The following is a 57,671-nucleotide window of genomic DNA, read 5'->3' on the forward strand; positions in this document are numbered from 1 at the left end:
ACATAGATCACGTGCCAATCTCCGTATTCTTTGGGCAGGCTCCTCCATTTGCACCCATTTTCCATTACGTACAGCGCCGCATTCAATACATCCAGATTGCTGATTTTTGCTGGTTTCCGCTGTTTCGGAAAGCACTCTGCGATTTGTTCGTATTGTTCTTTCTTCAGTTCCATTCCTTTATTATAGCATATCTTTGTTTGTGTGAACAGACCCTAAGAACCTGTATTCATAATCAGAGGATGCCGGATGGGCGAGGGATTTTGCTGCCCTGCAAGGCGAAAAAACGCAGACAATACTTTGTGTATTGCAAGATTTTTCAACGCGGCAGGCCGGCAAAAGACTCGCTCAGACGGTGTCGAATGGTTGTGAATACGGGTTCTAAACTAAAGGGGCGGGATGGGTTATACCGGCCCGCTCTTATCCGTTTACATTGCTTTGGTTGGTGGTATCGGATGTAACTCGAGGAGGCAGCTCCCTACCATTCCTTATGAGAACACCACAAAAGTAGCTTGCCGCATTAGGTGAATTATGATATAATAGCTGCAAAGCAGCTATTATACTAGAGCTATGGCCAGGACGATGTGCAGGCAGAGCCTGCCCCCATCCCGATGGCCAATGATATCGCATCGCTTCGCGATTGTGGTATCATAACTACAGGCACGCCATTATACTGGGGTATGGTCCAGCCTGTCAGAGCGCTCTACGCTTTTGACAGAATCAAAAAACCATATACACAATAATGACTGTAAAGGAAAATGAGCAATGTGGAAAGAAAGCTACCGCCTAGGTGTTGAACGGATTGATAAACAGCATCAGAAGCTTTTTAAAATGACTGGCGCTCTGGTCCAGGCAGCGCGAGACGGTGCCGGAGAAGAAACCTACAAGAAAGCGCTTGACTTTTTAAAAGAGTATGTGGTATATCATTTTCAGGATGAAGAGGATTATCAGAGGGCAATCGGCTATAGCAGGCTGGAAGAGCATATCCAGCAGCACCGCGAATTTGCCGGAAAGGTACAGGAATACGAGGAAAAGCTGATCGAAAACGGGTATGACCAGCGGATGACCAAATATCTGGCCGGAACCTTGACTGCATGGCTGATCCATCATGTGGCAGACAGCGACCAGAAGCTGGTGGCCTGTCCGCGCAAGAAGGCGATGCATCATCAGTCCCAGCACTGCACCGGGCTGTTTGCAGAACGGACGGCCGATGTGCTCGAAAAGATGGCGTGCTTTGCCCGCAGCCAGATCTCATTGCATGAGACCAACCATTTTGGCGAACTGGGAGATTTCTTTGTTGAAATCGAGCTGTGTGGAGAGCTGCGGGGGAAAGCGGTCTTTGGGTTTTCCAAAGAGCTGTCCTTCAGCCTGATTCGGAGGATGATGCTGTTTGATCTGGAGGAGCCGGATGAGCTGATGCAGTCCGCCCTTTGCGAATTAAGCAATATCGCCTGCGGCAGCACTGCGGTTAAGCTGGATCGGCGTGGAATTATTATCCAAATCAAAACGCCTGTTTTTTCCTGTGGATATGAAGGGCCGGACAATGTGGGCGTTCAGATTGACACTGGAACCGGACGTCTGGAGATTGCGGTTTTTCTGGATGAACAGACGTTGGAACGCCGGTACCGCAGCGGCTATCTACGGTTTTCGGACCTCAAAGAGAAAGGCAAAAAATGAACAGGACAAAAAATCGCCCCGACTGCATCTGCAACAGCCGGGGCGGTGTTTTATCGTCAGCACCCAAAAACACAGCGCTTATTTTTGGATTGCGGGCAAAAGCCTGACATGCACATCATTCCTCGCCCATCTCGGCTTCCATCTGTTCTTCAAACATGTGTGCGTATTCTTGGGTTTTTCCGGTGATATAGCCCACTGCCTCGAAGTAAGTCTCCAGCATATAGTCCATCGCTCCCTGCGGGTCATAGTATGGGTTGACCTGATCGTCATTCTCCGCCTTAGCGTGCAGGTGATTTTGGGTATACAGCAGCGCAAGGTCCTGAATGGTGCGCGAAAAATCAATTCTCCAATCCTTTTTAGACATAGACAAGCTCCCCTTTTAAAATTGATCTTCTAAGCAGCAGCGAAAAGGCTGCGTCCGTCTTTGCGGGCGCCGGGCGTCCCCACCCGGAACAGGTCTTCCGCATCAGAACGGGTAACCGTGCGCGTGGTTCCGCCTGAGACATATACTCTGCCGCATTCCGGACAGATACCGGTATGCAGAACCACACTCTGGGAGACAACCTCCCGCCCATCTTGCCGGGCCTGCGCCTGCTCATGGAACACATGCTCCATCTCGTGGCTGCGCACAACGCTTGCAGCCGCATCCGGGTTGATCTTACCAGGCGTCTTGAACGAAACTCCCGGGTCGGTAGAACCGTCCTGGTATTTCCGGTTTTCGCAGGTTTCACATTTTTCCGGATCCATCAGGTTTTCCGGCTCCTCCTCATCCTCCTGCCCGGGGAGAAGCGGACCAGCCGATTCCTCCTGCTGAACTTCCTCCGCGCCGGACTGCTGCCATGCGAGCGGGTTTGCGCGTCCGCTCATACTGCCGGTGCCGATTTCTCCGCCGGACAGCGCGGGCATACCGGGCATACTGGTGCGCCAGTCTCCGGTGTCCCCCCCTGCGGAAATGCCCGGCGCCCGGTTGGAGGACGGATTCGGTGCGGAGGCCTTCACCTGAACGGGACTCCGCGCCTGCGAGAACCCCTGCCGCATAGACGGTGTGGAAGCCCCTGTTCTGCGCGGAATCGAATTTCGCTGATACAGGGGGAATCCTGCTGCTGACTGAAGAATGCCGCCAGTCATGATAAACTCCCTCCCAGATTCCAGATTTTAAGGTTGTTTTATGTAAACAATTATCTACTTTTCAGTATAAATAAAAATAGCTTGAAATACAAGAGAAAAAGTAAAAAATCTTCCTGCATAATTTTTTAAAAATGGGCCTGTTCCGGGGTTTTGTTTGGGAAGCTTCTGCCGAAAATAGAGGAACGGAAGAATGGTACATATAAAAACAGCAGGGATTCAGAAAATTAAGGATTGCACAAACCAAAATCCTAATATATAATAGTAAAATGGTAGGTGCCGGATATTGAGGCTTCGGCAGGACTGCCCCATTTTACGTCTTTGCTGTTGCAGGCGAAAGGCATAACAAAATAAAATAATAAAGAGAGGGTTTTTCTATGAAAAAATCGATAAAAACGGCCGTATGGCTGCGAGTGATCGTGATTTTTGTGGCATTGGTATTGAGCGCGGTGTTCACCATTACCGGACTGCTCAATATTCGAAGTTCCTCCCTTTCCTCCAAAACGGCGAATGAAATCCACGTGATTGCTCTGTCGGCGGAAAAAGCACATCTGAACTGGATCGAAAACCTCAGCTCTTCGATCAGCTTTGGAACCGAATTCACCGGAAGTACCGACTATACCAGCTGTTCGCTTGGTAACTGGCTTTATCATACCGACCGCACAGCCCTCCCTGATCCCAGGATTGATGCGATCATGAATGAGATCGAGCCGATCCACCAGCGTATCCACTCCTCCGCATCTGAAATCCTCGGCTGTAAGGATACCGACCATGCCAGGGCACAGGATATCTACCTGAACCAGACTAAGGCGGACGTAAACACTCTGCTCGGCAAGCTGGAAGAGGTGATTGCGATCATCAATGAAGTGGTTGTCGATGATGCCCGTCTGCTCCAGAATGCAGAGCTGCAAACGATCACTGTGTTTGTTATCTCGATGCTGATGATCTTTATTGTCTGTATCCTCCTGATCCGCTACATCATGCATAGCGTTGTTTCTCCAATCACCATCATCACCGAATCGAGCCAGAAGCTCGCGAAGGGAGAACTAAATTTCCAGATAGACATCCACAGCGAGAATGAGATTGGCGTACTTGCCGACAGTCTCAACTCCTCGGTAAAGACTTTGAGTACCTATGTAGAAGATATTTCTGACACCCTCACAGAGATTTCGGAAGGTGACCTGACCCGGGAAAACAACCTGCACTATATTGGCGATTTTGTGCGGATTGAACAGTCGATCAAGATTATCCTTGACCAGCTGAATGATATGGTAAGCCGGCTTGCAGCTACCTCGGAAGAGGTTTCCCGTGGCGCGGAGCAGGTCGCAAGCGGTGCACAGTCCCTCGCACAGGGGTCGACCGAACAGACCACCGAGATCGAAAAACTGCTCGAGCGGGTTCATCTCGTCTCTGGGCAGATCGGGGAGAGCGTTCAGAGTGCACGCGATACCAACAGTGCGGTTGCGGCGATGGGAGGACAGATTGATGTTTGCAGCCAGACAATGAAGGATATGTCCGGCGCCATGCAGGAGATCAGCTCAAATTCCAAGGAGATCGGCAACATCATCAAGGCGATTGAGGACATCGCCTTCCAGACCAACATCCTCGCACTGAACGCTGCGGTGGAGGCTGCAAGGGCAGGCACCGCAGGCAAGGGATTTGCAGTCGTGGCGGATGAGGTGCGCAACCTCGCTGCCAAGAGCGCGGAAGCAGCGCAGAGCACGACCGCCCTGATCGAGAAGTCCCTGAAGGCGGTTTCCCGCGGGGTTGATCTGACCGGTTCCACACAGGATTCCCTCGACGCGGTGATTAACGATGCACGCATCGTGACCGACAGGGTCCGTGAAATTTCCGATGCATCCGCCGCGCAGGAGATGTCGGTTTCGGATATCTCGGTCGGCCTCGCGCAGATCTCACAGGTTGTCCAGACCAACTCCGCTACCTCCGAGGAGAGCGCTGCTGCAAGCGAGGAGTTGTTCGGTCAGGCACAGATCGTGAAAAATCTGGTTGGGCAGTTCAAGATCAAGACAGCTGTTGTTTCGGCTGGCCATCGGGCTGAATTCTGATTTCCCATATCCTTTCAGAGGGCGTCTGCCGGTTCAGGCAGGCGCCTTTGTTGTTGTCTGTTCCCCTTCTCGGTTACACCGGGGGGGCTTTCTTTTTTCAGAGTCCTTGTTTGCATTCTGGCAGGAGGAGCTGCGAAAGCCTCTCACTGGCCTGGCTGCGAACCGGGCAGCGTTTTCCGCAAGGCTTACCGCTTACTGTTGAAAAAGACAACCATTCTTCCTCTTTAACTGGCCTATAACCGGATCTGTCCCGCCCAGGCCCAGAAAGCCGTATTTTCATGGAAGTGCATTTCCACAAAAAAGGGGGGGAGCTACAAGGTACGCCGGAATGGCCGCCTGGAGCGCTCGCCGTGGTTCGCAGCCTGTACGCTGCGCCCAGCCTGGGCGATAACCGATGCTGCAACTCCACGCTTGCAGCCCGCGCATCCACGGCCCTCTTCCTCGTAATTTTCGAAAAGAGGGGGAAAACATAAAAAGGCCCGCGCCTGTGGAGGCAGGCGCGGGTATTTACGCAACTGAAAGTAGGAAGTTATCTGGAGACTTTTTTGAAAGCAACCGCACCGGCAGCGGCCAGAGTACCGATCCCACCGAGGATCGCGGCTGTGACCATGTCGGAACCACCGGTCGAAGGAACCGGTTTTTTCAGGCTGACCTTCTCAATGACCTCATCCTGCACCGCATCGAGGTCCAGCTCGGTGTCCGAAACGATATAGTTGGTGAGTTTGCGGGTCTTAATGCTCCAACCCTCAATATCATCCCAGTTCTCATAGTAAGTAAATTCGCTGGTGATATCCGAGAGGGTCCCGTCCGGATTGCGGGTGTAGATATAGACGTGTTTCGGGTTCAGGGCATTGTCGGAATCGGTATTCCACGGCACGCCCAGTGTCAGAGTTGCGCGGGAAGTGGAGGGGACGGTCGGTGCGCCGACAAAGGTATAGAACCAGAGCTCTGCGCCTACCGGGTCCGCATATTTGCGATAGATCTCGCTGTCCGCCTTGGTGGAGAGCTTGGCATAAAATTTGGAAGCTTCGCTGCTCGCATCAAACCGGAGGGTCGCCATCTCGCCCCACGAGATATAGTTTTCGTCGTTGGATTCGGGTTTGAAGATAAACCCGTCGCCCGCTTCCGCATCGGCGGAGGAACCCGACATCTCGTCATTGCTGATCCAGAAGGTCAGCTCATATTCCGCGGTGTCGTATGTATCCACCGAAACGCCGTTGTCCACCAGGATATCCTTGTAAACGCTGGTTGCAAGGTCGCCTGCATTGACATATTTGCGGGGCTTGAAGGTCACTTCAACGGTCGCCTTTTTTTCTCCGGCCTCATGGGTGGAGCCGGTGATGACCTTCAGATAAGCGGTGCGCTTGTCAGGCGTGCTGCCGCCAAGATTCTTTCCGTTGACCAGCTCGACCGATTTGATCAGCGAGCGGCCTTCTCCTTTTTTGGATGCCTTGAAGCTGAACAGGCTTCCATCCCCCAGCTTGTTGATTGCATTGGCATTTTCGCCGCTGTCCTTTACCTGATAGGTGGTGCCATCCCGTTTGGTAAAGGTGATGCTGGAATCCAGGTCTTCAACCGGGATATAATAGGTGCTGTCCGGGCGGACTTCGTCAAATACCAGCCCATTTCCAGAGAGTGTCAGGTCACCATGGCTGTTATACGCATCGGCGGCAAGGGCGGATACCCCCATGCCGGCGACCAGCGCAACGGCCATCACGCAGGAAAGGATTCTCTTCATTCGTAATTTGCCTCCTTTGAAAAATCCAGCTTTGAAATCGTAACCAACAGGGTCCTCCAATCCCTCTCTGTTACGTTTCCAAGTATAACTATTTGTATATTCAATGTCAAGGTATCGTGCTTTCCAAATTATTCATATTGCACTATAAATACCTCTGAAAATCCAATATAACCCGTCAATATTGCTGAATTATTCCAATTTTAGGGCCTTTCATGAAAAAGGTTCCTCTATTTCCTGATACATGATATACTTTAAGTATTATTTTCCTTTGCTGCCAGTATTTTTGGAAACGCACAAAACCCCGCTGTGTTACCACAGCGGGGCCTACATTTCCATATACCCACGCACAGGGCGGTTGGAGAGACCCGTCCCGTTTTGGGGGTTGTGTGCGGCTGTCCGGAGGGAACATCCGCATACCCGCAGCTTACAACCGGCCTTGCAGCCTGTTTTCCGCCTCGGGGTGGGCTTGCATATCACACTGTGCCTCCAGCCTCTGTCCCCTCCGGGCCAGACAGCAGCCTTTTGTTGACCACTGTATCCGAAACGCACAAAGGTCTATACAGTGAAACATGCTTCCCGCCGGATCCCGTTGCACAGAACCCGGCTGTTCAATTTGTCGCACGCGAATCCAACTCAGGGTCAGGCTCGCGAGAACTTGTCCGCGTGCCTTTGCTTGCGCTGGGTACGCGGGCGGATGCAGAGCGCCGCTTCCCACTTTCCAGCCGTTCCGAGACTGTTCAGCGCGAACGCTGCCCGAACCCGTCCCGGCTCGGTCCACAGGAGGCGATGCTGTAACCCGGATGGCCAAGCTGTCGGACAGAGCCTCCCAAAAGAGAAAGCCTGTCGTTTACAGCTGCCCGCCCGGAAGCAATCGGTTCTGTCAACGACTGGAACCCTCCGTTCCATTGATTGCTGAACCTATTATACCGCGAATCTGGTAGAAAGTCAATCTATTTTGTAACCGTTTTGTAACTTTTGCAATTTTTTTGTTACCGGTTTGTAATACTTCCCGCAAAGAACGTTCTGGTTCGACCATTTTACAGCTTTTTTCGGGCTTTTAGAAGGGTTCACAGAGAGGCGCGGGGAAAGATTTATTCCCATATTTCACACTCTGTTCAAAAAGTGATGTTATAATATGCACAACATACGTCTGTGCATATTGTGTCAGGGCGAAAACCGGCGGGACTGGTTTTCGCGCCGGTTCTTAGTGTGTAAGCGGATGGGGCGCCGGCTGCCAACAGGGAAGCCTGTGTGAGAGTATGATATTTATGGGAGGAGCATTATGATATTAAAACGGTTTTTGGCGATATTCTGTGCATTTGCGGTTCTGCTTGGCGGATGCGGAAAGGACGACTCCGCCCCGGAAAATCCGGAGGATGCCTCTTCTGTTTCGGAGTCAGAAGAATCGGTCCCGGAAGAATCGGAACAGGAGTCGTCGGATGAAAGCTCCAAAGAAGAGCCCGAGATATCCGGCGACACTTCCAGTGCAGGGGGAGAAAGCAGCGGAGATGGTGCTTCCAGCGGGGAGGAAAGTACCCCGGTTCCGGAGCAGCCCAAGTCCCCGCCGCGCGTCTCGCTCTCCAACCGCATCATTGAGCTGGGTGAGGTCCTGGTTTTGCATATCTCCAATGTGGAAAGCTCAGAGGTCGTTGCGGACACCGACCTGCCGCACAACTCCCTGTTCTATCCGGATGGTGACGGGTTGACCGTCCTGCTCCCGATCTCCTATAATGAAGCGCCCGGCAACTATACCCTTTCGATTCAGGCGCGGGATAAGACCTTCGACTATACCATTATGGTTGTTGACCGGGAGTTTGAGGTTCAAAACCTCACGATTTCTGAGGACACCGTCGGTGCGACCGATACCGCCGAGGCAAACCAGGAGTGGGAACAGAAGATCGAGCCGCTTAAGATGCTCGCAAGCCCTGATAAATACTGGGAAGGACCGTTCATGCAGCCGGTTCAGGGGGAGATCACCACTGAGTTTGGCAGCATCCGCTATACCAACGGTTCGGCCTCCTCGACCCGGCACAGCGGCATCGACATCGCAGCCGCCCAGGGCACATCAATTGCAGCCGCCAATAACGGGAAAATCCTTTTTGCGGATTTCCTACAGCTCACCGGGAATACGGTCGTGATCGACCATGGGTTTGGCCTCAAGAGTTTCTATTATCATATGGATTCCCTGAATGTGAAGGAAGGGGATATGGTTCAAACAGGGGATATTGTCGGTACGGTTGGCTCCACCGGCTATTCGACCGGGCCGCATCTCCATTACAGCCTCCTGGTAAACAACGTGTTTATCAATCCGTGGACTGCGTTTGAACATGGGATTTGATCCCGCGAAGCCGCAGTTTCTGCCGCTCATCTGCCTATGTTAAAACTGCCCGGGATACTTGATGTATCCCGGGCGGTTTTTCTGCGCCCACCCTCTGCCCGCGGGAAACCCACCAGGTTCCCGCCCTTCAAACGGCCCAGGGAGGTCTTTTTCCGGTCAGTCCAGAAGGGTAAGGGTGATTTCGTATTTGGAGTCGAGCGCATTCTGAAGCTCAGCGTCCTTTTTATATTTTGCGATTGCCGCAGAAGATTTTGCGGTCGGCTGGAGGGTGCCCGCACCGGCGACGCATCCGCCCGGGCAACCCATCCCTTCCAGCAGGTAACCATTATATTTGCCGGCTTTGGCGAGCATAAGCATCTTTTTGCACTCCTGTAAGCCCTGTGCGGAAGCGATCTTGACTTCCCGGCTGGGGTCAAGCCGCTTGACCGCGTCGGCAACCGCCTGCGCGACCCCGCCGCTCACCGCGAATCCGCGTCCGGCGCCGGTCGCCTCAAGCAGCGGCTTGTTCGCCTCGCAGGATTTGAAGTCCACCCCTTTCGCGACCACCATCCCCATCAGTTCCTCGAAGGTCAGCACAAAATCGACGTCGCTGCGGATGGTGCGGCGGCTCGCCTCCAGTTTTTTGGCGGAGCAGGGGCCGATGAACGCAACCTTGCAGTTTTTGTGCTCCTTCTTTTGCAGGCGGGCGGTCAGGACCATCGGGGTCAGCGCCATGGAGATGTAGGGCGCGAGGTCGGGGAACAGCTTCTTTGCCATGACCGACCAGGACGGGCAGCAGGAGGTTGCCATAAACGGCTGTTCGCTTGGTACAGAGCGCATGAAGTCCTTCGCTTCCTCGATCGTGCAGAGGTCTGCGCCAATCGCAACCTCAACCACGCTGTCGAACCCGAGCTGCTTCATCGCGCTGTTGAATTTTTCCGGGGTGAGGTCGGGCCCGAGCTGCCCGAGGAAGGCGGGCGCGACGATCGCAATCACCCGGTCCCCCTTCTTGATCGACTGGATCAGCTGGAAAATCTGCCCCTTGTCCGCGATGGCACCGAACGGGCAGTTGACCAGGCACATCCCGCAGGAGACGCATTTGTCATAGTTGATGGTGGCGCGTCCATGTTCGTCCGAACCGATCGCATCCATGCCGCAGGCTTTGGCGCAGGGGCGCTCGAGCTTGAGGATCGCCCCATACGGGCAGACATCCTTGCAGCGGCCGCATTTGACGCATTTGGACTGGTCGATTACCGATTTGCCGTGTTGAATCGAGATCGCACCTTTGGGGCAGACCTCCTTGCAGGGATTTTCCAGACAGCCCTGGCAGGCATCGGTCACATGGAATTTTTTATCCGGGCAGGCGTTGCAGGCGAATTTGATAATATTAATCAGCGGCGGATCGTAATATTTTTCCGCGATTGCGCTTTCATCGATTCCCTGCGAAAGCGGTGCGTGTTCATCTACCGGGCGCAGCGGCAGGCCGATTGCAAGACGCAGGCGCTCGCCGATGATCGCCCGCTCCAGAAAGATCGAATCCCGATAGCTGGCGACCTCCCCGGGCAGGATTTTATAGGGCAGCTCATCAATGCGGGAATAGTCCCCGCCCTCGTAGGCGAGGCGCGCAACCTCGGTAAAGACCTTGCGCCGTATATCGGTGACAGAAGAATAGATACCTCTCATACAGTCTACCTCATTTCCAGACAGTTTTTTTGGTGTGCGGCCAACGGCTTGTACCGGTTGTAGAACATGGCGAAACACTCCAAAGTGAAGAGTAGTACAAATCGACGGTTTTGTCAAGAAATACCGGGCCTTTTCAGAAGTTTCCCCGGAAATTCATGCAAGCGGGCGGATGCTGATTTCCCCCCACCGGAGCGTCTCCTCCCGCCCGTCCGGATAGCGGACGGTCAGCCCCCCGTCATCCGCGACCGAAACGGCACGCGCGGTACGGGGCGGGACCCCCTGCCCACAGATCTCGATCTGCCTGCCGAGCGCGGTCGACCGCCTCCGGTATTCATCCAGGTACAAACGGGCGGGGAAATCCTCCGCAAAGAAAAACAGATGGCGCAGGATGGCGGCAGCAAGCTCGTTGCGGGTGACACATGGGCGCCCGCTTCCGAAGAGGGAACAGGCAATCCCGTCCAGCTCGGAGGGGAAGGGGGCATCGGTGAGGTTAAGCCCCACCCCGACGACCACTGCTTCGACTGCGCCGCTCTCAAACGCGGTGATCCCCTCGGTGAGGATGCCGCCGGCCTTTTTTTTGCCGAGCAGCAGGTCGTTGACCCACTTGATCCCAAGCTGGATGCCCGTGGTTTCCTCGACCGCCAGACAGACCGCGACCGCTGCCGCGATGGTGACCAGCACCGCATCCGCCGAGCCGATTTCAGGGCGGAGCAGGACGCTCATATAAAGCCCGGCGCCGACGGGAGAGAAAAACGTACGCCCCAGCCGCCCGCGGCCCTCGGTCTGCCCGCTGGCAAGGACGGTGGTGCCATGGGCAGCGCCCTCGATGGCCAGTTTTTTGGCGGCCTGATTGGTCGAGGGGAGGCTCTGTTCCAGAAAGAGCGGGAGGTTGAACGGGAGGCGGGAGCGGATCCCCTCGGCGGAGAGCAGGTCGGAGTCCGGGTCGAGACGATAGCCCCTGTTCTGGACAGCCTCAATCCGGTATCCCTCTTTTTTGAGCTGGTTGACCGCCTTCCAGACCGCAGCCCGCGATATGTTCAGCTCCTGGGCGATCTGCTCCCCCGAAAGGGACACGCCGCGGCTCTGTTCGAGCAGCCGCAGGATGGTTTGTTTTGCAGCAGGCATAGGTCCTCCCGGTCACTCGGACAGGCGGATTACGTCGAGGTCGTAGGGGACGAACAGCTGTCCGTGATAATACACCCTGCCCTCGGCGGTGTAAAGCGCCTGCCGTTGTTCATAGTTTTTGTCCTCGGTGTGCCAGAGCACGAGATTGGGGACGCCGAGCCGCTCCGCAAGCTGGCACGCGTCCTTGACTGTGCTGTGGTGCTTCTCGTAGGGTTTGAACCGTTCCCGTTCCCCGTACAGGCAGAACGCCTCGCTTAAAAGCCAGTCACACCCCGCGACATACGGCTCGCAGAGCGGGTTGTACGGCTCATCTCCCAGGCAGGTGAGCCGCCCTGCGCCGGGCAGTCGGAAGGTAAACCCGAACTGCGGGGCCTTGGTCGAGTGGATGTCAAAAAAGACAGTTTCGCAGCCAAGGAGGTTGAGAAGATCGCCATCCGCAACCGGGACGAGCCAGATCCGCTGGTCGAACAGGCTGGTGAATTTTTTTTGCAGGGTAAAGCCGCAGATCGCCCGGATCGGCTCGACCAGCCCGGCGTGGCAATAGATCCGGAAATCCCCGTCATAGGCCCCGCTGCGCATCAGCGTCGCAATCCTGCGCACCACCCAGACCACCCCCAGCAGATGGTCACAGTGCTCATGGGTGACAATCATGTGATGCAGCCGGCTGTAGGCGATCCCGGCCGCTTCCAGGCGCGCAAGGATACCGTTTCCGCCTCCGGCGTCGGTCAGGAGAACCCCTTCTCCGGTGTCAATCGCGAAACAGGTATTGTAACATTTGGTGCACATGGCGTTTCCGGTGCCGAGGACGATCAGCTGTTCCATCTCTGTCCCAGTCCTTTCCGAGGCGTTCAGGACGGTTCGCCATTCCCTTTCCATGGCTGAACTGTCAGTAGTTCGATTATAGCGTTTTTCGCGCATTTTGTAAACACCGATACGGTTTTTACAGCTCGTTTTTCCGGAAAAACGTCCAAAACAGAGGGGGATTCTGTGCGGATTTCAGAGGATTTTATGAATAATTATGCATAAGCTGGAGAAAATACCGAAAATCTGTTGACTTTTCAGACGCTCTATGCGATTCTATACCAAGAGGTAGTTTCCCTGTGACGTCAAAGCCAGAGGTTGTGCGAAACGGCGCTTTGGCGGCAAGTAGCTTGAGATGGAGGGGTTAAAATCATGGAACCTTATTATGCTGGCATTCTTTCTCTTTTGCCTCCGGTGATCGCGATCACGCTGGCGCTGATTACCAAAGAGGTGATTTCCTCGCTGCTGGTCGGTATCCTCACCGGAACACTGATCTATTCGCTGAACACAGGCCTGAACCCGATTGTTGGAACGGTGGACATCACATTTAAGCTGATGACACAGAGGATGGATGTCAGCATCCTGCTCTTTCTGGCGCTGCTGGGCGCGCTGGTCGTGGTGGTTTCGATGGCGGGCGGTTCCCGCGCATATGGACGCTGGGCATCCGAGAAGCTCCGGAGCAAACGCAGTGCACAGCTTGCCACCAGCGCGCTGGGGGCGCTCATCTTCATCGACGATTATTTCAACTGCCTGACCGTCGGCACCGTGATGAAGCCGGTCACCGACAAATATGGCGTTTCGCGCGCCAAGCTCGCCTACATCATCGACGCAACAGCCGCACCGGTCTGCATCATCGCGCCGGTTTCAAGCTGGGCGGCAGCGGTCGGCTCCAACCTACAGATCACAGGCGCGTTTGAGAGCGACCTCGCCGCGTTTGTTTCCACCATTCCTTATAACCTTTATGCGCTGCTCTCTATTTTTCTGGTGGTGGTTCTGAGCTGCACCAACCTCGATTTTGGCCCGATGGCGAAAGCCGAGCAGCGTGCCAGGAGAGGGGACCTCGGTGCAATCGACACCAGCAGCTCAAGTAGCATGAAGATTTCTGAAAAGGGACAGGTATACGACATGCTGATCCCGGTGATCGCGCTGATTATCTTTTCGGTGCTTGGGATGCTCTATAACGGCGGCTATTGGGGTGAAGACCCCGCCTACCATTCGATCGGCGCGGCATTCGGAAACTGTGTGGCGGCCGAAGCGCTGGTGCTCGGCGGGTTCGGGGCACTGGTCGTTGCGTTCCTGCTCTTTGTGCCGCGGGGGGTTGTCCGATTCCGCGACTTCATGGGCGGCATCGGGGAAGGGGTCAAATCCATGGTTCCTGCGGATATCATCCTGATCCTCGCATGGACCATCTCGGGCGTCTGCCGCGACCTGCTCATGACTGGCGAGTTCGTCCGGGATTCGGTTGAGAAAAGCAGCATCCCGGGTGCGCTGCTCCCGGCGATCATCTTTATGATTGCGGCGTTCCTCTCGTTCGCGATGGGTACCGCATGGGGAACCTTCGGCATCCTGATCCCGATTGTGGTCCCCGCCTGTGCGGCAATTGCGCCCCAGCTTCTGGTCGTTTCGCTTTCGGCAACCCTTGCGGGAAGTGTGTTCGGGGACCACTGCTCTCCGATTTCGGATACCACCATCCTTTCTTCGACCGGCGCGGGCTGCAACCACATTGAGCACGTCTCTACCCAGATGATGTATTCGATTCTGGTGGCCTGCTGCTGTGTGGTCGGCTATCTGGTAGCGGGATTCACCAATGCGAATGTCCTGTTGACGCTGGTTGCTTCGGTGGTTGTGCTGATGGTTGCGCTGGTGATCCTGCATAAGCAGTCTGCCGCGTCCGCCGATTCCTGAAAACAAAGCCATCCGGCACACAGGGTGCGCCGGATGGCTGCATAAGAATCGACCGGGTCAGGGGTGGTGTTCTGAAAGGGCACCACTCCTTTTGGTTTTGTCTGTTATCTCTGCACAGCAGAACCCGTTTGATGTCCTGCCGCATTTCAAACCGCAATTTTTTGCAATCCAGCGGCCTGCGGAATCGCGTATACTGTTCGTGGAGCAGGACAACTGCGCCAACATACAGAAAGGACGTGTTCAGGATGGCATCTCAAAATCTGTTTGAAAAGTTCGACCATAGCGGCAGGCTGCTTTTGCCGGATGCGGAGGTCCCATTCGGGGAGATCCCATGGACAGCACACCCTGCGTTTGAAGGGGTATCACTCAAGCCGCTCGTCTGTTCGGAGCAGACCGGCGGTCAGTTCAGTTTTCATCTGGTTCGGGTTGCCCCGAACCGGGAGATCGGACTCCATGTCCACGCAGGACAGGTGGAAACCCATGAGGTGGTCTCCGGCAGCGGCATCTGTATCAACAACGGGACCGAGCTGCGGTATGCACCGGGCGTCATCTCGATCCTCCCGGTCAACCAGCCGCACCGGGTAACCGCAGGTCCGGACGGGCTGTGCCTGTTTGCCAAGTTTATTCCTGCTTTGGAGTGAGCTTCCGGAGCGATGCACAGGAGGTTAGGTAGGCTGAAGGGGTCAATCCCACATACCGCTCAAACAGCCTGATGAAGTGGCTTTGATCGCAAAAACCAGCGGTCAGGGCCGCTTCTGTCATGGTGCCGGACCGGCCCAGAAGCCGCTGCGCCTTCCGGACGCGGTTCTGCATCTGGAACTGGTGGGGCGTCAGGCCGACCGCCTGCTTGAAGCGCCGGATCAGATGGTACTTGCTTACAAAAGCGGCTTGGGCCATCTCGTCGATGCTGACCCGGGATTCCGGGTGCTGTTCCAGCTGCCTTTTCAGCCGCTCGATCGAGGGATCGTCAATTTCGGGCTGTGGGACCGCGCACAGGCCTTCCAGGCATTCCAGCAGCGGCGCAGGCAGGGCTGTTCCCATCCGGGCCTCCAGCATGTCAGGGAGCGGCGGCGCAAGGCCGGTTCCGGATGGCGGCAATCCCTGGCTTTGGATGCACAGGCTCAGGAGGGTATACGGCCCATCTGCCCGGATGCTGTGGGGCGTGTACGGCAGGATTCCAAAGACCGCCCCTTCCTGGCAGAGCCGAGGGCCATCCCCGTCTGTCAGGATGATCCCGCCTTCCAGCACCATGCCGGCCGTCAGGACCGAGACATGGCTGTGCGTGGGGTAGGAGATGCTGGAATGTTCACACAGGATCAGCTCCGCATGGGTCGTTTCGTCGTGTAAATATTGAATCCGCCCAGTTTTTGCCATACGATCACCGCCATAAAAATCAGAAGTTCCCCTGCTTCAAGGATACCATAGAAGGTGAAAAAAGGAAAGACGGGCCCTGTTTATTTGGTCAGCGTACCGCCGGGAGTTTCGATCAGCAGAAGAATCTGTTCTTCTGCACCGGTTGCGGCGTTGATATAGGTCAGCAGCTTCTGCCCGCCCTCCGACTGCGCCAGAAATTCATAGGTGAGCACCTCGTTCTGTCCACTGGTTGGGATCAGCGCCACCCGGCTGGACAGGATGGTCAACGAGGGGTTCACCGATGCGAGCGCCTCTTCTTCAGTGATTGCGGGTGGTTCAAGTGCGCGCTCCCGGTGGTTGTTGATATAGCCGCGCGCATCATAAAAGACGATCCCACCGTCGTCCAGCGCAACGCCCACCTTCACCAGATCGGTGTAGAGGGTCACTTCCCCGTTTGTCGCCGCATAATTGACGGTGCAGATCCCATCGTTTGTCTCGTAGTAGGTCGCCCGCATCCCGTCCAGCCCGAGCAGGTTCAGATAGCGGTCCGCGTGTTCAAACACGGTGTCTTTGCTCAGCCGCTGCTCCCCGGCCTCCCGGTCGTTTATCAGGTAGGTCACAAGGCCGCCCGCCTTGGTCACGCCGACCGAAATCCCCTCCCCGGTGAACAGGTAGGACGGCATATTGGAATTTTCCTCACCCGCAGGCGTGAGATCGGATGGCCTGAGCCGCGCCGCCGATGCCGCCCGCTGTAACGCCTGCTCGGGTGTCACGAGTGCCAGCCCCTGGGTCATACGGGGGCGGCGGGTCAGAAGATGGTCGGAGAACGGTCCGTCATAGATCAGGGTGGGGTATCCGGTCATCGTCTGTTCGATCTCCTCAAACCCCGCCGCCACTCCCTGTGCCCGGGTGCCTTCGGCCTCCTCGCCGGAAGGATGGGCGGTGCGCAGTGCGGCAACGTCGATCTGCCCGTCTCGGATTTTCTGCTGCATCTCATCAACATAATCCCGCAGCCCAGCCGCATATTTTTGCAGCGCCTGGGCGTTTTTCTTCTCATCCTGGGTCAGCACGCCGCCTGCCGCCACTTTTTTGGAAAGCGCCATCGCATAATCCCCCACCTGCGAGAGAAATTTATAAGTGCCGTCCATATGCAGCTCGCTGACCGGCAGGGCAGAAAGTGCGGATTTCGCCCCGCCGCTCTCCTTCCAGATCCGAGCGGAAAGCTGGGAGAGCTGCACCCCTGTGCCGATATACTGCCCCTTGTCCAGATCGGTCGAGAGGTTGGCCAGATAGCTCGAAAGCTCCCCCAGTGAGCGCGCGTAGCTGTTCTCAAGCTGGCGCCGGTAGTCGGCCGCCTCTGTAAAATGCTGGGCTGACAGCCCGCCGAGCACGAGGACCAGCGCAGCGGTATAGCTGACCGCCCGCACAAAAGCCCTCCTGGAAATAGAAATCTGCATAAAAGATCACGCCCTCTTTTCCCTGTTTTTTATCTAGTTTTCCATCCGGAGCGGGAAATATTTATGCCGGCTCCAAGTTGAAAGACCGCGAATTTTGTTGTATAATAGGTGCGATACACTCCGGAAGGCGCCCTTGCCCTTTGGAGGCTGTTTGAAAATAAAAACCGCCTGAAAGCGGTTAAAGGAACGATCAACCAATGGAAGCCTATCTTGACAACGCCGCGACTACCCGGGTCTGTGATGCGGCGGCAGACGCTGCCCTCCGGATGATGCGGGAGTGCTATGGGAACCCGTCCTCCCTGCATCGGATGGGTGCCAGTTCCGCGCGGGAGCTGGCGCAGGCGCGGGAAGCTGCCGCCGGGCTGCTGGGGTGTCAGGGCGAATGTATCTGTTTCACCTCGGGCGGCAGTGAAGCCAACAATCTGGCGGTTTTCGGCGCGGCAAACGCCAAAATCCGCCGCGGCAGAAAGCTGGTCACCACGGCCGCGGAGCATTCTTCGGTCTCCGCAGCGATGAAGCGTCTGGAGGAGACCGGCTGGACGGTGGCCTGGGTGAGGCCCGGCCCATCGGGTGGGATTGACCCTCAGGCGGTCGCTGATGCGGTTGATGGGGAAACCACCCTGGTCAGCATGATGATGGTCAATAACGAGACCGGCGCGCGATTCCCGGTCGAGCGGGCCGCGCAGCTCATCCACGCGAAAAACCCCCAGACGCTGATCCACTGCGATGGGGTACAGGCGTTCGGAAAATTGCCGCTCAAGGTTGCCCGGACCGAAATTGACCTGATGAGCGTCAGCGGGCACAAAATCTGTGCGCCGAAGGGCAGTGGCGCGCTCTACATCCGGCGGGGGGTGCGGATTCTGCCGCTGATCTATGGCGGCGGACAGGAACGCGGCCTGCGTTCCGGCACCGAAAGCCTGCCCATGATCGCCGCATTCGGCGCAGCATGCGGTCAGCTCGCCGGGCAGGTGCAGAAAAATCTCGCACATGCGCAGGAGCTGAAAGCCCATCTGCTCAAGCGGGTGGAACAGATTCCCGGGGTACAGGTCAACTCGCCGGACGATGGTTCCCCCTATATCATCAACCTTTCGGTCCCCGGCTACCGCTCGGAAACCATGCTCCATTTTCTCGAAAGCCGGGGTGTCTATGTTTCGAGCGGTTCTGCCTGCTCAAAAGGGGCGTCCAGCCCGGTGCTGGCCGCAATGGGGCTGCCCCCCGCAGTGATCGACAGCGCCCTGCGGGTCAGCCTGATCTACGACACCACCCCCGGTCAGATCGACCGTTTTGCCGATGCACTCGAAGAGGGGATCGCTTCGGTGGCGCATTAGAAGGTACGCGGGCCTTTTTCGGAGGGGGGCTTTTTCACTTGCAAAAAGCCCCCTCTTGGCTCTGACTAAAAGTCGGAGCCAATTCACCCCCAAAATGCGCTTCTCAGGCGGGCACCCGGCGTCCAGTCAGGTGTTCCTCCGCGTGCGCGCGGCGGAGGCCCTGCGATTTTTTTCAAAAAATTGAGTAAAACTTTCGTTTGATACCTTGCTTTATAATGGACCAAAAGTTTCGCCAGCCTTTTCAAAGGCTGCGGATTCCAAAGGCAGGGCCTTTGGCCGCGCTTCGCAAAGCGTGGAACTCTTTTTAGAAAGGGAAACCATAAGATGAAAGAACTGATCCTGCTCAAATGCGGCGAGCTGGCCCTGAAAGGGCTGAACCGCCGGATGTTCGAGGATGCACTGATGCGCAACTGCCGCAGACGGCTCGAGCCGCTCGGGAAATTTAAAATCCGTTCCTCCCAGTCGACCATCTATGTCGAGCCGCAGGAGGAGGGGGTTGATCTGGACGAGGCGGTCGACCGGCTGCTCAAGGTGTTCGGTGTGGCAGCGCTCACCCGATCGGCGGTGGTCGAAAAGTCGTTTGACGCGATCAGGCAGTCTGCGCCCGCCTACCTCGCGGACGATCTCGGGCGTGCCCGGACCTTCAAAGTCGAAGCCAAACGGTCGGACAAATCGTTCCCAATGAAATCCCCCGAACTCTGCAACGAACTCGGCGGGGTTCTGCTCGAGGCGTTCCCGCATCTGGCGGTGGACGTGCACCAGCCGGATGTGACTGTCTATGTCGAAATCCGGGAGGCGGGCGCCTACCTGCATGCAGACCAGCTCCACGGTGCGGGCGGCCTGCCGGTGGGCACCTCGGGGAGGGCCTGCCTGCTGATCTCAGGCGGGATCGACAGCCCGGTCGCCGGGTATATGATGGCCAAGCGCGGCCTGCAGGTGATGGCGGTGCATTTTGTCAGCCCGCCCTATACCAGCGAACACGCGCTCGAGAAGGTCAAGACCCTCTGCAAAAAGCTGACCCCCTACTGTGGGCGGGTCCGGCTGGCGGTCGTTCCGTTCACAAGGATGCAGGAGGCGATCCGGGATAACTGCCCCGAAGAGCTGTTTACCGTCATCATGCGCCGGTATATGATGAAGCTGGCTGAGCGGGTCGCGCAGGAGAACGAATGCGGTGCGCTGATTACCGGCGAGAGCGTGGCGCAGGTCGCAAGCCAGACGATTCAGGCGATCGCCTGCACCGACGTGGCCTGCCAGATGCCGGTGCTCCGTCCGGTGATCGGGATGGACAAGGATGAGATCGTCAAAATCGCCTACCGGATCGATACGTTTGAAACCTCGATCCTCCCGTATGAGGACTGCTGCACCGTTTTTACCCCGCGGCATCCCAGAACCAAGCCGCGCCTGGAGATGGTGCTGAAAGCGGAGCAGGCGATGGACGAACAGCTTCTGGAAGAGGCGTTCGCGGGGATCGAATATTGCAACATTGGATGAAGCTCCCGGCAGGACAGAACAGATGGGGAGCCGAAACAGGGAGGCTGACGATTTGATAGCGGAAATCATCGGTGTAGGACAGGCGCTGCTCGACGGGCAGACGCTGGATACGGTTGCAGACCTGATTGCGGAGCAGCTGGAGGGCTGCGGCGTACAGACCGAAGATGTCTGTGCGGCTGGCAGCGATCCGGTCAGATTGCGCGGCGCGATCGGTCGGGCGATCGGACGCAGCGACATCGTGGTATTGGTTGGGGGGCTTGGGATGACCCCTGCCGACATCTCAAAAGAAACGGTCTGCGCAGGGCTTGGGCGGCGTCTGGTGCTGCATGAGGAGAGCCAGCGCAGAATCCGGGAAGCCTACCTGCACGCGGGGCGGCAGATGCCCCAGCAGGCGGTCAAGCTGGCGATGATGCCCGAACAGTCGATCGTCTTTCCGGGCGTCAAGGGGGTTACCCCCGGATGCGCGATCTCGGCCGGGCGGCAGTTCCTTCTGATGATCCCCGATAACCCGGACGAGTTCCTGCCGATGTTCCACAAGAGCATTGTGCCGTATCTGTCCAGATTTTCCCCGGCGGCGGTTTTTACCAGGACCCTCAGCCTGTTCGGGATCGAAGAAGCCGAGCTGCGCACCCTGCTTGAGGGATACTTGGATTCCGAAAATCCAAAGGTCGAGCTGTTCCCGTCCAATGGCGAATTTCTGGTGCGGATCACCGCGAACGCCGAAAACAAGGAGGAGGCTGCCGAACTGCTGAACCCGGTGCTGTTTGAAATCCGGGCAGTTCTCGGAGGCAGTGTCTACGGGGTGGATGTGCAGGGCGGGCTGCCCGCAGCCACCGCTGCGCTGCTGCAGGAACGCGGGATACAGGTGAATGTGGGGGAATCGGGCACCAATGGCCTGCTCGCTGACCTGCTCACCGGGCAGTCGGACGGTCGGGTGGTCGCCTACAGCGTGTCGGCCTATGCGAGCCATGTCAAAAAAGACGCCCTCGGCATCCCGGACAAGGTGCTGAAAAGATACAGCCCGGTCAGCGAGCAGATCGCGGTACATATGGCGCATGGGGCATTGCAGCAGGAGAACGCCGCGTTTGGGGTGGCGGTCACCTGCAATACCGCCCTGCGCGGCGAGGACCCCAAAAAGAACGGCCTGCTTTATGCGGCGGTCTGCGACGGCAAACAGGTCTGGGTGCGGCGGGTCCTCCTGCCGCAGGATAGTTCGGGGGATTACGTGCGTCACATGGCCGCGATGCATACCCTCAACCTGCTGCGGCTCTGTGCGGGGACGTCCGGCTGTCCGGGCGGCATCCCGGTTGATGAAGCGCTTGATCCCAAATTTGCCCTGCCGAAACAGGAAAATGCATTTGTCTCCGCCCGGAAATGGGAGAGCGGCAGCAAACCCGCACCAGTGCTTCCATCCCAAAACCGCGCATGGTATGCGGCAGTCTTCCCGGTGAAAGGGGATACTCCCGGCGCGGTGTTCCGCAAGCTGCTTCTTCTGGCCGCACTGGTGGTCTTTCTCGGATCGGCCGCGTTCCTGATCCACTACTACCTGTCCGGCAGGTCCAACGCCGCCCTCTATGACGAGCTGAGACAGGTCTATCTCACCGGGGCGGACGATCAGCAGGCGGAAGAGGCGGTCGCCCGCGGGAAGTTCCCGGCAGGGTACCAGAGCAAATTCCTGAACCTTTACCAAACCAACGAGGACCTGGTGGGGTGGCTTTCGGTGGGGAAAAACCTGTTCAGCTATCCGGTGGTGCAGGCGGACGACAACGAACGCTATCTCAATACAAATTTCCAAAACAAGTCCAGCCGGTACGGGACTCCGATGCTGGATGCGGGCAACAGCCTCGCGTCCGAATCGGACAACTACCTGATCTATGGGCACAACATGTCCGACGGGCAGATGTTCGCCGGATTGACCCGTTATAAACCTGCGGAAGGCGGGCTGGACTTCCTGAATGCTAACCCGACCATCTCGTTTGCGGATGTTTATGAGGACAACGAATATGAGATTGTGTCGGTGTTTATCACCAATGTGACCGACAAATATGGCGACGTGTTCTACTACAACGACTATCAGGACCTGAGCGACCCTGCCCGGTTTATCGAATTTACCGAAGAGGTCACCGCCCGGTCGTTCTACACTTCGGACATTGCAATCCAGCCGGGCGACCGGTTCCTCACTCTTTCAACCTGCTCCTATGAGTACGGGCCAAAATCCCGGGATGCGGATGTGAGGACAGTTGTTGTTGCCCGCCGCTTGCGGGATGGGGAATCCCCGTCCGCCTCCTATGCGCTGAATCCCTCCCCGCGGATGCCCTCCGGCTTCACCGACCATCAGGGCGGGCAGTCGGCCCCGCAGGATGCGGACAGCATCCCTTCTTCCGGCAATGCGGCGGATGTGATCGACGCACTTGCGCCGGTCGTGGACCCCGATTCGCTCGACGACCACGAATACAGCGCCTATGCGGCTTACGAGTCGATCAAGCAGGCGCTGGTTGATGCGGAGCAGGCTGCGAAAGCTACCCGGCAGGCCGCACAGAAGGCCGCGTCCGCAGCGGATGAAGCTTCCGCACAGAGTGAAGCCGAAAAGGCGGCACTGGAGATGAAAAAGGCCGAGGACGCCTATTGGCGGATCGCGGACCATGTCGGGGTGCTCAACGACCTTCGGGAGGAGCGTTCGACCGAATACATCGAAAGTATCTGCGAGCGTGCGCAGGCCGCACTTGTGCAGGCGGAGGCATACCGCGACGCCAGCAGCCAGAGCGCGGCACAGGCCGGGCAGACCGGCGGTGGCGCACCGGTCGCCTCGATGGAGGTGGCCAGTTCCGCGCCATCAGCGGGCAGTTCTGCACCGGCACCGAGTTCCACGCCTGCGCCGAGCAGTTCCGCACCGGCCCTGTCCAGTTCTGCGCCAGCGCCGGGCAGCTCTGTACCGGCACCATCCAGTTCCGCGCCTGCGCCGAGCAGCTCTGTACCGGTATCGTCCAGTTCCGCGCCAGCGCCGAGCAGCTCCGCACCGGCACCATCCAGTTCCGCGCCCGCGCCGAGCAGCTCCGCACCGGCACCATCCAGTTCTACGCCTGCACCGAGCAGCTCCAGGCCGGTACCATCCAGCTCTGTCCCCGTAAAACCGGTGGTCAGCAGCTCGAGCCGGGAGGATGTCGCTGCCCGCAACAAGGAGGCGCTGGAAAAGACCGAGGAATATCAGCAGACCCTCGACGATGTGGTTTCGGACGCGCGGGAGGTGCGGGAGATCGCGCGGGATGCCTCGGACGAAGCCTATGACGCCAAGACCGCCAAAGCGGTGCGTACCGCTGCCGACCGGATCGAGGATGCACTCGAAGAGATCCGCTCCCTCTGCGGGGAGGTGGAGGACACCTCAGACGGATTGAAAACCCTTTATCAGCGGACCAACCTCCAGCAGACCCGGGAGGCTGTTCAGGATGCGGCGGATATCCTGGAGGTTTTGGAGGAGTACGAATCCGAGGTCGAGGAACTTTGGGTCGACGCGGATAACAAGGCGTACAAGCTGGAAAATGAGCCATCCAGTTCCGCGTCCTCCTCTTCCAGCGGTTCTTCTTCCGGCAGTTCTTCGAAAGGGGACGAGGACGATGAGGACGATGAGGACGATGAGGACGGCCGCCCGAACAGTGCCGGGGAACTGACCATCTCGATCAGCGGGAAAAAGACCACCGGCTCCGCCTCCGAGATCGTCCAGCAGGTGGTGATGGCGGAAATGGGCAGCTCGTTCAACGACGAAGCGATCAAGGCGCAGGCGGTCGCCGCATACAGCTATATCCTCCACCAGAACCGGGGCGGGACGATCCCTGCGTTGGGGGTCAAGACCCCAAACGACCGGATGAAAAAACTGGTGGATTCGGTGATTGGCGAGGCGGTCTATTACAACGGCAGCCTTGCATTTACCCCGTTCTATGCCACCAGTGCTGGTATCACCGTCTCTTCGGAGGACACCTGGGGCGGCTCCTATCCATATCTGGTCTCGGTGGACAGCAGTGTTGACGAGCAGGCCGGCGGCTACGAACGGACAGTGACTATGAGTACCAGCAAGGTTGCCGAGCGGATCAAAAAGATATTGAAAGAGGACATCTACGATTACAGCGACGACCCCGAAGACTGGATCGAGATTTTGAGCTACAGCAAGGGCGGCAAGTATGTCCGCAAGGTGCGGATCGGCAAAGACGAGGTCAGCGGCCGGTACATGCGCGAGAATGTGTTTGGCCTGCGTTCGGCAGCGTTCGAAGTGGTCTGCGACGGCGATTCCTTCCAGTTTACCACCTATGGCTATGGACATGGGGTTGGAATGAGCCAGACCGGCGCGAATCTTTACGCTGCAAAAGGCTGGGATTACGTTGACATCCTGACTCACTATTACCCTGGGACTACCGTAAAGTAAACAGATGGCCGCCGGTGCACATATTGTGCACCGGCGGCAGTGTTTTGCAGTCCGAAACCGTCTTAGAGCCTGTTTGAGAACGGAGGAAAAGGCGACGGTTTCGATTGCCCAAGTGGGCTTTTAAAGCGTACAGAGTTCTTTTTCCAGATCGAAGGTATCTTCGTTCTTCCAACGATAGAGCGTCCGACGGCTGACCCCGAGCTGTGTGCTTGCCTGGCTCGCGGAAATCCGGTTTTCACACCATGCCAGGAATACCGGGTGATCCCGCAGCGCCTGCTTTCCGGTGGGCCTGCCGAACTTCACCCCGCGCATCTGGGCGGCGGCAATCCCTTCGTGCTGGCGGCGCCGGATGTTCTGCCGCTCGTTTTCCGCCACAAACGAGAGAAGCTGCAATACAAGATCGGAGATCAGTGTACCGAGCAGGTCGCGGTTTTGCCGGGTATCGAGCAGCGGCATGTCGAGCACCACAATATCTACCTCAAGGTCATGGGTGATCCTGCGCCATTGTTCCAGAATCTCGCTGTAGTTACGGCCTAGGCGGTCGATGCTGCACACGATCAGCAGGTCCCCCTTTTTGAGCCGGCACATCAGCTGGTGATAGGCCGGACGGTTGAAATCCCGGCCGCTTTGTTTGTCAATAAAGATGTTTTGTGGGAGAATCTGGAACCGCCCGTTCATCGAGATCATCTGTCGGTCCTCATACTGGCTTTTGGATGAGACGCGGGCATAGCCGTAGGTATTGTTCATCGTTGTTCCATCCTTTCTCAATACGCAGCCGGCCCTGCGCATCCGCGCAGCCGGCTTTATGTCTACGGCTGTTCACTTGCGCAGCGGGCTTTTTACCGCCTGCGAAAGCAGCCGCCAGCCTCCATTCTGTGTATCAAAATTCCAAAGGAAAAAATGGAATTCACGAAAAAACGGTCACCGCATCCCATTTATCGGGATGCGATGACCGTCCGGTTTTTATCTTTCGAGCTCTTTATGCCCTCTACGACTGCCTGCCGCAGCATTTTTTATATTTTTTCCCGCTTCCGCAGGGGCAGGGGTCGTTGCGTCCCACCTTGCCGGGTTCACGCTTGGCCGGCTGGTTGGGGATGCTCCCGTCGCTCCCGCTTTCAGCAGAGGGCTTTGCGACCTGCTCGCGCTTAGGCTCTTCATTGGTGCGGAGCTGGATGGTGAACATCAGCCTGACAGTATCCTCCCGAATTGACTCGATCATTGCGTCGAACATATCAAACCCTTCGATCCGGTATTCAACCACCGGGTCTTTCTGGGCGTAGGAGCGCAGGTACATGCCCCGCTTCAGCTCCTCCATGTCGTCGATATGCTGCATCCATTTGGTGTCTACCACCCGCAGCAGGACCACCCGCTCAACCTCCCGCATGATTTCGGGGGTAAACATCTTCTCGCGTGCCTCGTAAATCTTCATCGCCCGCTCGTTGAGCATGTCCTTGACCTGTTGGTCAGTCACTTCCGCGAGCTGCTCGGTGGTGAACCGCAGGTCCTGTTCGACCGTCAGCCAGCCGAGGAAGTAGTCCCGCAGCCCGGTGAGATTCCAGTGGTCGTGGACCTCCTTGTCCACCAGGTAGCGGTCAACCGTATCGTCGATTGTCTCTTTGACCATCGTGCGGACAGCGCTGCTCAGGTCCTCGCCGTCGAGCACCTTGGCACGCTGGGAGTAGATGATCTCGCGCTGGCGGTTCATGACGTCATCGAACTGGAGCACGCTCTTGCGGATGCCGAAGTTGCGCGCCTCGACCTTCATCTGCGCCGACTCGATCGAGTTGGTGAGGATCCGCGCCTCGATCGGCATATCGTCCTCTGCGCCGAGCATGGTCATCATGTTCTGAATCCGCTCGCCGCCGAACAGCCGCATCAAGTCATCTTCCAGCGACATGAAGAACCGGGTTTCGCCCGGGTCACCCTGACGTCCGGCGCGCCCGCGCAGCTGGTTGTCGATCCGGCGGGATTCGTGGCGCTCGGTGCCGATGATGAACAGCCCGCCCGCCTCACGGACCTTTTCGGCCTCGACGTCGATCACCTTTTTGTGTGCGGCCATGCTCTCGGTGAACAGCTTGCGCGCTGCATTGATCTGCTCATCGTCGGTGTCGGCGAAGCCGGTCGCCTCGCTGATCACATCATCCTCGTACCCGGCCCGCCGCAGCTCGGCCTTGGCCATGAATTCGGCGTTTCCGCCGAGCATGATGTCGGTGCCGCGGCCCGCCATGTTGGTTGCGATCGTCACCGCGCCCAGCTTGCCCGCCTGTGCAACGATCTCTGCTTCCTTCTCGTGGTACTTGGCGTTGAGCACCTCGTGTTTGACCCCATGCCGGGCGAGCATTTTGGAAAGCAGCTCGGACTTTTCGATCGAGATAGTGCCCACCAGCACCGGCTGGCCCTTTTCGTGGCATTCGATGATCTTTTCGATCACCGCGTTGAATTTCGCCTGTTCGGTTTTATAGACCACGTCCGCGTGGTCGTGGCGCTGGATCGGCCTGTTGGTCGGGATCTCGATGACATCCAGCTTGTAAATCTCCATGAACTCATCCGCTTCGGTCTGGGCGGTTCCGGTCATGCCCGAGAGCTTGTTGTACATCCGGAAGAAGTTCTGGAAGGTGATGGTGGCGAGGGTCTTGCTCTCCCGCTCAACCTTGACCCCTTCCTTTGCCTCGATCGCCTGGTGCAGCCCCTCATTATACCGGCGCCCTAGCATCAGGCGTCCGGTGAACTCGTCCACGATGATGACCTCATCATCCTTGACCACATAGTCCACATCCCGCTGCATGATCCCATGCGCGCGGATCGCCTGGTTGATGTGGTGCTGAAGCTGCATGTTGTCCGCATCGGTCAGGTTCTCGATGCCGAAATAAGCCTCCGCCTTTTCAACGCCCGACTGGGTGAGGGTGACCGTCTTGGCCTTCTCATCGACGATGTAATCGCCGTCCACATCGTCCTGCTCCTCCTTGTTGTCCTTCTCGGCAACCCGGAAGCATTTGAGGGTGCGGGCGAACTTGTCCGCGCGCTGGTAAAGGTCGGTGGACTTGTCCCCCTGTCCCGAGATAATCAGCGGGGTGCGCGCCTCATCCACCAGGATCGAGTCAACCTCGTCGACGATCGCGTAGTAGTGTCCGCGCTGGACCTGCTCACGCTTATAGATAACCATGTTGTCGCGCAGATAGTCGAACCCGAACTCGTTGTTGGTACCATAGGTGATATCGCACCGATAGGCGGCGCGGCGCTGGTTGTTGTCCAGCCCGTGGACGATCAGCCCGACACGCAGCCCCAGAAACCGGTAGACCTTGCCCATCCACTCCGAGTCGCGCTTTGCGAGGTAATCGTTGACGGTGACAATATGCACCCCTTCGCCGGACAGCGCGTTGAGGTAGGCCGGCAGAGTCGCGACAAGCGTTTTGCCTTCACCGGTGCGCATCTCGGCGATCCGCCCCTGGTGTAGCACAATGCCGCCGATGATCTGCACCGGGAAATGCCGCATCCCCAGAACCCGGTCGGCCGCCTCCCGGCAGACCGCAAACGCATCCGGCAGGATGTCGTCGAGGGTCTCGCCGTTCGCCAGGCGTTCCTTGAGCGCCGGGGTGCAGGCTTTCAGCTCCTCGTCGCTCATCGCGCGGTATTTCTCCTCCAGATCAAGCACCTTTTTCTGGATCGGGTAGATCCGTTTCAGCTCCCGTTCCGAATAGGTCCCGAAGATTTTTTGCATAATTCCCATTTTGTCACCTCATATGATTCATTGTTCCTGTGCTCCCGCATATTCAGAGCCGTACAATCGAAGTACTTGCCTTTAAGTATTTTGACTATATCAGCAAAGATAAAACGATCAAAAATTAAGACACCTTAACTTATATAGTCTACACTTTGAAACTGTCAATGTCAAACCCTTTTGGGGAAAACAAGGTAAATAAATTGTTAAAATCTGCTCATCGTCCCCTATTTAATAAGAAGCTGGGGTTCCAAACATGTGCGGAAGGATGGTTTTCCCGCTTTGCGAATTAGTATTTACCGTTTTGTATCAAAAAACGCCAAAAGTGGATCGGAATTTACTGTTTAATTTTTAACAAAAACCGGTCCGGAACGCTTGATAATTCCAAGGGAAGCTAATATAATAAAAGATAGTCAAGCCCCATGTTCAACAAACCGAAAGGAGTACCGATATGAACTATTCTCATGAAGTGGAGAGAATGTGCGTTCTCGCCAAAGGACCCAAGCATGGTCCCGCCCCCATTCCCGAAGAGGGGAAATGGGTAAAAGCCTACCAGATTCCGGACATCTCCGGCCTGACCCACGGTGTGGGCTGGTGCGCACCCCAGCAGGGCTGCTGCAAGCTGACCCTGAACGTCAAGGAGGGCATTATCGAAGAAGCGCTGGTGGAAACCCTCGGCTGCTCGGGCATGACCCATTCGGCGGCGATGGCGGGCGAAATCCTCGTCGGCAAAACCCTGCTTGAGGCGCTCAATACCGACCTGGTCTGCGACGCGATCAATGTTGCGATGCGCGAGCTGTTCCTCCAGATCGTCTACGGACGTACCCAGACCGCCTTCTCCGAAAACGGCCTGCCGATCGGCGCAGGGCTTGAGGACCTCGGAAAGGGCCTGCGTTCGCAGGTTGGGACCATCTTCTCGACCAATGCAAAGGGTGTGCGCTATCTCGAGATGGCGGAAGGATATATCCTCTCGGTTGCGGTAGACGGCAACGGCGAAGCGATCGGTTACAAGTTCGTCAAGGTTGGCAAGATGCTCGAGGACATCCGCCACGGCAAAGACCCCAAAGAGGCATTCGAGAGCAATATCGGAACCTATGGCAGATACGAGAACGCGCCGAAATATATCGACCCGCGTGAAGAATAAGAGGAGAGGGAGGCAACACAATGGTTAAGTTTGAAGGACAGGAAAGAAGAATGCCCAAGATTGAGGCCTGCCTCAAGGAATATGGCATCTCTTCCCTCGAGGATGCAAAAGAGCTTTGCCTTTCGAAAGGCATTGATGTAGAAAAAATCGTCAAAGGTGTACAGCCGATCGCGTTTGAAAATGCGGTCTGGGCCTACACCCTCGGCACTGCGGTAGCGATCAAGAAAGGCACTTCCAAGGCAGCGGACGCTTCTGAAGCAATCGGGATCGGCCTGCAGGCGTTCTGCGTGCCCGGATCGGTTGCGGAGCAGCGTTCGGTCGGCCTCGGCCACGGCAACCTCGGCGCAATGCTGCTGCGCGACGAAACCAAATGCTTCTGCTTCCTCGCGGGGCATGAGTCGTTCGCGGCCGCGGAAGGCGCAATCGGCATCGCCCGCAATGCGAACAAGGCCCGCAAAGAGCCGCTGCGGGTAATCCTGAACGGGCTCGGCAAGGATGCGGCCTATATCATCTCCCGCATCAACGGGTTCACCTATGTCGAAACCGAGTACGATTTCTCGACCGGTGAGCTGAAAGAGGTCCGCACCATCCCCTATTCGGATGGTGAGCGTTCCAAGGTCCGCGTCTACGGCGCAAACGATGTGCTCGAGGGCGTTGCGATCATGAAGCATGAGAAGGTGGATGTTTCGATCACCGGCAACTCGACCAACCCGACCCGGTTCCAGCATCTGGTGGCCGGCACCTATAAGAAATGGGCGTTTGAGAACGATGTGAAATACTTCTCGGTCGCATCGGGCGGCGGCACCGGACGTACCCTGCATCCGGACAACGTCGCAGCCGGCCCGGCTTCCTACGGCCTGACTGACTCGATGGGCAGAATGCATGGGGATGCACAGTTTGCAGGTTCGTCCTCTGTCCCGGCGCACGTCGAGATGATGGGCCTGATCGGTATGGGCAACAACCCGATGGTCGGCGCAACTGTCGCATGTGCGGTCGCGGTCGAAGAAGCCGCGAAAGCTGGCAAGTTCTGATTTTAGTCTGCTTGGAAAACGGGATGCGAACCGCATCCCGTTTTTGTATCTCTGGGCAGGCGCATAGGTCCTCTGCTTCTGGGCGGATGCCTCTGAGCCTCGGTCTTTTCGATCCCAATATCAAAGCTTAGCGGTATTTGGAGGGTTCCACTATCTTTCCATAGTATCGTCAATCATGTTTACCTGGGCATCAAAAATCGCCCGATACCGGGTACAGCAATCATCCTCTTCATCGGTAATGCGAATCGTGCAGGAGACCGTGTCAATAGGCGGGTTAAAGTTAAAATTTTTAGTGATAGAAACAAACTCGTTGTAAAAATGGTATTGCTCCAGTACCGTGATCAAATCTGCCCGCATACATTCTGTAAAGCTATCTGTATCATCTTTATACCAGCTTGTAAGATATTCTTGCATGGATGATCTCGTCTTATCAAAGATTCTTGATTTCTCAATAAAGATGGAGAACTGCTCCGGATGAACAGGAGCGGAATACAGGTTATCTTGCATAAAACCCCTCCTAAGCATACAACTTTTAATAATTATTCCTGCTTTTATATCATATTTTTTGTCTGTTGTAAAGAAAACTCTGAGGTAAGCCGTATCTGAATGCAGCACCCGTTAAAAAGGAGTTCTCCCTTTTCAGATTGGTGTTGCCGAACGCGGATTTGCTAAACCATTCGTTAAGATATTCAAAGTGGGTAGTCATCCACCAGTGGATGACTACCCGATAAACTGGAAATTACTTCTCTTTATTCAATCCTAACATTTACTGGCCCTACTGTAAGATTCCCTCCACCCGCTATCGTGTACCACTTGCCTTTTTGCAACTTGATTTTTTCTGATACACCGGATGTAATGTACCCTATCACATATTCTTCACCCGTCTCAACGTCAGTGAAAACTACGTCTGTATCACAGTCACCGCTTACTTTTACAGTGCCAAATAGTGGTTGTATTTGCTCTGACTTAACCGGATTTCCTCTGTCTGCAAGTGTGAATGTATGGGCCTTTTGAATATTAGAATAAAAGAGAATTGCAATTACAAAAATTGCCACCACACATGGAATTATCCATTTTCTTTTCATTAAAACGCCTCCAGAACTTTCGATTTATCGAGCTGATTATAGCACAGGGCATCTGTCATATCAATGTTCCTCTGCAGAAATCGCCGGAGTTATATTCCAACAACACTTATTTCAAAAGGGACAAGGAGTTCTATTGATTGACAAAAGCAGACTTTCAAGGTAAAATAAACAGATAAAAGATTGTCTGAATTTGGGACAGTGGGAGGACGGCGGATTGCAGATGGTTCGGAGTATGACAGGCTATGGGCGCGCCCAGCGGATTATAGATGGGCGGGACATCACGGTGGAAATCAAATCGGTCAACCACCGTTTTCTGGAATTCACTGCCCGTGTCCCCCGCGGATGCGGTTATCTGGAAGAAAAACTGAAAAGCTATATGCAGGGCAGGGCTTCGCGCGGCAAGGTGGAGGTTGGCGTCCAGATTCAGACGGTAGAAGCGGCCAACACGGTTGTAGAGGTCAATCAGGAACTGGCGGGGGCGTATATCCACGCCCTGCGGGAGCTCGGCAAACAGTATGGGCTTACCGACGACCTTTCGGTTTCGTCGATCTCCCGTTTTTCAGAGATTTTTACCGTCCGCCGCGCGCCGGAGGACGAGGATGCGGTCTGGGAAGCGGTGCAGGCAGTGACCGGGGAGGCCGCCGAACGGTTCCTGCGGATGCGGGAACTGGAAGGAGAAAAGCTCCAGGACGACCTGCTCGACCGGCTTTCGCAGATTGAGCAGCGGGTCGGGCTGGTTGAGGAGCAGTCCCCGCGCACCCTTGCGGCCTACCGGGAGCGGCTGACCGCGAAAATCAGCGAGGTGCTCGACGACCGGCAGATCGACGAAGCGCGGATCCTGACCGAGGCGGCTGTGTTTGCCGACCGGATTGCGGTGGACGAAGAAACGGTGCGGCTGCGCAGCCATATTGCGCAGTTCCGCGGGATTCTGGGGCAGGGCGGCGCCGTCGGGCGGAAGTTGGACTTCCTGGTGCAGGAGATCAACCGGGAAGCCAATACCATCGGGAGCAAGGCGCAGGATGTCGAAGTAGCCCGGCTTGTGGTCGAGATCAAAAGCGACATCGAAAAGATACGGGAGCAGATTCAGAACATCGAATAAGGGGTAGCTTGTATGAAACTGATCAATATAGGCTTTGGCAACATGGTTTGCGCAAACCGGCTGGTGGCGATTGTCAGCCCGGAATCCGCCCCGATCAAGCGGATCATCCAGGATGCGCGGGAACGCGGTTCGCTGGTGGACGCAACCTATGGGCGGCGCACCCGGGCGGTGATTATTACCGATTCGGACCACGTGATCCTCTCGGCAGTGCAGCCCGAGACCGTTGCAAACCGGCTGGTGGATGACGAGGATGATGAGGAAGAGGTCGATGATGATGCGTAAAGGGCTGCTGATCGTGTATTCCGGTCCGTCCGGCGTGGGCAAGGGGAGCATCCTCGGCCCGTATTTGAAGGAACATCCGGAAGCGGTGCTTTCGGTTTCAATGACCACCCGCGCCCCGCGCCCGGGAGAAACCGACGGGGTGGAATACCATTTTGTGACCCGGGAGCAGTTTGAATCGGAGATCGCCGCGGGCGGCCTGCTCGAATATGCACAGTATAGCGGGAACTATTACGGCACCCCGCACCGGATGGTTGAGGAACAGCGTGCACAGGGCCGGGATGTAGTGCTCGAAATCGAGGTGCAGGGGGCGGCGCATATCCGCAAGGTCTGTCCGGACGCGGTATTCATCTTTGTGATGCCCCCTTCCTATGAGACGCTGGAAAACCGCCTTTCCGGACGCGGCACCGAACCGCCCGAGGTGGTGCAGCGGCGTTTGGAAGCCGCGCGCACCGAGCTGCGCTGTGCGGCCGAATATGATTACATCATTGTCAACGATGATCTGGAAGAGGCACGTGCGCGTCTGGGCGCGGTGATTATCGCCGCCAGATGTGAGGCCCGCCGGATGAAAAATATGATAGATAAGGTGGAACAGAACGTATGAATATGCTCAGACCCTCGATGGCTTCGATGCTCAAACCGGGCGACAACTACTACGCATTTGTAGTTGCGGTGGCAAAACACGCCCGCGAGCTGGCGCAGGAGGCCGAGGATTCGCATGAGATCATGGAGGAAAAGCCGGTGAAGAAGTCTGTGGAGGATTTTTCCGCTGGAAAGTTCCGTATGGGCGAGGTCCATCAGGAGATCGACCAATAAGCAGACGGCCCTGTAAGATTACAGGGCCTGTTTTTTCAGACAGGGGGAATCTGTTTTGTTCGACGGAAAAACCATCGTGCTGGGGGTGTCCGGGGGGATCGCGGCGTATAAAGCGGCGCAGCTTGCGAGCGACCTTGGCAAAACCGGCGCGGATGTGCATGTCATCATGACCCGCAATGCAACCGAATTTGTCTCGCCCATGACCTTCGAGACGCTGGTCAACAATCGGGTGGCGGTGGACACCTTTGACAGAGGTTTTGAATATAACGTTGAGCATGTTGCGCTGGCGAAAAAGGCGGACGTGTTCCTGATTGCGCCCGCAACCGCGAACGTGATCGCGAAGATGGCAGCCGGAATCGCTGACGATATGCTTACCACAACCGTGTTGGCTGCGCGGTGCCCGAAGATCGTCGCGCCCGCGATGAACACCGGGATGTATGACAACCCGGTGACCCAGCGCAACCTGCAAACCCTGCGGGCGTTTGGGGTGGCGGTGGTTGAGCCGGAGAGCGGGTATCTTGCCTGCGGGGATACCGGGCGCGGGCGGCTGGCGGAGGAAGGCGCCCTGCTGGAAGCGGTGCGGGATGCGCTGACCCCCAAGGATTTGGCGGGACTTTCGGTGCTGGTGACCGCCGGGCCAACCCGAGAGGCGATCGACCCGGTACGGTATATCACCAACCATTCGACCGGGAAGATGGGCTACGAAGTCGCGGCGGCGGCGAAGCGGCGGGGCGCATCGGTCACGCTGGTGAGCGGTCCGACCAGCCTGAAACCGCCCTACGGGGTCACATTTGTCCCGGTCCATACGGCGCAGGAGATGTTCGATGAGGTGACCTCCCGTGCATCCGCCCAGCAGATGGTTGTAAAATGCGCGGCAGTGGCGGACTACCGCCCGGCAACAACCGCAGAGGACAAGATCAAAAAACAGGATGGGGAGATGCAGATTGCGCTGACACGAACGCGGGACATCCTCGGCTGGCTGGGGGAACACCGTGTGCCCGGGCAGGTACTCTGCGGGTTTTCGATGGAAACGCGGGATATGGTGGAAAACAGCGCTGCCAAGCTGGAAAAAAAGCGGGTGGATATGATCGTCGCGAACAACCTCAAGGAGGCCGGCGCGGGATTTGGCACCGAAACCAACATTGTCACCATCCTGACCAAAGCGGGCGCGGAGCCGCTGCCGATCATGGGCAAAGATCAGGTCGCGGATGAGGTTCTGACCCGTCTGCTTGCCCTGCGTACAGAGACTGGGCCCTGATTCCAAACTTCGTATCTTTTCCGGAGGAAGAGCGCTTTTTCTCCCGCAGAAAATACCTGATTGCTGCCGCGGCATCAAGGCTCTGTCCCTTGCCCCATGATTTTTTGAAAAAATCCAGCAATACGCTTATTCTCTTTCAAACCAAAAGTTTCGTCCACCTTTTCAAAGGTGGCGGGGTCGAGGGGCAGGGCCCCCGGCCCTATAGCAGAGGAGGTCAGGAATGCCGCAGACAGCACAGATTGTGGTGGAGAACGCAACCATTCATTTCGATAAGCCGTATTCCTACCTGATTCCAGAGGGGATGCCGGTCCGCCCCGGATGCCGGGTCACCGTCCCGTTCGGCGCGGGCAACCGTACCCGGTTCGGCATGGTGCTCGCCCTTTCCGAGTCCGGGGACATCTCCAGGCTCAAGCCGGTTGCCTCCCTCGTGGACGCCCGGCCGCTTCTCAGCCCGGATCTGCTCTCACTGGTCGAATGGCTGCATGAGCATACCTTCTGCGGCTATTATGATGCAGTGCGCACCCTGCTGCCGCCTGGCATCGGGGTGGAACTGAAATATACCTACGAGCGCGCAAAGGACGCAGGCCCGCCCGAGGACCTGCCGCCCGAACAGCAGCAGATCCTGGAATATCTGAACGGGCGGGGCAAACCGGTCCGGGAGGAGACGCTGCTCGCCGCACTCGGCCTGGATGCTGAGTCCCCCAGCCTGCGCGCCCTCTGCGAAGCGGGTGCGGTGATCAAGTCGCAGGAGGTGCGGCAACGGGTGCTGGACGAAAAACTGGTGATGGTGCGTCTGGCGGACGGGATCACCGAATTGGGGGACATCACCGATGTAAAAATCACCGCCAAGCAGAAGGCGGTGGTCGAGCTGCTCGCGCAGGCAGGACAGGCTACCCTGAAAGAGGTCTGTTATTTTGCAGGGGTGGGAAAAACGGTGGTTGACCGTCTGGAAAAGGCAGGGGTCACCCATTATTTCACCCGGGAGGTTTATCGCAGCCCCTATGAGGTACGTACGGCCCGGGAGGATGCCTCTGCGCTCTCCCTCTCGGACGAACAGCAGGCTGCATACCGGACCCTCTGTGAACTGGCCGATTCGGGAAAGCCGCAGGCCGCGCTGCTCTATGGGGTGACCGGGTCGGGGAAGACCGAAGTCTTTCTCCGAACGATCCAGCACCTGCTCGGGAGCGGGCGCGGCGTGATCGTGATGGTGCCCGAAATCTCCCTGACCCCCCAGATGATCGAACGGTTCCACCGGTATTTCGGGGACCGGGTCGCGGTGCTGCACAGCGGCCTGACGATGGGCGAGCGGATGGACGAATGGAAGCGGATCCGGGACGGCGGCGCACAGATCGTCGTCGGCACCCGGAGCGCGGTGTTCGCGCCGCTTGCGCGGATTGGGATGATCGTGATGGATGAGGAACAGGAGGCGACCTATAAGTCCGAGATGTCCCCCCGCTACCATGCGAGGGATGTGGCGCGGGTGCGTGCCGCCAGCCATAATGCGTTGCTGCTGCTCGCCTCGGCGACCCCGAGCGTCGAGAGCTTCTACCGGGCCAAACAGGGGCGGTACCATCTCATACAGCTAAAAAACCGGTTTGGGGCCGCGAAGCTGCCCGATGTCACCATCCTCGACATGTCGACGCAGGCGCTGAACGCGGCGTCCGGCTCCCTCTCGGCGGAACTGATCGGCCAGCTTCGCCAGAACCTCGAAAACAGCGAACAGAGTATCCTGCTGCTCAACCGGCGGGGGTACAACACGCTGGTGAAATGTTCGATCTGTTCGGCCGTGGCAGGATGCCCCAACTGTTCGGTCGCCCTGACCTACCACACCGCAAACGGGCTTCTGATGTGCCACTACTGCGGTTATACGGCGCGTCCGGACGAGACCTGCCCGACCTGCGGGAGCAAGTTCCGGCGGTTTTCGGGAGCGGGCACCCAGAAGGTGGAGGAGGAGCTGCGGGAACTGCTGCCGCAGGCGCGGGTGCTCCGGATGGATATGGACACCACTATGGCACGATTTTCCCATGAAAAACATTTTGCTGATTTTTCGGCGGGAAAATATGATATAATAATCGGGACGCAGATGGTTGCGAAAGGGCTGGACTTTCCAAATGTCACCCTTGTGGGGGTGCTTTCGGCGGACAGTTCGCTCTATGCGCAGGATTATTGCAGCTTTGAGCGGGCGTTTTCGCTCTTCACACAGGTGGTCGGGCGGAGTGGGCGTTCGGATAAGGCGGGACGCGCCTATATCCAGACATTCACCCCCGAAAACCCGGTGATCGCGCTGGCGGCGATGCAGGATTACGACAGCTTCTACGAAAGCGAGATCGAAAACCGACGCATCCACCTCTATCCGCCGTTCTGCGACATGGTCGGGATCGGGTTTTCCGGGATCGACCGGGCGGAGGTGCAGGCCGCGTCCAGACAGTTTCTGGCGCAGTTTGCCGCGTTTGCCAGCGCCGAATACAGCGACCTGCCGCTGCGGGTGCTCGGGCCGTGTGAAAGCGCGATCCCCCGGATTTCCGGGAAGTACCGCTGGAGGATGGCGGTCAAATGCACCTTCGGCGCACGCACCCGGGAGCTTCTCTGGCGGACGGTGCGATGGTACCATGCGCAGAGCCGGAACCGTCCGGTCTCGCTTTATGTCGATCCGCGGTATGAAAGTTCGATCTGAGGGTTGAAGTTTCTGCCCGGGCCGGCTCGTTAAAATCAAAAGAGAACCATGTGACAGCATGAAGATCAAAAGCAGAATTGGGAGGAACAGAAAAATGGCAATCCGCAATATCTTGAAGGAAGACGACCAGCGCCTGCGCAAAAAAAGCCGGGCCGTTACCGAGTTCAACGAACGGCTCTGGACGCTGCTTGACGATATGTACGAAACGATGGTCGACGAGGGGGTCGGGCTGGCTGCGCCGCAGGTGGGGGTTCTCCGCCAGGCAGTGGTCATCGACGTCGGCGAGGGAAAATGGGAGTTGGTCAATCCCGAGATCGTCAGCGAAGAGGGCGAGCAGTGCGACACCGAGGGATGCCTGTCCATACCCGGCGTCTGGGGAGTGGTGCGCCGTCCCAAAAAGCTGCATATCTGTGCGCAGGACCGGTTCGGCAAGCCGTTCGAATTTGATGCGGAGGACTTTTTCGCGGTCGCCTGCTGCCATGAGATCGACCACCTTTCGGGCGTCCTCTTTACCGACAGGGCCGAACGCCTTCTGACACCGGATGAATTGAGGGAAGCCGAATGAGGATTGTGTTCATGGGTACGCCGGATTTTGCGGTCCCCTGCCTGGCGCGCCTGATCGCAGACGGCCACGAGATCGCCGGGGTGTTCACCCAGCCGGACAAACCCAAGGGGCGGGGATATAAGCTCGCGCCGCCGCCGGTCAAGGAATTGGCGCTTGCCAACGGGCTGCCAGTCTGGCAGCCGGAAAAACTCCGCGACGGTACCGCGCTTGCGGTTTTGCGAGAGCTGGCCCCCCAGCTGATCGCGGTGGTTGCCTATGGGCGGATGCTGCCAAAGGAAATCCTTGATCTGCCGGAATACGGCTGTATCAATGTGCATGGATCGCTGCTGCCAAAGTACCGGGGTGCAGCGCCGATCCAGTGGAGCGTGCTTAACGGTGACCTGACAGCGGGTGTGACCACCATGTACATGGCCGAAGGGATGGACACCGGGGACATGATCCTTTCCCGGTCGGTTCCGGTGGGGGAAGATGAAACATCGGGGGAGCTGTTCGACCGGCTTGCGGTGCTGGGCGCGGAGGCACTCTCTGAAACGGTGCGGCTGATCGCCGGGGGCAACGCCCCGCGCACGCCGCAGGATGATGCACAGGCGAGCCGCGCCAGTATGCTGACCAAAGAGATGGCAGTGATCGACTGGTCGAAATCCGCGCGGGAGGTACACAACCTGATCCGCGGGATGAACCCCTGGCCGACAGCACATACCCGGCTGGGCGGCAAGGTGCTGAAGGTGCACCGGTCGCGGGTCGTGGAAGGCGCAGGGGAACCGGGCATCGTGCTCGACGGGAAAAGGCTGATCGTCGGATGTGGGGAAGGCGCGGTCGAACTGGTGGAAATCCAGCCCGAGGGGAGCCGCCGGATGCCCGCCGCCGACTATCTGCGAGGGCATCCGGTTGAAACCGGCACCCGGCTGGGGGAATGACCAGAGGTTTTGCCCCTCAATCCCGCAGCGGTGCATAGTCCAACCGGCGCGAAGCGGTGGCTCTTGGGCCGGCGATCAAGATTGGCAAAGCGTTTAGGGCCTCAAAACTTCAAACAAGGGGGAGCTGTATGTTTGACCTTTATTATCTGATTCTGGTCGTCCCGGCGTTGCTGTTCGCGAGCTGGGCTCAGATGCAGGTTTCCAGCACGTTTGACCAGTATTCCAAAGTCCGCTCGTCGCGCGGGATCACAGCCGCACAGGTTGCGCGGCGGATTCTCGATGCAAACCGCCTCCAGCAGGTCCGGGTGGAACGGATTGCGGGGAAACTCACCGACCATTTTGACCCGAGCAGCGGCGTGATCCGCCTGTCGGACGACGTTTATGGCAGCAGCTCGGTGGCGGCGATCGGGGTAGCGGCTCATGAATGCGGGCATGCAGTCCAGCACGCCCAGAAATATGCCCCCATGCAGCTGCGCGCCGCGATCATCCCAGTGACCAACCTTGGCTCCAAGCTCTCGATCCCGTTGTTTGTGGCAGGGCTGATCCTGAGCTATCAGCCGCTTTGCAACATCGGGCTGCTGCTCTTTTCGCTGGCGGCGATCTTCCAGCTCGTGACCCTGCCTGTCGAGTTTGACGCCTCCGCCCGCGCGCTGCGCACGCTGGAGAAGGAGCGGTTTCTGGAGTCCTCCGAGCTGCGCGGCTCCAAACGGGTGCTTAAGGCCGCCGCACTGACCTATGTGGCCGCGCTGGTGGTCTCGCTGGCACAGCTGCTGCGGCTGGTACTGATCTCCCGCAGCCGCAACCGAGACTGAAACCGGAGGGAACAGATGAAGAATGCGAGAGAAACCGCTGTGCAGGCGCTTCTGCGTCAGAGTACGGAGAATGCCTATTCCAACCTTGTGATCGACGCACTGGCCACGAAAAACCGTCTGGATGCGCGGGACGCCGCATTCGCGGCTGCGCTCTTTTACGGAACGCTCGAGCGGCGGCTGACCATCGACCATATCCTGAAACAGTACAGTGCGCGGCCGCTCACAGCCCTGTCCCCGCAGGTGCGGGAGACGCTGCGGGCTGGGGTTTGCCAGCTTGTTTGGATGGACGGCGTGGACGATTACGCGGCAGTGAATGAGAGCGTCAATCTGGTGAAGGCGCTCGGACAGGCAAAGGCGTCCGGTTTTGTCAATGGGGTTCTGCGCAGTTTCCTGCGGGATGGAAAGCGCATCCCCCCGGTGGACGGTGGGCGCGCCGAACAGCTCGCGGTGGAATATTCCTGCCCGGCGTGGCTGGTCGGCCGGTGGCTTGAAGCCTATGGGGAACCCGCCTGCCTGCGGCTGCTCTCCCAGTCGATCGGGCGTCCGCCGCTCTATCTGCGCGCCAACACCCTGATGGTTTCCCCCGAACGGCTGGCGGAAATCCTGACTGGCGAGGGGGTTCCCTGCACCGTGGAAACGGAGCCGGACGGTTGTATCGCGGTCGAGGGCAGAGTACCGATCGAACGCCTGGAATCGTTCCGGTCGGGGTTGTTCCATGTGCAGGACCGGGCGTCCCAGCTCTGTGCCGCTGCGCTTGATCCCCAACCGGGCGAGCGGGTGCTGGATGTCTGTGCGGCGCCGGGCGGCAAGTCCTTCACCGCTGCCGAGCGGATGCGGGACGAGGGGGAGTTGGTCGCCCGTGACCTGCATCCCAAACGTGCCGCGCTGGTGCGTCAGGGGGCACAGCGGCTTGGGATCGAGTGTATCCGGGCGTCCGCGGGAGACGCGGGGATCTATGACCCCGCACTCGGCAGCTTTGACCGGGTACTCTGTGATGTTCCCTGTTCCGGCTTTGGGGTGATCCGGCGCAGGCCGGAAATCAAGTATAAAAGTTGGGAATCGGTCCGGAATCTTCCGGAAATTCAGTATAAAATCCTGCAAACCTCCTCACACTATTTAAAGACGGGCGGCAGTCTGGTCTATTCGACCTGTACCCTGCTCCCCGAGGAGAACGAACAGACCGTCGCGCGGTTCCTCGAGGGGAACCCTGAGTTCACGCTTGAATCTCAGCGCACCTGTACCGGCGAAGCGGCGGATACCGACGGATTTTTCATATCCGTCCTGAAAAAGCGGTGAACAGCATGGAAAAGAGTGACCTCAAGTCTCTGACAGAACAGCGGATCGAAGCGGAATTTGTCCGGATGGGCCAGCCAAAATTCCGCGCCCGGCAGGTCTACCGGTGGCTGCACCAGAAACAGGTGTCTACTTTTGCCGAAATGACCGACCTGCCAACCCCGCTTCGCGGGCAGCTTGACGAAAAATTCTACATAAACACCATCCGCATCAAAAAAAGACTTGTTTCCAGCATAGATGGTACGGTAAAATATCTCTATGAGCTGCGGGACGGCAACTGTGTCGAGGCGGTGCGGATGCAGTATAAGCATGGGGCCTCCCTCTGCATCTCGACACAGGTGGGCTGCCGGATGGGCTGCCGGTTCTGCGCTTCCACGCTGGCGGGCTGGGTGCGCAATCTGACCGCCTCCGAGATGCTTGATGAAGTCTATACCGCCCAGCAGGATCTGCGCGGACGGATTTCCAATGTCGTACTGATGGGGATTGGGGAGCCGCTCGACAACTTCGACAATGTGATGGCGTTTCTCGAAATCCTTTCCTCCCGGGAGGGGATCAACCTCAGCCTGCGGCATGTCTCGCTTTCCACCTGCGGGCTGGTGGATGGGATCCGGGCGCTTGCGGAGAAAAAGCTCCAGCTCACCCTTTCGGTTTCACTGCACGCGCCCAACGACAGCATCCGCAGCCAGTCGATGCCGGTAAACCAGCGGTACAATATGGACGATCTGCTCGACGCCTGCCGGGACTACTTCGAGCAGACCGGGCGCAGGATTTCGTTTGAATACGCGCTGATTGCAGGGGTGAACGACGCGCCCGCACACGCGGAAGAGCTGGCCTCCCGTCTGAGCGGGATGGGGGCGCATGTCAACCTGATCCCGGTCAATCCGGTGGCTGAAACCGGGTACCGCCGGGGAAAGCGCGCGGGGATCGAGGCGTTCCAGGCGCAGCTCGAGCGGCTGGGGGTCAACGCGACCATCCGGCGGGAACTGGGGACAGATATTGCGGCCGCCTGCGGGCAGCTGCGCAGGCAGGACACTGAGACAGCGTAAGTTTTTGGCCCCCAGACCAAACTTGCAGGCGTAAGGCGCCTTCCTTGGCCCGGACTGCGAGCCGCAGCGAGCGTTTCAAGGCCAACCGCCGCAGGCGGCTCTTAGGCCGAGATCGCGCAAAGCGTGCTGCCCCTGCGTGCTGTCTTGCGGGCGAGGGGGTCAAAGGCAACGGAAGTTTGGATTCCCGACCAAACTTCCGGGGCGCAAGCGCCCTTCTTCGGGGGACTTCTCGGACCTGCGGTCCGAAGCGCGGCATACGCCGCGACGCCCCCTCAGTTTGCCTTACGGGCGAGGGGTCGGTGCCCCCTCCCCGTAGGCCCCTCCCTTCCGGGCCGGGTGCCGCTTTTTTCCCAAAACCAAAGTTTTACTCAATTTTTTTCAAAAAACTGCGGGGTCGAGGGGCAGCGCCCTCGACGCGCTCCGCACTGCGAGCCGCAGCGAAGCGTTTCGAGCGCAACCCGCCGAAGGCGGGCTCTTGGCGCGAGATGAGCGCGGAACGCTTTCTCCTGTGAAGCGCTTTTTTCGGGTGAATTGCCGCGAAGCGGCAAGAGGGGGCTTTTGGCAAGTGAAAAAAAACCCTTGCAGGAATAAATGCGGAACAGGCTTTTAGAACCAAAAGTTTCGTCCACCTTTGAAAAGGTGGCGGGGATTGAGACAACGTAAGTTTGGTTCTGGACTAAACTTACAGGCGCAAGTGCCTTCCTTGGGTCTTCTCGGTCCCAGAGGGCACCGGACTGCGAGCCGCGGCGAGCGTTTCGAGGACAACCGCCACAAGCGCTTTTAGGCCGAGATCGCGGCATACGCCGCGACGACCCTGCGGGCTGTCTTACGGGATAGGGGCCACCGGGCGCATGTTGTTTTGAATTCCAGACCAAAACAACACCCGTCGCTTCTCGGGCTTTCAGCCCGGACTGCGAGCCGCAGCGAGCGTTTCGAGGCCAACCGCCGCAGGCGGCTCTTGGGCCGAGATCGCGTTTCACGCGACACTCGGGCAGGATGCGCCTTACTGCGAGCCGCAGCGAGCGTTTCGAGGCCAACCGCCGCAGGCGGCTCTTGGGCCGAGATCGCGTTTCACGCGACACTCGGGCAGGATGCGCCTTGCGGGTTAGGGGTCAGCGGCCCCTCCCCGCAGGCCCCACCCCGATGGGGCAAAGTGCGCTTTTTATCTGTTCTTTTCTTTCACTGCCGCTGGATGAGGCTCTTAGCGCGGAGATCGGCGTACATAGGCCAACCGGTGCAGAGCGGAAGCTCTCAGGCCGGAGCAAAAAATTGCGCGGTCGAGGGGCGGTGCTCTCGATGTCTGACGCGGCGGTTATCAATATAAAATTCCGAGGTGCGGGCTTTCGGGCGACGTAGTATACACATCTCTTTTAGGGGGCTTTCGATTGATCAAGATTTATGGAGGGACCGACCGGGGACGGGTTCGGGCGACCAATCAGGATACCTATGCCTACAAGGTGGTTGACGAGGAAACCGCCTTTGCGATCGTCTGTGACGGGATGGGCGGCGAGAAGGGCGGGCATGTTGCGAGCGCCAAGGCCGCAGAGGTGATCGGCCAGGCGCTGACCCGCGGCCTGACCCCGCAGCTTCCGGCCGGGTCGGTCAAGTCGCTGCTGATCTCGGCAGCCGCTGCGGCAAATGCGGTGGTCTATGAGATGGGATGCCGGGACGAATCGCTCGACGGGATGGGTACAACAGTGATCGCGGTTGTGGTGAAGGGAGACCTGCTCTGCGCGATCCACGCGGGAGACAGCCGTCTCTATCTCTTTGAGAATGATGGGGAGAACCCTGGCGCTGCACAGCGCCTGACCCGGGACCACAGTGTGGTGCAGCTGCTGATCGACAGCGGCGAGATCTCTGAGCAGGAGGCGCGCAACCATCCGAAGCGCAATTACATCACCCGCGCTCTGGGAGTGGAGCGCAGCACCGAGGTGGAATATACCGAACGGGCCTTCCGCAAAGGACAGCTTCTGCTCTGTTCCGACGGGCTATATAACTATGCCCCGCCGGAGGAACATGCCGCTCTGATTACCACCTGTACCAGCGAGCAGGACCTTTTCCTGCTGATCGACGAGGCGAACAAGGCAGGCGGCGCCGACAACATTACCGCCGTCATCGTCGCAAAGTAGGAGGAACCATTTGATGGATAAATATTTAGGCAAAAAGCTCGAGGGCCGGTATGAGGTCATGGAGATCATCGGCATCGGCGGCATGGCGAACGTCTATAAGGCGTACGACGTGCTCGAAAACCGGGTGGTTGCCGTCAAGATTCTGCAGGAAGAGCATATGAATAATGAGGATATGCGCCGCAGGTTCAAGAACGAGAGCAAGGCAATGGCGGTGCTCAACCATCCGAATGTCATGCGGGTCTACGACGTGAGCTTTTCCGACCGGATGCAGTCGATCGTCATGGAGTATATCGACGGGATCACCCTCAAGGAATATATCGAGCAGCAGAAGGTGCTCCGCTGGAAAGAGGCAGTCCATTTTACCGTCCAGATCCTCCGGGCGCTCCAGCACGCGCACGACAAGGGCATTGTCCACAGGGACATCAAGCCGCAGAATATCATGCTGCTGTCAGATGGGACGATCAAGATCACCGATTTCGGGATCGCGCGGTTCGCCCGCAGCGAGACCCGCACCCTCACCGACAAAGCGATCGGCTCGGTGCACTATATCAGCCCGGAACAGGCGGCAGGCGGCGCGATCGACGCCCGCACCGACCTCTATGCGGTTGGGGTGATCCTTTACGAAATGCTCACCGGCCGGGTCCCGTTCGAGGCGGACACCCCGGTTTCGGTTGCGCTCAAGCAGATACAGAGTACAGCCGTCCTGCCCCGGGAGCTGAACCCCTCGATCCCCGAGGGCCTGCAGGAAATCACCATGCATGCGATGGAGAAGGAGCTCTCCAAACGGTACCAGAGCGCGGCGCAGATGCTCCGCGACATCGACGAGTTCAAGCGCGATCCTTCGATCCTTTTCGAATACAAATACCTCGACGTCAAAAGCCCTGCCGCCGAGAGCCGGTATTCGGATGCGATCCAGAGCGCGCGTAAGGAGAAAACAGTGAAAGACAAGCGCAAAAAGAAAAAGAGAAGAAGCAGGCGTGCCCCGATCATCCCGGTGTTGGCGGGGGTGACCGCCGCGTTCGTGATCGTCTCAGCGGCGTTTATCGGCTGGATGATCTATCTGAACAACCCGTTTGTATCGGTCGAGGACGATATCGTCCCCAGCCTGGTGGGGGAAAAATGGGACAACGTGAAGATTTCCCCCAAGTACGCCAACTTTAACCTCGATCCCACCGAGCTGGAATACAACAACGAATACGGCAAAGGGGTGATCTTCGACCAGGAGCCGCGCGCGGGCAGTAAGGTTAAGGTCGGCTCGACCATCAAGGTCAAGATCAGTACTGGTAAGCTCACCACCCGCCTGCCCAGCTTTGTCGGGCAGGATTCCGCGCAGGTGGTCGCCCAGCTCAACGAATGGGGCATCAACTACGAAGAGAAGATGCTGTTTGACGACAGCATCCCGTCCGGCGGGGTTATCAAAACCCTGCCCGAAGCGGGGGCAGAGGTCGCCGCAGACGAAACGGTGATCCTCTATGTCAGCATGGGGCGGGAGGAGACGCTGGTAACGGTGCCCGACCTGACCGGTATCAGCCTGAATGATGCGAAAACCCTGCTGGATAACTATAAGCTGCGGATCGGTAAGATCACCTATGACGAGCGCAGCGACGAACCGCAGGGGACGATTATCCACCAGTCGGTGGCACAGGATTCGCAGGTCGAGCAGAACACGGTGATCGACCTGGAGGTCGCGGGCAACAGCGGGGGAAGCATCCGGCTGACCGTGATGATCCCGCTGCCTGAGCAGGTCAACCGGATGGTCGAACTGGTTGCGCTTCAGGATGGCATCCAGATCCAGCGGGAGCAGGTGAACCCGTCCGAGGCGAAGACATGGAAACCGGTCTTTTCCGGGGAGCCGGACCAGATTTCCGAAATCAGCATCCTGATCGATGGGGCGGAATATCAGGTCTATGAGCTGGATTTTGAGGCAAAGGGACACCGCATACTGGCGGATTTCACAGAGGACTTCTCCGAGTGAGAGGGCTACAGTCTACAGGCGCGCGGGCGGCTTCCGGATCGAGGCCGCCCGCGCCGGAACAATGGGGGGCCGTATGAACACACAGAGCGGATTGATCGTCAAAGCGACCGGGGGATTCTACTATGTGGAGTCGGAGGGCGCTACATACGAATGTCGGGCGCGGGGGCTGTTCCGCAAGGAGGGGGTCAGCCCGCTGGTCGGTGACCGGGTGACCGTTGAGCCGACCGGCGAGGCCACCGGGCAGGTGCAGTCGATCCTGCCCCGCAAAAACCAGCTTGTGCGCCCGCCGCTAGCCAACCTTGATACCTTTGTGGTCGTTGCATCGGTCGCCGACCCTGCGCCCAATCCGTTTGTAATCGACAAGATGCTGGCGATCGCCTGTCACAAAGGAATTTCCCCGATGCTGGTCATCACCAAAAGCGACCTTGGCGCTCCCGACCGGATGGAGGAGGTCTACCGGATGGCAGGCATCCCCCTGCTTGCGGTTTCCAACCAGAGCGAACAGGGGCTGGACCGCCTGCGGGAAGCGCTTTCCCATGGGATCAGTGCCTTTTCCGGGAATACCGGGGTTGGGAAGTCCAGCCTGCTCAACCGGCTCGATCCCCGGCTGGCCCTCGCGACCGGCGAGACCAGCCAGAAGCTCGGGCGGGGGCGGCATACCACCCGGCATGTCGAGCTGTTCCGGATCGGCAAGGATGGTTATATTGCGGACACGCCCGGCTTTTCGGCAGTCGAGCTGGAGCGGTATGAGGTCATCCTGAAGGAAGAGCTGGCGGAGTGTTTCCCCGAATTTGCCGAATTTACCGGGGATTGCCGGTTCACCGGCTGTTCCCATACGGTGGAAAAGGGTTGCGCGGTGCTTGAGGCAGTGCAGGAAGGCAGGATACACCCGTCCCGACACGCGAGCTACTGCGCCCTTTACGAGGATGCAAAGAAGATCAGAGAATGGGAGCTGAAACGATGAACAGATGTATCCTGTTTTCGGGCGGCCCGCTTTCCGACTGCGACCAGGTCGAAGTCAAGGTGGGGCCGGGGGATTTTGTGATCGCCTGTGACGCGGGATGCCGGACAGCGGCACAGTTCGGCGTACGTCCCGACCTCGCGGTTGGGGATTTCGATTCGCTGGGTGGGCCGGTGCCGGGAGGAATCCCGGTGCAGAAAGTCCCAGCGGAGAAGGATGATACCGATACCATGCTTGGGCTGCGGGTCGGCCTGGAACAAGGGTTCCGGGAGTTCCTGCTGGTCGGTGGGTTCGGCGGCAGGCTCGACCACACGGTCGCCAACCTACAGGCGCTCGGCTGGCTCTGCCGGCAGGGCGCGTCGGGACAGATTCTCTCCAACCGGAACCGGGCGTGGGCGGTGCGGTGCGGCACCCTTGTCCTGCGCAGGCTCGATGGATGGCATCTTTCGGTGTTCGCGTGGGACGGGCCTTGCCGGGGTGTCACGCTCGAAGGGCTGCAATACCCCCTTCGGGATGCGGAACTGACGCCCAGCCTGCCGATCGGCGTCAGCAATGAATTTGTGGGGGAATATGCGCGGATTACCGTCACAGATGGTACCCTGCTGGTCATTGCAGCAGAAGAATGCCGCTAAAAATTGTGGGTAAAAGCCGCCAGCGCGGCAACTGGAAGCGGGGTTGCCGTAAGCAGACTTATTGCCGCAGGCTTGAAGAAGGTCCAAACGATTTTTTCAGCGTTTCCATGACTAAGAGGAGGATGGGTCAGATGGCAGTTATCACAGAACGGGAATTTTTCACCACCAGCAAAGGTGGAAAAGCGGTGCTTTACACCCTCAGAAACCGCGCGGGGAGTGAGGTGGAAATTACCAATTTTGGAGGTGCGATCGTCTCGATCAGGGTGCCTGATCGGAACGGGGCGTTTGCCGACGTGGCGCTGGGTTTTGACAGCGGAGCGGGCTATGAAGGACATGCCTATTTTCTCGGGGCAATGATCGGCAGGTGCTGCAACCGGATCAAGGCCGGGCGGTTTACCCTGAATGGGAAGGCGTACCAGCTCGCCTGCAACGACAACGGAAAAAACCACCTGCATGGCGGGGTGCATGGGCTGGAATCCAAGCTCTGGGATGCGGAGGTCTCCCAGCAGGACGGCGAGGATGTTTTGACGCTGCGTTGTGTCTGCGAGGATGGGGAGGAAGGGTATCCCGGCCGGCTCGAGATTTCGGTGGCGGTCACCTTTTCGGAGGATCATGCGCTGAAGCTGCAATATCAGGCGGTTTCGGATGCGGACACCGTTTGCAGCCTGACCAACCATTCCTATTTTAACCTGTCAGGGCACGCCTCGGGAGATATTTTGGGACATGAGCTTAAGCTGTATGCCAGCCGGTTTACCGAAGCGGACGCGGAGAGCATCCCGACCGGGCAGGTGCTGCCGGTAGCGGGGACGCCGATGGATTTCCGGGAGTTTCACCGGATTGGGGAGCGGATTGGGCAGGACTATCCCGCGCTGATCTACGGGAATGGTTATGACCATAACTGGGTGCTTGACCATCCGGATGGAACACTCGCTCTGAGCGCGGAACTCTACGACCCGGAGAGCGGACGCCTGCTGGAGTGTTATACTGACAGTCCTTGTATGCAGGTCTATACCGGCAATTTTATTGATGGAAGCAGTTGTGGGAAGGAAGGCTGCTGGTATCAGCAGCGGGCAGGGATCGCGCTTGAAACGCAGTATGCGCCCGATGCGGTCAACCATCCGGAGTGGGACAGCCCGATCCTTCGCAAGGGGGACCGGTATGCACATGCTACAATCTACCGGTTCTCTGTGAAATAACAAATAAAAAAACGCCTTCTGGGTTTCCAGAGGGCGTTTTTTCAGGCGCTTTACTCGGCTTTTTCCGAAGGGGCGTTGTGCTGGGCGGCCGACTCTCTGCTGCGCCGGTTGGTGTACAGATAGACCATCACCGAGCCGCCGGTCACCAGTGCCCCGCCCAGCAGCGAGGTCGCGGGAATCTGTTCCCCGAGCGCGGCCCAGCCGAGCAGGATGGAAAAGAGAATCCCCGAATAGTCGTAGATGCTGATTTCCGCTGCGGGCGCCATCTGATAGGCATAGGTCACAAGGATCAATCCGAACGAACCGGAAGCCGAAATGAGCAGTAGGAACAGCCACTGGCGAAGGTCGGGCAGGATAAATCCGTTGAACAGCATCAGGGGGAATGCCGCCAGCATACAAAATGTCGAGAAATACATGGTGATGGTCATGGTATCCACCTTGCCCTTGAAATAGCTGAGCAGCGTATAAGCGACACCGGTTGCAACCGCAGACAGAAACGCCATCAGCAGCGGCAGGACATTGGAGTTGAAGCCGGGCCGCGCAACCAGCACCGCGCCCGCAAACGCGAGGATCAGCGCAGGGATCTGCACTGGGAGCAGTTTTTCCTTGAGAAAAACCATCGCCAGAATCGTGACCCAGAAAGGGGAGGTTTTCAGGAGGATTGCCACATCGCCCTGATTGGCGTGTCCGGACGCATAGAACGAAGCAGACACTGCAAAAAATCCAAAGACCGACCGCAGAAACAGGAGGAGCTGATACCTGCGCGGGCCAAAGAAGGAGCCGCCGGTTTTGCGGAGAATCACCCAGGCGACGAGGGCATTGAACAGATTTCGGAAAAACATCTGCTCCATGACAGGAATCTCGTTGATGCAGCGGATTGCCACCGACATTACCGACAGCAAAAATGCCGACAGGATCATCAGAAGGATACCCTTTTGTTTTTGTGGCATGGGAGCCCCTCTCTTTCTGTCTCAAGATCAACGGCGGGGACTCCGCCCCTCACCGCATTTGACTGCCGCCTCTGCGGCGCGTAAAGGCCAACCGGCGCGGAGCACCGGCTCTTAGGCCAAAACAAAGATGGACAAAACTTTTGGTTTTATAGATAGCAGATAGGATTTTTAAAACTTGGCTCTAACGGATGGGATAGACGATTTGCGTAAGCAGCTCCTCCGCGGGTGTTTTGTCGGCATCGTTTAAATAAATCTCGTAGGAAACCCCGGTATTCTCCAGCGAATGTTCCTTTTCATATGCCATAATTGCGGAGTATGCCCTTTCGAGCGTGGGGTATGGGCCTTTATGCGTCATGAGGATGGCTTTCCCCCCGTATGTTTTGGTCATGTAAAACTCGCCAAAGTCCGGGACAGGGTCTGCAACAGGAAATCCCCACTCAATATCAAATTCGGAAAAGTCAGGCTTCATATTCGTATATTTCAGATATGGAGGTCCGGACATCTCTTTGCCCTGTTCGGATAAATACGCCAAAAGTTTCCCACACATCTCGCCTATGGCTTCGTGGATATTGCGCATGCTTACTGCTGTTCTCTTGCTTGCCACAGCAATTTGCGGGGTTAAGTTTGCAACTTCCATTTTCATTGACAGGCTCCTTTGAACTGTTTTTTGGTGGTTGGCTGTCTGATGGCTGGCTTCACTGTATAAAAGAATGGCTGTGAATATAAAATTCTTCCTGAGAAGCCTGATACCGTTTTTCTTTGGGTGCAAATTGTTGGTCGAACCGCTCCGCCTCCGCGCTGTCGACGCTGTGATAGGCCGGGCTGTCGGAATAGGTCCATGGCCCCTCTTCTACAGAGAGCGCGTCCGGCTTCAGCTCTTTCGCCAGCATGGCGGACGGGTATATGCCGCCCTCCATGCAGATGTTGTATTTTTTACAGCTTTTGAAACCGAGGCCGACATAGTTGCCGGGATTGCCCAAAATGACAATCAGGTCATATCCAAGTTCCAGCGCCTTGCAAAACGAATGCTCTAACAGAGCCTTTCCGTACCCTTTGCGCTGGAAGTCCGGATGGATGCAGACCGGGCCGAACGTCAGGATCTGTTTTTTCCTGCCCAACTGGCTGGTCAGGGTGGATTTGGTATACATCACATTCCCGATCACCTGACCGTCCAGCTCGGCGACAAAATCCAGCTCCGGAACAAAGTCCGCATGTCCCCGCAGAATATGCGCCAGATAGTGTTCCTCGCATCCCGGTACATACAGGTTCCAGAATGCTTCCCGCGTGATCTGTTCTACAATGGCGTAATCTTTTTCTGTCTCATTTCGAATCTGAAGACGTTCCATAGTGGATTTTCCTTTCCGACAAACCCGCCAACATAGACGGGGGCCTCCTTCATCCCTGTTTTCCCACAAGTGCGGCTGCCCCGGCGGTCAGCGCGTCCAGTGCCGCCAGAGATTCCGCCTCGCTTTCACCCCGGACAGAGAGGTAGAGTTTCAGTTTCGGTTCTGTGCCCGAGGGCCGAACGATCAGTTTGGTATCCCCGGAGAGCCGGAATTCGAGCACGTCCGAAGGAATCAGCCCGGTGGGATCGTTTTGATAATCCACCAGATGGAGGACCTTCTGTCCGGCGATTTCGGCGGGCGGAGCTGTGCGCAGAGAGTCCATCAGGGATTTCATCTCCCGCATCCCATCCTGCCCTTCAAAGGCCCAGCTCAACAGGCTGTTCTGATAAAATCCAAATTTCTGATAGAGTGCATGGAGCGCGTCCAGCAGAGTCATCTGCTGCCCCCGGTACCATGCCGCACATTCACAGGCAAGCATCACCGCGTTCACCCCGTCCTTGTCCCGGACGTGCGCCCCGGAAAGATACCCATAGCTCTCCTCAAATCCAAAGAGATAGCGGTCGGCTTCCCCCGCAGCTTCCAGCAGACCGATCTGCTCGCCTATGTATTTGAAGCCGGTCAGCATCCGGCGCAGCTCCACACCGTAGGCCGCTGCCACCGGCGTGGCCATGTCGGTCGAGACAATGGTGGTCACCGCCACCGGGTTTTCAGGCATTGTTCCTTTTTCGATCCGGGTGCGGCAGAGGTAGTCAAAAAGAAGGATGCCCATTTCGTTCCCGTTAATGAGCCGGTATCCACCGCTGCCATCCGGGACTGCCGCTCCCATCCGGTCGCAGTCCGGATCGGTGCCCAGCAGCAGGTCAGGCCGCACCCGCTCACAGAGGGCAAGCCCCCGTTCCATGGCCTCCCGGATCTCCGGATTTGGATAGGGGCAGGTCGGGAAATTCCCGTCGGGCAGTTCCTGCTCCGGAACGACGGTCACGTCCCGGACCCCCATTTTGGCCAGCAGCTTTTTGACCGGCTCCAGCCCGGTACCGTTCAGCGGAGTATAGACCAGTTTCAGGTCGGAAACGTCGTTGCCGGGGCGCAGAGCCAGCACCGCGTCCACAAAGGCATCCAGGCAGGCGTCCGGGATATACTGGATGCTCCCCGCCTGTAGGGATTCCTCAAAATCCACTAGGCGGACACCATCGAAACAGTCGATTCCCTCAATGGCGGCCAACACCTGGCCGGCAGCCTCCGGCGTGATCTGGCAGCCGTCCGCGCCGTAGACCTTATATCCGTTGTAACGGGCGGGGTTGTGGCTGGCGGTGATGCACACACCAGCCCCACAGCCCAGATACCGGACCGCCCAGCTCAAGGCCGGCGTAGGCTCCAGCCGGGGATAGAGGAAGGCTGTGATACCGTTGGCGGCGAGCACCCGGGCGGTTTCCCGGGCAAACAGTTCCCCCTTGATGCGGCTGTCGTGTGCGATAGCCACAGACTTTGGCAGGCCGGATGCGTTGAGATAGTCCGCCAGCCCCTGTGTGGCCCGCCGGACCGTATAGAGATTCATGCGGTTGGTCCCCGCACCGATGACGCCCCGCAATCCGCCGGTGCCGAACTCCAGATTGCGGTAAAACCGGTCGGAAACCTGCCCGGCATCTGATTTGATCTGCTCCAGCTCCTGAATCAGATCGGGGTCCTCCCCAGCCTTCGCAAGCCAGAGAGCAAGCTGTTCCTGATACGACATATCAAATCCTCCAAAAGATCACATATAGAAAGGTAAAAAGGCCCGTCGGCTTTGGCCCTGGCCTGACAGGTGAGCTGGCCAAAAGGGGAGGCGGATGAAAAATCCCCTGATAAAGCCACAAAAGCAGACGATCCCTTTCAGGTTCTTTGACTATACCACGTATGCGGGCAAAATTCAAGCAGAGCGGTCCGGAATCCATTTCATGGCTTAGCTGCGCGGCTCGTCAGAAGCCAGCTGCCGCTCTGCAGCCCAGGAACCGTACCAAGTTTTCCCCGCCTCCTGCCGCAGACGCAGCAGATAGTCCTGTGCAGCCTGTTTTTTGCCGCTCCGCAGGCACCACATGGCCAGAAGCTGGAGAAGGTCCAGCCGCCGCATCCGGTAGGTTGACTGCGGGAGCTGTTCCTCCAGCCAGCTGGTTTCCACCCTGCCGCCCTCCAGACAGACCCGCCGGTTCTGGTGAATCCGCAGGTTCAGCGCCATATTTTCTGAGAGGGCAGACTTGGAATCGCGGCAGTCTTTCACGATCTGTTCCAGCTTTTGCTCCGCCTGACGGGCCAACACCAGGTCCTCCTTGGAAAGGGCGTAGCCGCACAGATTGTTATAATATAAAGCCCGAAGCGCCTGATCGCCCTTCTTCACATTCCGGAAAGCCCCGCACAGGGTCTCGATGGCCTGATCGAACTCCCCGGCTGCGGCATATCCGTCTGCCAGGCAGGCGCTGGCGATCGGGAAATCCCGGCTGTTGGGATTCAGCCGCCCCGGAATCTGCTTGTATTCTGCCAGAAAAGCCTGTGGATCAAGGTCCAGGTGCAGCAGGCCCAGACAGCGGGTGTTCTGGGTTCCGGCCACGAGGTTTCCCAGCAGCCGTCCGGCAAAATATCCGATGCCGAGCAGGAGCAGTGAAGCGATCGCGGGAATGTAAACGGGATATTCCCGGTCCCGCACCCAGACCGCCACAGCCAGCCCCAGGCAGACCACCATTACGGCACCAACCGCCAGTTTGCTCTTCCAAAATGCGCGAATCATCCAAAATCCCCTCCTGCGTTTTTCTCAATTATATACAGGCTGTCCCGGAATTGCAAGGATTTCCAGCAGAGCAGTGGTTTTTTATCTCCAGCACAAAGCAGCGTTCAAAATTTTGTAATATTTTAGTCTGTAAACCAAACAAAGGGTATTCCATTTTGGAGAAATATAGGCTATAATATCTACATAAAATATGAGGAATCGAATGTTTCATGGCAATATTCAATAAATATTTCAGAGAGTGGGTGGTTTTGGAATGGTACGTATCACAGCCCTGATGGACAACGAGCCTTCGGAACACAGAGCTCTGGTTCACGAGCATGGCCTGTCCTACCTTGTGGAACGGGAGGGCTGCCGGATTCTTTTTGACTGCGGCGCCGGGCCGAATCCCTGGGTTAACGCGCAAAGGCTCGGCCGGAGCGTGCGCAATCTGGACGCTGTGGTTTTGAGCCACAGCCACTACGACCATGCGGCAGGGTTCCGCTCCCTGGTGGAGCTGGGCGGCGGCAGCCGGCTGCTCTATACCGGCCCCTGCTTTTTCGAGGAAAAATTCGCCTGTGACGGCCTGCGCTATACCGACCTGTCCGCAGGGTTTTCCGAGGGGTTTCTGGAGGAGCACGCGATCTGCCACAGGGAGGTTTCCGGGGTGGTCGAGATATTCCCCGGCGTCCATCTGGTGGGCGGGTTCCCGCGGACCCATGCGCTTGAAACGATCCCGCAGCGCTTTGTCCGGCAGGTCGGGGACGGGTTTGTCCCGGATGCCTTTGAGGATGAAATCTGCATGGCATTGGAGGTCGACGGCAGGCTGGCAGTTCTGGTGGGCTGCTCGCATCCCGGCATCCTGAATATGATCGAGCATGTCCATCAGGCCCTCGGAAAACCGGTTTACGCTGTTTTTGGCGGCACCCATCTCAAGGAAGCCGAGAGCGCCCGCATCGATTCCACCATCTCACGTTTGCAGGAGATGGGGCTGGAAATTCTGGGGTTAAGCCATTGTTCGGGGGAGCGGGCGGAATGCGCGGTCCGCGGCAATACAGCGGTTCAGAGCTGCCATATGGGCTCCGGTGACTGCGTTTTTCTGAGATGAGGCGAGAGGGCCGCCCATGCTGATTGAGAAGGTCGCCAAGGAGCTGGTAGAGGTTTCCTCCGGGTTGTTGGGCGGACGTACCGTCAACATTATGGATGTGAATGGGACGATTGTTGCTTCCACCGAAAAGGAACGGGTCGGCAGCTTCCATCAGGGCGCGAAAGAAGCCATTGAAACCGGCCGGCAGGTCATCATCCGGAAGGACCAGCTCGGGCAGTATCCCGGCGCAAGAGAGGGCTATAACATGCCTCTGCGCGTGAACGGCTCGGTAATCGGCGCAGTCGGTATCTTTGGTACCCAGCAGGAGCTGCAATATCTGGCGCCGCTTTTGGAACTGTATGCCGCTAAATACTACCAGCTCGAAGCGATGACCATTCCGCATCTGGCGGAACAGGGGCTGCGGGGGCGGCTGTTGCAGAACCTGCTCGCCCCGACGGATACAGCGCTTGCGGATGCGAAAGCGCTGCTCGAATCGCTGCGGATCCATCTTGAACTGCCGCTGACGGTAGCGATTATCTCGCCGCCCGCCAGAGCTATGCTGGAGCAGAGGCAGGAATCTTTAATCAACTGGCTGCTTTCCCGCGGGGTTCTGCGGTCGAACCGGGATGTCTGGGGGATTGTGGAGGATCGGATCGTGCTGTTATGCAGCCATGGCAACCCTGCTCTGGACGAGGCTGTGCGCCAGCTGGACGGTTGGGACGGTGTTCCGTACCGCGTTTGCCTGGGAGAACCCTGCAAAACCTTATGGGATGTCCACAGCTCTTACGAGCAGCTTGTGATTCTGGACCTGACCTCCTCGAAGCCGTTCAACGACATCCGGGAGCTGGACACCCGATGCCATTACATACTTTATCATACTGCGGTCACCGAAGCGGAGTTCATCGACAGTTTTTATCAGAAGCTGAATGCCGCTTTTCCCAGCCGTGAGCAGGAGGTGCTGATGAAAACAGCGCAGGGGTACTACGACAACGACCGGAGTGTATCCAAGGCTGCTGCCGCGCTGTTTATCCATAAAAATACCCTGCAATACCGGGTGCACAGGCTCCTGGAAGCGCTGGGACTTGCCGGCTGCACCAGTTTTCAGCAGGAATATCTGGTCCGGCTGCTTTTGGAACATTATAAACGTAAACAGGGCCTTCGAGCCTTGCAATAAAAGGAGGAGTAGACATGCAAACATTCTTCTTGTTCGCGCTTATCATCCTGTCGGTGGTAGCGATGGTCATCGCTATCTCAAAACTGAAAATGCATCCGTTTGTCGTCATGCTGGTGGTTGCGCTTGCAGTTGGCCTGATCTGGGGGGCGATCTTCCCGGAATCCGAGATTACGCCCACCAAGGTTGTCAATGAGGTCAAAGGCGGCTTCGGAAGCATCATGACAAGTATCGGTATTGTTATCCTTTGCGGCACAATCATCGGTACCATCCTGGAGAAAACCGGCGCAGCGCTCACCATGGCAAACGCGATTCTGAACATCGTCGGCAAAAAGAACAGCGTCCTTGCAATGGGTGCGATGGGCTATGTCACCGGTATCCCCGTATTCTGTGATTCCGGATTCGTGGTTCTGTCCCCAATCAGCCGCGCGCTGGCACAGCAGTCCAACATCTCGCTGGCTGTGATGGCGACCGCTCTCTCCGGCGGCCTGTACGCCACACACTGCCTGGTTCCCCCGACGCCGGGCCCCATCGCGATGGCAGGTACCTTGAATGCGGACCTGGGGCTGACCATCCTGATCGGGCTGATCGTCTCGATCCCTGCGGTGGCAGTAGCGATTATCTGGGCGAAAGTGGTTTCCAGCAAGGTCGAAATCCCTGCGAATTCCGAGTATACACTGGAAGAATTGCAGCAGAAATACGGCAAACTGCCCGGCGCGCTGCATAGCTTCTCTCCGATCCTGCTCCCGATTATCCTGATCGCGATTGCCTCGATCGTCGATTTCCCCAGCAAACCGCTTGGCGAGGGTGCCGCTTACCAGATCGTCATGTTCATCGGTAACCCGGTGGTCGCGCTCCTGTTGGGCGTGTTCCTGGCCATGACACTGATCCCGCAGAGCGAGAAAAGCAAGACCCTCGACTGGGTTACACAGGGTGTCACTGATTCTGCCGGGATTCTGGCGATCACCGGTGCAGGCAGCTCGTTTGCCGCGATCCTGAAGCTCCTGCCAATCGCTGACTCGGTAGGCGGGCTGGTCAATTCCGGTCTGGGCGTTATCATCCCGTTCGTTATCGCAATGATCCTCAAACTGGCGATGGGTGCTTCTACCGTCGCGATGATTACCACCGCGGGCATGATGGCCCCTCTGATGGAAACGATGGGCTATACCTCGCCGGTTGCAAAGGTGCTGGTGGTACTGGCGATTGGTGCTGGTTCGATGGTCGCTTCCCACGCAAACGACTCCTATTTCTGGGTTGTCTCCCAGTTCTCCGACAT

Annotated in this window: 47 protein-coding genes (1 of these 47 running past the window's edge); 29 read left to right on the top strand and 18 right to left on the bottom strand. The window is 57.7% G+C overall.

Annotated features, from left to right (window positions below; all coding sequences use genetic code 11):
• The coding region (locus C814_RS24930; protein WP_016315785.1) for an IS5 family transposase at positions 1-173 on the bottom strand (173 nt) is incomplete at its 3' end.
• A gap of 589 nt (positions 174-762) precedes the next feature.
• On the opposite strand from C814_RS24930, the gene C814_RS22280 reads away from it, so the two are divergent.
• Positions 763-1,674, top strand: a complete 912-nt coding sequence (locus tag C814_RS22280; RefSeq protein WP_016315786.1) for a bacteriohemerythrin — start codon at positions 763-765, stop codon at positions 1,672-1,674.
• Positions 1,675-1,789: 115 nt separating this feature from the next.
• On the opposite strand, the gene C814_RS13005 is transcribed toward C814_RS22280, so the two are convergent.
• Positions 1,790-2,038 (bottom strand): hypothetical protein, encoded by a 249-nt coding sequence (locus tag C814_RS13005; RefSeq protein WP_016315787.1) that lies wholly within the window; start codon positions 2,036-2,038, stop codon positions 1,790-1,792.
• Positions 2,039-2,067: 29 nt separating this feature from the next.
• Positions 2,068-2,802: a hypothetical protein gene (locus C814_RS22285; RefSeq protein WP_016315788.1), complete on the bottom strand. Its 735-nt coding sequence runs from the start codon at positions 2,800-2,802 to the stop codon at positions 2,068-2,070.
• Positions 2,803-3,176: 374 nt separating this feature from the next.
• Here C814_RS22285 and C814_RS13015 point away from each other — a divergent pair, with 374 nt between their 5' ends.
• The gene (locus C814_RS13015) at positions 3,177-4,865 is read left to right on the top strand and encodes a methyl-accepting chemotaxis protein (protein ID WP_016315789.1); all 1,689 of its coding nucleotides are present in this window, start codon (positions 3,177-3,179) and stop codon (positions 4,863-4,865) included.
• A 529-nt stretch (positions 4,866-5,394) separates the two neighbouring features.
• On the opposite strand, the gene C814_RS13020 is transcribed toward C814_RS13015, so the two are convergent.
• The gene (locus C814_RS13020; RefSeq protein WP_016315790.1) at positions 5,395-6,603 is read right to left on the bottom strand and encodes a hypothetical protein; all 1,209 of its coding nucleotides are present in this window, start codon (positions 6,601-6,603) and stop codon (positions 5,395-5,397) included.
• Positions 6,604-7,885: 1,282 nt separating this feature from the next.
• On the opposite strand from C814_RS13020, the gene C814_RS22290 reads away from it, so the two are divergent.
• Entirely contained in the window at positions 7,886-8,941 is a 1,056-nt protein-coding gene (locus C814_RS22290; RefSeq protein WP_016315791.1) for a M23 family metallopeptidase, read from the top strand.
• Between the two features lie 156 nt (positions 8,942-9,097).
• Here the strand turns inward: C814_RS22290 and C814_RS13025 are convergent, their stop codons facing one another.
• The 3 genes from C814_RS13025 to C814_RS13035 form a co-directional block, all read right to left on the bottom strand.
• Positions 9,098-10,603, bottom strand: coding sequence for a 4Fe-4S dicluster domain-containing protein (locus C814_RS13025; protein WP_016315792.1), 1,506 nt, complete (start codon positions 10,601-10,603; stop codon positions 9,098-9,100).
• Between the two features lie 153 nt (positions 10,604-10,756).
• On the bottom strand, positions 10,757-11,728 hold the full coding sequence (locus C814_RS13030; RefSeq protein WP_016315793.1) for a biotin--[acetyl-CoA-carboxylase] ligase: 972 nt from the start codon (positions 11,726-11,728) through the stop codon (positions 10,757-10,759).
• Between the two features lie 12 nt (positions 11,729-11,740).
• The gene (locus C814_RS13035; RefSeq protein WP_016315794.1) at positions 11,741-12,550 is read right to left on the bottom strand and encodes an MBL fold metallo-hydrolase; all 810 of its coding nucleotides are present in this window, start codon (positions 12,548-12,550) and stop codon (positions 11,741-11,743) included.
• Positions 12,551-12,901: 351 nt separating this feature from the next.
• On the opposite strand from C814_RS13035, the gene C814_RS13040 reads away from it, so the two are divergent.
• Positions 12,902-14,434, top strand: coding sequence for a Na+/H+ antiporter NhaC family protein (locus C814_RS13040; protein WP_016315795.1), 1,533 nt, complete (start codon positions 12,902-12,904; stop codon positions 14,432-14,434).
• Between the two features lie 245 nt (positions 14,435-14,679).
• Positions 14,680-15,075: a cupin domain-containing protein gene (locus tag C814_RS13045; protein WP_016315796.1), complete on the top strand. Its 396-nt coding sequence runs from the start codon at positions 14,680-14,682 to the stop codon at positions 15,073-15,075.
• Here C814_RS13045 and C814_RS13050 read toward each other — a convergent pair.
• Positions 15,056-15,808: an AraC family transcriptional regulator gene (locus C814_RS13050; RefSeq protein ID WP_016315797.1), complete on the bottom strand. Its 753-nt coding sequence runs from the start codon at positions 15,806-15,808 to the stop codon at positions 15,056-15,058. The genes C814_RS13045 and C814_RS13050 overlap by 20 nt on opposite strands.
• 80 nt (positions 15,809-15,888) lie before the next feature.
• Positions 15,889-17,244 (bottom strand): germination protein YpeB, encoded by a 1,356-nt coding sequence (ypeB, locus tag C814_RS13055; protein ID WP_016315798.1) that lies wholly within the window; start codon positions 17,242-17,244, stop codon positions 15,889-15,891.
• A gap of 197 nt (positions 17,245-17,441) precedes the next feature.
• Between ypeB and C814_RS13060 the strand changes: the two genes are divergently transcribed.
• The 3 genes from C814_RS13060 to C814_RS13070 all read left to right on the top strand — a co-directional run bounded on the left by C814_RS13060 (position 17,442) and on the right by C814_RS13070 (position 24,477).
• Positions 17,442-18,572 (top strand): cysteine desulfurase family protein, encoded by a 1,131-nt coding sequence (locus tag C814_RS13060; RefSeq protein ID WP_016315799.1) that lies wholly within the window; start codon positions 17,442-17,444, stop codon positions 18,570-18,572.
• Between the two features lie 324 nt (positions 18,573-18,896).
• Positions 18,897-20,063 (top strand): tRNA uracil 4-sulfurtransferase ThiI, encoded by a 1,167-nt coding sequence (gene thiI / locus C814_RS13065; protein ID WP_016315800.1) that lies wholly within the window; start codon positions 18,897-18,899, stop codon positions 20,061-20,063.
• Between the two features lie 52 nt (positions 20,064-20,115).
• Positions 20,116-24,477, top strand: a complete 4,362-nt coding sequence (locus tag C814_RS13070) for a SpoIID/LytB domain-containing protein (RefSeq protein ID WP_016315801.1) — start codon at positions 20,116-20,118, stop codon at positions 24,475-24,477.
• Positions 24,478-24,597: 120 nt separating this feature from the next.
• On the opposite strand, the gene C814_RS13075 is transcribed toward C814_RS13070, so the two are convergent.
• Together C814_RS13075 and secA are read right to left on the bottom strand one after the other, a co-directional pair.
• Complete coding sequence (locus C814_RS13075; RefSeq protein WP_016315802.1) at positions 24,598-25,224, bottom strand: recombinase family protein; 627 nt, start codon at positions 25,222-25,224, stop codon at positions 24,598-24,600.
• Positions 25,225-25,465: 241 nt separating this feature from the next.
• Positions 25,466-28,204, bottom strand: coding sequence for a preprotein translocase subunit SecA (gene secA, locus C814_RS13080; protein ID WP_016315803.1), 2,739 nt, complete (start codon positions 28,202-28,204; stop codon positions 25,466-25,468).
• A 442-nt stretch (positions 28,205-28,646) separates the two neighbouring features.
• Between secA and C814_RS13085 the strand changes: the two genes are divergently transcribed.
• The gene (locus tag C814_RS13085; RefSeq protein WP_016315804.1) at positions 28,647-29,339 is read left to right on the top strand and encodes an iron-sulfur cluster assembly scaffold protein; all 693 of its coding nucleotides are present in this window, start codon (positions 28,647-28,649) and stop codon (positions 29,337-29,339) included.
• A 20-nt stretch (positions 29,340-29,359) separates the two neighbouring features.
• Entirely contained in the window at positions 29,360-30,370 is a 1,011-nt protein-coding gene (locus C814_RS13090) for a GGGtGRT protein (RefSeq protein WP_016315805.1), read from the top strand.
• A gap of 150 nt (positions 30,371-30,520) precedes the next feature.
• Here the strand turns inward: C814_RS13090 and C814_RS13095 are convergent, their stop codons facing one another.
• Both C814_RS13095 and C814_RS13100 read right to left on the bottom strand, forming a co-directional pair.
• A complete protein-coding gene (locus C814_RS13095; protein WP_016315806.1) occupies positions 30,521-30,877 on the bottom strand; it encodes a hypothetical protein in 357 nt (118 codons plus the stop codon).
• A gap of 242 nt (positions 30,878-31,119) precedes the next feature.
• Positions 31,120-31,455, bottom strand: a complete 336-nt coding sequence (locus C814_RS13100; RefSeq protein WP_016315807.1) for a hypothetical protein — start codon at positions 31,453-31,455, stop codon at positions 31,120-31,122.
• Between the two features lie 220 nt (positions 31,456-31,675).
• On the opposite strand from C814_RS13100, the gene C814_RS13105 reads away from it, so the two are divergent.
• From C814_RS13105 to C814_RS13180, 16 genes are all read left to right on the top strand, one after another.
• Entirely contained in the window at positions 31,676-32,554 is an 879-nt protein-coding gene (locus C814_RS13105) for a YicC/YloC family endoribonuclease (RefSeq protein WP_031219649.1), read from the top strand.
• A 12-nt stretch (positions 32,555-32,566) separates the two neighbouring features.
• Entirely contained in the window at positions 32,567-32,836 is a 270-nt protein-coding gene (remA, locus tag C814_RS13110) for an extracellular matrix/biofilm regulator RemA (protein ID WP_016315809.1), read from the top strand.
• Complete coding sequence (gene gmk, locus C814_RS13115) at positions 32,823-33,437, top strand: guanylate kinase (RefSeq protein WP_016315810.1); 615 nt, start codon at positions 32,823-32,825, stop codon at positions 33,435-33,437. The genes remA and gmk overlap by 14 nt, the downstream gene beginning before the upstream one ends.
• Positions 33,434-33,649: a DNA-directed RNA polymerase subunit omega gene (locus C814_RS13120; protein ID WP_016315811.1), complete on the top strand. Its 216-nt coding sequence runs from the start codon at positions 33,434-33,436 to the stop codon at positions 33,647-33,649. The genes gmk and C814_RS13120 overlap by 4 nt, the downstream gene beginning before the upstream one ends.
• 55 nt (positions 33,650-33,704) lie before the next feature.
• The gene (gene coaBC, locus C814_RS13125) at positions 33,705-34,907 is read left to right on the top strand and encodes a bifunctional phosphopantothenoylcysteine decarboxylase/phosphopantothenate--cysteine ligase CoaBC (RefSeq protein ID WP_016315812.1); all 1,203 of its coding nucleotides are present in this window, start codon (positions 33,705-33,707) and stop codon (positions 34,905-34,907) included.
• 220 nt (positions 34,908-35,127) lie between these two features.
• A complete protein-coding gene (gene priA / locus C814_RS13130) occupies positions 35,128-37,581 on the top strand; it encodes a replication restart helicase PriA (protein WP_016315813.1) in 2,454 nt (817 codons plus the stop codon).
• A 94-nt stretch (positions 37,582-37,675) separates the two neighbouring features.
• Complete coding sequence (gene def / locus C814_RS13135; RefSeq protein ID WP_016315814.1) at positions 37,676-38,146, top strand: peptide deformylase; 471 nt, start codon at positions 37,676-37,678, stop codon at positions 38,144-38,146.
• A complete protein-coding gene (gene fmt, locus C814_RS13140; RefSeq protein WP_016315815.1) occupies positions 38,143-39,063 on the top strand; it encodes a methionyl-tRNA formyltransferase in 921 nt (306 codons plus the stop codon). The genes def and fmt overlap by 4 nt, the downstream gene beginning before the upstream one ends.
• 128 nt (positions 39,064-39,191) lie before the next feature.
• Positions 39,192-39,875 (top strand): zinc metallopeptidase, encoded by a 684-nt coding sequence (locus C814_RS13145; protein WP_016315816.1) that lies wholly within the window; start codon positions 39,192-39,194, stop codon positions 39,873-39,875.
• 15 nt (positions 39,876-39,890) lie between these two features.
• Positions 39,891-41,171: a 16S rRNA (cytosine(967)-C(5))-methyltransferase RsmB gene (rsmB, locus tag C814_RS13150; RefSeq protein ID WP_016315817.1), complete on the top strand. Its 1,281-nt coding sequence runs from the start codon at positions 39,891-39,893 to the stop codon at positions 41,169-41,171.
• Between the two features lie 5 nt (positions 41,172-41,176).
• On the top strand, positions 41,177-42,214 hold the full coding sequence (gene rlmN / locus C814_RS13155) for a dual-specificity RNA methyltransferase RlmN (RefSeq protein ID WP_022788396.1): 1,038 nt from the start codon (positions 41,177-41,179) through the stop codon (positions 42,212-42,214).
• A gap of 1,385 nt (positions 42,215-43,599) precedes the next feature.
• Positions 43,600-44,343 (top strand): protein phosphatase 2C domain-containing protein, encoded by a 744-nt coding sequence (locus C814_RS13160; RefSeq protein WP_016315819.1) that lies wholly within the window; start codon positions 43,600-43,602, stop codon positions 44,341-44,343.
• A 13-nt stretch (positions 44,344-44,356) separates the two neighbouring features.
• A complete protein-coding gene (gene pknB, locus C814_RS13165; protein WP_016315820.1) occupies positions 44,357-46,318 on the top strand; it encodes a Stk1 family PASTA domain-containing Ser/Thr kinase in 1,962 nt (653 codons plus the stop codon).
• A 73-nt stretch (positions 46,319-46,391) separates the two neighbouring features.
• Positions 46,392-47,282, top strand: a complete 891-nt coding sequence (gene rsgA / locus C814_RS13170; RefSeq protein WP_016315821.1) for a ribosome small subunit-dependent GTPase A — start codon at positions 46,392-46,394, stop codon at positions 47,280-47,282.
• Positions 47,279-47,911, top strand: coding sequence for a thiamine diphosphokinase (locus tag C814_RS13175; protein ID WP_016315822.1), 633 nt, complete (start codon positions 47,279-47,281; stop codon positions 47,909-47,911). Before rsgA ends, C814_RS13175 begins: the two co-directional genes overlap by 4 nt.
• 131 nt (positions 47,912-48,042) lie before the next feature.
• Entirely contained in the window at positions 48,043-49,107 is a 1,065-nt protein-coding gene (locus tag C814_RS13180; RefSeq protein WP_016315823.1) for an aldose epimerase family protein, read from the top strand.
• Between the two features lie 50 nt (positions 49,108-49,157).
• Here C814_RS13180 and C814_RS13185 read toward each other — a convergent pair whose 3' ends face one another.
• The 5 genes from C814_RS13185 to C814_RS13200 all read right to left on the bottom strand — a co-directional run bounded on the left by C814_RS13185 (position 49,158) and on the right by C814_RS13200 (position 54,161).
• Complete coding sequence (locus C814_RS13185) at positions 49,158-50,057, bottom strand: DMT family transporter (protein ID WP_016315824.1); 900 nt, start codon at positions 50,055-50,057, stop codon at positions 49,158-49,160.
• A gap of 181 nt (positions 50,058-50,238) precedes the next feature.
• Positions 50,239-50,700, bottom strand: coding sequence for a GyrI-like domain-containing protein (locus C814_RS22295; RefSeq protein WP_016315825.1), 462 nt, complete (start codon positions 50,698-50,700; stop codon positions 50,239-50,241).
• Positions 50,701-50,752: 52 nt separating this feature from the next.
• On the bottom strand, positions 50,753-51,403 hold the full coding sequence (locus tag C814_RS13190) for a GNAT family N-acetyltransferase (RefSeq protein WP_016315826.1): 651 nt from the start codon (positions 51,401-51,403) through the stop codon (positions 50,753-50,755).
• 49 nt (positions 51,404-51,452) lie between these two features.
• Entirely contained in the window at positions 51,453-53,135 is a 1,683-nt protein-coding gene (locus tag C814_RS13195) for a phospho-sugar mutase (RefSeq protein ID WP_016315828.1), read from the bottom strand.
• 207 nt (positions 53,136-53,342) lie between these two features.
• Positions 53,343-54,161, bottom strand: coding sequence for a hypothetical protein (locus tag C814_RS13200; protein ID WP_016315829.1), 819 nt, complete (start codon positions 54,159-54,161; stop codon positions 53,343-53,345).
• A gap of 253 nt (positions 54,162-54,414) precedes the next feature.
• On the opposite strand from C814_RS13200, the gene C814_RS13205 reads away from it, so the two are divergent.
• The 3 genes in view from C814_RS13205 to C814_RS13215 are tightly spaced (at most 16 nt apart) and all read left to right on the top strand, a layout consistent with a single transcriptional unit that may run on beyond the window.
• Complete coding sequence (locus C814_RS13205; RefSeq protein ID WP_016315830.1) at positions 54,415-55,245, top strand: MBL fold metallo-hydrolase; 831 nt, start codon at positions 54,415-54,417, stop codon at positions 55,243-55,245.
• Positions 55,246-55,261: 16 nt separating this feature from the next.
• A complete protein-coding gene (locus tag C814_RS13210) occupies positions 55,262-56,398 on the top strand; it encodes a CdaR family transcriptional regulator (RefSeq protein ID WP_016315831.1) in 1,137 nt (378 codons plus the stop codon).
• 14 nt (positions 56,399-56,412) lie between these two features.
• On the top strand, positions 56,413-57,671 hold the 5' portion of the coding sequence (locus C814_RS13215) for a GntP family permease (RefSeq protein WP_016315832.1). Its footprint extends 97 nt past the window's final position; only the first 1,259 of its 1,356 coding nucleotides appear in the window; its start codon is at positions 56,413-56,415; the stop codon falls past the right edge of the window.

Source organism: Anaerotruncus sp. G3(2012) (assembly GCF_000403395.2).
Classification (GTDB): Bacteria; Bacillota; Clostridia; order Oscillospirales; family Ruminococcaceae; genus Anaerotruncus.

What these genes read in the sequence shown, in the direction of transcription:
- C814_RS13075 (WP_016315802.1), bottom strand. Translation starts at nt 25,224, where the DNA reads ATGAACAATACCTACGGCTATGCCCGCGTCTCATCCAAAAGCCAGTAT.
- C814_RS13105 (WP_031219649.1), top strand. Translation starts at nt 31,676, where the DNA reads ATGGTTCGGAGTATGACAGGCTATGGGCGCGCCCAGCGGATTATAGAT.
- def (WP_016315814.1), top strand. Translation starts at nt 37,676, where the DNA reads ATGGCAATCCGCAATATCTTGAAGGAAGACGACCAGCGCCTGCGCAAA.
- C814_RS13085 (WP_016315804.1), top strand. Translation starts at nt 28,647, where the DNA reads ATGAACTATTCTCATGAAGTGGAGAGAATGTGCGTTCTCGCCAAAGGA.
- C814_RS13095 (WP_016315806.1), bottom strand. Translation starts at nt 30,877, where the DNA reads ATGCAAGATAACCTGTATTCCGCTCCTGTTCATCCGGAGCAGTTCTCC.
- C814_RS22290 (WP_016315791.1), top strand. Translation starts at nt 7,886, where the DNA reads ATGATATTAAAACGGTTTTTGGCGATATTCTGTGCATTTGCGGTTCTG.
- C814_RS13005 (WP_016315787.1), bottom strand. Translation starts at nt 2,038, where the DNA reads ATGTCTAAAAAGGATTGGAGAATTGATTTTTCGCGCACCATTCAGGAC.
- C814_RS13035 (WP_016315794.1), bottom strand. Translation starts at nt 12,550, where the DNA reads ATGGAACAGCTGATCGTCCTCGGCACCGGAAACGCCATGTGCACCAAA.
- C814_RS22285 (WP_016315788.1), bottom strand. Translation starts at nt 2,802, where the DNA reads ATGACTGGCGGCATTCTTCAGTCAGCAGCAGGATTCCCCCTGTATCAG.
- C814_RS13020 (WP_016315790.1), bottom strand. Translation starts at nt 6,603, where the DNA reads ATGAAGAGAATCCTTTCCTGCGTGATGGCCGTTGCGCTGGTCGCCGGC.
- rsgA (WP_016315821.1), top strand. Translation starts at nt 46,392, where the DNA reads ATGAACACACAGAGCGGATTGATCGTCAAAGCGACCGGGGGATTCTAC.
- remA (WP_016315809.1), top strand. Translation starts at nt 32,567, where the DNA reads ATGAAACTGATCAATATAGGCTTTGGCAACATGGTTTGCGCAAACCGG.
- ypeB (WP_016315798.1), bottom strand. Translation starts at nt 17,244, where the DNA reads ATGCAGATTTCTATTTCCAGGAGGGCTTTTGTGCGGGCGGTCAGCTAT.
- C814_RS13050 (WP_016315797.1), bottom strand. Translation starts at nt 15,808, where the DNA reads ATGGCAAAAACTGGGCGGATTCAATATTTACACGACGAAACGACCCAT.
- C814_RS13195 (WP_016315828.1), bottom strand. Translation starts at nt 53,135, where the DNA reads ATGTCGTATCAGGAACAGCTTGCTCTCTGGCTTGCGAAGGCTGGGGAG.
- priA (WP_016315813.1), top strand. Translation starts at nt 35,128, where the DNA reads ATGCCGCAGACAGCACAGATTGTGGTGGAGAACGCAACCATTCATTTC.
- C814_RS13030 (WP_016315793.1), bottom strand. Translation starts at nt 11,728, where the DNA reads ATGCCTGCTGCAAAACAAACCATCCTGCGGCTGCTCGAACAGAGCCGC.
- secA (WP_016315803.1), bottom strand. Translation starts at nt 28,204, where the DNA reads ATGGGAATTATGCAAAAAATCTTCGGGACCTATTCGGAACGGGAGCTG.
- C814_RS13190 (WP_016315826.1), bottom strand. Translation starts at nt 51,403, where the DNA reads ATGGAACGTCTTCAGATTCGAAATGAGACAGAAAAAGATTACGCCATT.
- C814_RS13120 (WP_016315811.1), top strand. Translation starts at nt 33,434, where the DNA reads ATGAATATGCTCAGACCCTCGATGGCTTCGATGCTCAAACCGGGCGAC.
- C814_RS13060 (WP_016315799.1), top strand. Translation starts at nt 17,442, where the DNA reads ATGGAAGCCTATCTTGACAACGCCGCGACTACCCGGGTCTGTGATGCG.
- C814_RS13185 (WP_016315824.1), bottom strand. Translation starts at nt 50,057, where the DNA reads ATGCCACAAAAACAAAAGGGTATCCTTCTGATGATCCTGTCGGCATTT.
- C814_RS13025 (WP_016315792.1), bottom strand. Translation starts at nt 10,603, where the DNA reads ATGAGAGGTATCTATTCTTCTGTCACCGATATACGGCGCAAGGTCTTT.
- C814_RS13205 (WP_016315830.1), top strand. Translation starts at nt 54,415, where the DNA reads ATGGTACGTATCACAGCCCTGATGGACAACGAGCCTTCGGAACACAGA.
- fmt (WP_016315815.1), top strand. Translation starts at nt 38,143, where the DNA reads ATGAGGATTGTGTTCATGGGTACGCCGGATTTTGCGGTCCCCTGCCTG.
- C814_RS13145 (WP_016315816.1), top strand. Translation starts at nt 39,192, where the DNA reads ATGTTTGACCTTTATTATCTGATTCTGGTCGTCCCGGCGTTGCTGTTC.
- C814_RS13015 (WP_016315789.1), top strand. Translation starts at nt 3,177, where the DNA reads ATGAAAAAATCGATAAAAACGGCCGTATGGCTGCGAGTGATCGTGATT.
- rsmB (WP_016315817.1), top strand. Translation starts at nt 39,891, where the DNA reads ATGAAGAATGCGAGAGAAACCGCTGTGCAGGCGCTTCTGCGTCAGAGT.
- C814_RS22280 (WP_016315786.1), top strand. Translation starts at nt 763, where the DNA reads ATGTGGAAAGAAAGCTACCGCCTAGGTGTTGAACGGATTGATAAACAG.
- C814_RS13040 (WP_016315795.1), top strand. Translation starts at nt 12,902, where the DNA reads ATGGAACCTTATTATGCTGGCATTCTTTCTCTTTTGCCTCCGGTGATC.
- C814_RS13090 (WP_016315805.1), top strand. Translation starts at nt 29,360, where the DNA reads ATGGTTAAGTTTGAAGGACAGGAAAGAAGAATGCCCAAGATTGAGGCC.
- C814_RS13100 (WP_016315807.1), bottom strand. Translation starts at nt 31,455, where the DNA reads ATGAAAAGAAAATGGATAATTCCATGTGTGGTGGCAATTTTTGTAATT.
- rlmN (WP_022788396.1), top strand. Translation starts at nt 41,177, where the DNA reads ATGGAAAAGAGTGACCTCAAGTCTCTGACAGAACAGCGGATCGAAGCG.
- C814_RS13045 (WP_016315796.1), top strand. Translation starts at nt 14,680, where the DNA reads ATGGCATCTCAAAATCTGTTTGAAAAGTTCGACCATAGCGGCAGGCTG.
- gmk (WP_016315810.1), top strand. Translation starts at nt 32,823, where the DNA reads ATGATGATGCGTAAAGGGCTGCTGATCGTGTATTCCGGTCCGTCCGGC.
- pknB (WP_016315820.1), top strand. Translation starts at nt 44,357, where the DNA reads ATGGATAAATATTTAGGCAAAAAGCTCGAGGGCCGGTATGAGGTCATG.
- C814_RS13180 (WP_016315823.1), top strand. Translation starts at nt 48,043, where the DNA reads ATGGCAGTTATCACAGAACGGGAATTTTTCACCACCAGCAAAGGTGGA.
- C814_RS22295 (WP_016315825.1), bottom strand. Translation starts at nt 50,700, where the DNA reads ATGAAAATGGAAGTTGCAAACTTAACCCCGCAAATTGCTGTGGCAAGC.
- thiI (WP_016315800.1), top strand. Translation starts at nt 18,897, where the DNA reads ATGAAAGAACTGATCCTGCTCAAATGCGGCGAGCTGGCCCTGAAAGGG.
- C814_RS13200 (WP_016315829.1), bottom strand. Translation starts at nt 54,161, where the DNA reads ATGATTCGCGCATTTTGGAAGAGCAAACTGGCGGTTGGTGCCGTAATG.
- C814_RS13210 (WP_016315831.1), top strand. Translation starts at nt 55,262, where the DNA reads ATGCTGATTGAGAAGGTCGCCAAGGAGCTGGTAGAGGTTTCCTCCGGG.
- C814_RS13175 (WP_016315822.1), top strand. Translation starts at nt 47,279, where the DNA reads ATGAACAGATGTATCCTGTTTTCGGGCGGCCCGCTTTCCGACTGCGAC.